The 48,414-nt window shown below is 70.4% G+C and carries 41 protein-coding genes and 1 tRNA gene (1 of these 42 only partly in view); 22 read left to right on the top strand and 20 right to left on the bottom strand.

Going from position 1 to position 48,414, the window contains the following annotated elements:
• Positions 1–180: 180 nt before the first annotated feature.
• Positions 181–1,311, top strand: coding sequence for an ADP-ribosylglycohydrolase family protein (locus tag ACWDEW_RS29415; protein ID WP_450516482.1), 1,131 nt, complete (start codon positions 181–183; stop codon positions 1,309–1,311).
• A gap of 17 nt (positions 1,312–1,328) precedes the next feature.
• Here ACWDEW_RS29415 and ACWDEW_RS29410 read toward each other — a convergent pair whose 3' ends face one another.
• Positions 1,329–2,909 carry a sodium:solute symporter family protein gene (locus ACWDEW_RS29410; RefSeq protein WP_450516480.1) on the bottom strand — a complete coding sequence of 527 codons (1,581 nt, stop codon included), beginning with the start codon at positions 2,907–2,909 and terminating at the stop codon, positions 1,329–1,331.
• Between the two features lie 135 nt (positions 2,910–3,044).
• Positions 3,045–3,833, bottom strand: a complete 789-nt coding sequence (locus ACWDEW_RS29405) for an SDR family oxidoreductase (protein ID WP_450516479.1) — start codon at positions 3,831–3,833, stop codon at positions 3,045–3,047.
• 81 nt (positions 3,834–3,914) lie between these two features.
• Here ACWDEW_RS29405 and ACWDEW_RS29400 point away from each other — a divergent pair, with 81 nt between their 5' ends.
• Entirely contained in the window at positions 3,915–4,754 is an 840-nt protein-coding gene (locus tag ACWDEW_RS29400) for a hypothetical protein (protein ID WP_450516477.1), read from the top strand.
• A 69-nt stretch (positions 4,755–4,823) separates the two neighbouring features.
• Here the strand turns inward: ACWDEW_RS29400 and ACWDEW_RS29395 are convergent, their stop codons facing one another.
• Positions 4,824–6,671: an MFS transporter gene (locus ACWDEW_RS29395; protein ID WP_450516475.1), complete on the bottom strand. Its 1,848-nt coding sequence runs from the start codon at positions 6,669–6,671 to the stop codon at positions 4,824–4,826.
• 187 nt (positions 6,672–6,858) lie between these two features.
• The gene (locus ACWDEW_RS29390; RefSeq protein ID WP_450516473.1) at positions 6,859–9,918 is read right to left on the bottom strand and encodes a D-alanyl-D-alanine carboxypeptidase; all 3,060 of its coding nucleotides are present in this window, start codon (positions 9,916–9,918) and stop codon (positions 6,859–6,861) included.
• 276 nt (positions 9,919–10,194) lie between these two features.
• Here ACWDEW_RS29390 and ACWDEW_RS29385 point away from each other — a divergent pair, with 276 nt between their 5' ends.
• From ACWDEW_RS29385 to ACWDEW_RS29375, 3 genes are all read left to right on the top strand, one after another.
• A complete protein-coding gene (locus ACWDEW_RS29385; protein WP_026179532.1) occupies positions 10,195–10,947 on the top strand; it encodes a GOLPH3/VPS74 family protein in 753 nt (250 codons plus the stop codon).
• Between the two features lie 379 nt (positions 10,948–11,326).
• Complete coding sequence (locus ACWDEW_RS29380) at positions 11,327–12,184, top strand: helix-turn-helix domain-containing protein (RefSeq protein WP_262062656.1); 858 nt, start codon at positions 11,327–11,329, stop codon at positions 12,182–12,184.
• Positions 12,185–12,425: 241 nt separating this feature from the next.
• Positions 12,426–12,635 carry a DUF397 domain-containing protein gene (locus ACWDEW_RS29375; protein ID WP_450516470.1) on the top strand — a complete coding sequence of 70 codons (210 nt, stop codon included), beginning with the start codon at positions 12,426–12,428 and terminating at the stop codon, positions 12,633–12,635.
• A 567-nt stretch (positions 12,636–13,202) separates the two neighbouring features.
• On the opposite strand, the gene ACWDEW_RS29370 is transcribed toward ACWDEW_RS29375, so the two are convergent.
• From ACWDEW_RS29370 to ACWDEW_RS29360, 3 genes are all read right to left on the bottom strand, one after another.
• Positions 13,203–14,066: a MerR family transcriptional regulator gene (locus tag ACWDEW_RS29370; RefSeq protein ID WP_450516468.1), complete on the bottom strand. Its 864-nt coding sequence runs from the start codon at positions 14,064–14,066 to the stop codon at positions 13,203–13,205.
• Between the two features lie 86 nt (positions 14,067–14,152).
• Positions 14,153–14,656: a glutathione peroxidase gene (locus tag ACWDEW_RS29365; RefSeq protein ID WP_450516466.1), complete on the bottom strand. Its 504-nt coding sequence runs from the start codon at positions 14,654–14,656 to the stop codon at positions 14,153–14,155.
• 69 nt (positions 14,657–14,725) lie between these two features.
• Complete coding sequence (locus tag ACWDEW_RS29360; RefSeq protein WP_450516500.1) at positions 14,726–15,700, bottom strand: ArsR/SmtB family transcription factor; 975 nt, start codon at positions 15,698–15,700, stop codon at positions 14,726–14,728.
• A gap of 72 nt (positions 15,701–15,772) precedes the next feature.
• On the opposite strand from ACWDEW_RS29360, the gene ACWDEW_RS29355 reads away from it, so the two are divergent.
• The 3 genes from ACWDEW_RS29355 (at position 15,773) to ACWDEW_RS29345 (ending at position 19,582) form a co-directional block, all read left to right on the top strand.
• Positions 15,773–16,960, top strand: coding sequence for an MFS transporter (locus ACWDEW_RS29355; RefSeq protein ID WP_450516465.1), 1,188 nt, complete (start codon positions 15,773–15,775; stop codon positions 16,958–16,960).
• A gap of 176 nt (positions 16,961–17,136) precedes the next feature.
• Positions 17,137–18,267: a GNAT family N-acetyltransferase gene (locus ACWDEW_RS29350; RefSeq protein ID WP_450516463.1), complete on the top strand. Its 1,131-nt coding sequence runs from the start codon at positions 17,137–17,139 to the stop codon at positions 18,265–18,267.
• 205 nt (positions 18,268–18,472) lie between these two features.
• A complete protein-coding gene (locus ACWDEW_RS29345) occupies positions 18,473–19,582 on the top strand; it encodes a DUF475 domain-containing protein (RefSeq protein WP_450516461.1) in 1,110 nt (369 codons plus the stop codon).
• Between the two features lie 18 nt (positions 19,583–19,600).
• Here the strand turns inward: ACWDEW_RS29345 and ACWDEW_RS29340 are convergent, their stop codons facing one another.
• Both ACWDEW_RS29340 and ACWDEW_RS29335 read right to left on the bottom strand, forming a co-directional pair.
• Positions 19,601–20,548 carry a response regulator gene (locus ACWDEW_RS29340; RefSeq protein WP_450516459.1) on the bottom strand — a complete coding sequence of 316 codons (948 nt, stop codon included), beginning with the start codon at positions 20,546–20,548 and terminating at the stop codon, positions 19,601–19,603.
• Positions 20,548–20,623: transfer RNA gene (locus ACWDEW_RS29335), tRNA-Arg, on the bottom strand. The genes ACWDEW_RS29340 and ACWDEW_RS29335 overlap by 1 nt, the downstream gene beginning before the upstream one ends.
• Positions 20,624–20,945: 322 nt before the next feature.
• On the opposite strand from ACWDEW_RS29335, the gene ACWDEW_RS29330 reads away from it, so the two are divergent.
• Positions 20,946–22,205, top strand: coding sequence for an MFS transporter (locus ACWDEW_RS29330; RefSeq protein WP_450516457.1), 1,260 nt, complete (start codon positions 20,946–20,948; stop codon positions 22,203–22,205).
• 277 nt (positions 22,206–22,482) lie between these two features.
• On the opposite strand, the gene ACWDEW_RS29325 is transcribed toward ACWDEW_RS29330, so the two are convergent.
• Both ACWDEW_RS29325 and ACWDEW_RS29320 read right to left on the bottom strand, forming a co-directional pair.
• A complete protein-coding gene (locus tag ACWDEW_RS29325) occupies positions 22,483–24,153 on the bottom strand; it encodes an IclR family transcriptional regulator domain-containing protein (protein WP_450516455.1) in 1,671 nt (556 codons plus the stop codon).
• A 130-nt stretch (positions 24,154–24,283) separates the two neighbouring features.
• Complete coding sequence (locus tag ACWDEW_RS29320; RefSeq protein WP_450516453.1) at positions 24,284–25,567, bottom strand: M6 family metalloprotease domain-containing protein; 1,284 nt, start codon at positions 25,565–25,567, stop codon at positions 24,284–24,286.
• Positions 25,568–25,858: 291 nt separating this feature from the next.
• Between ACWDEW_RS29320 and ACWDEW_RS29315 the strand changes: the two genes are divergently transcribed.
• Complete coding sequence (locus ACWDEW_RS29315; RefSeq protein WP_450516451.1) at positions 25,859–26,503, top strand: TetR/AcrR family transcriptional regulator; 645 nt, start codon at positions 25,859–25,861, stop codon at positions 26,501–26,503.
• A gap of 151 nt (positions 26,504–26,654) precedes the next feature.
• On the top strand, positions 26,655–28,217 hold the full coding sequence (locus ACWDEW_RS29310; protein ID WP_450516449.1) for an MFS transporter: 1,563 nt from the start codon (positions 26,655–26,657) through the stop codon (positions 28,215–28,217).
• A gap of 112 nt (positions 28,218–28,329) precedes the next feature.
• On the opposite strand, the gene ACWDEW_RS29305 is transcribed toward ACWDEW_RS29310, so the two are convergent.
• Complete coding sequence (locus ACWDEW_RS29305; RefSeq protein WP_450516447.1) at positions 28,330–28,836, bottom strand: MarR family winged helix-turn-helix transcriptional regulator; 507 nt, start codon at positions 28,834–28,836, stop codon at positions 28,330–28,332.
• A 134-nt stretch (positions 28,837–28,970) separates the two neighbouring features.
• On the opposite strand from ACWDEW_RS29305, the gene ACWDEW_RS29300 reads away from it, so the two are divergent.
• Positions 28,971–29,774: a dioxygenase family protein gene (locus ACWDEW_RS29300; protein ID WP_450516446.1), complete on the top strand. Its 804-nt coding sequence runs from the start codon at positions 28,971–28,973 to the stop codon at positions 29,772–29,774.
• Positions 29,775–29,828: 54 nt separating this feature from the next.
• Here ACWDEW_RS29300 and ACWDEW_RS29295 read toward each other — a convergent pair whose 3' ends face one another.
• Positions 29,829–30,359: an N-acetyltransferase family protein gene (locus tag ACWDEW_RS29295; protein ID WP_450516498.1), complete on the bottom strand. Its 531-nt coding sequence runs from the start codon at positions 30,357–30,359 to the stop codon at positions 29,829–29,831.
• Positions 30,360–30,529: 170 nt separating this feature from the next.
• Between ACWDEW_RS29295 and ACWDEW_RS29290 the strand changes: the two genes are divergently transcribed.
• Entirely contained in the window at positions 30,530–31,528 is a 999-nt protein-coding gene (locus ACWDEW_RS29290; RefSeq protein WP_362971875.1) for a sigma-70 family RNA polymerase sigma factor, read from the top strand.
• A 495-nt stretch (positions 31,529–32,023) separates the two neighbouring features.
• A complete protein-coding gene (locus ACWDEW_RS29285; RefSeq protein WP_450516444.1) occupies positions 32,024–32,740 on the top strand; it encodes a TetR/AcrR family transcriptional regulator in 717 nt (238 codons plus the stop codon).
• A 7-nt stretch (positions 32,741–32,747) separates the two neighbouring features.
• On the opposite strand, the gene ACWDEW_RS29280 is transcribed toward ACWDEW_RS29285, so the two are convergent.
• Entirely contained in the window at positions 32,748–33,716 is a 969-nt protein-coding gene (locus ACWDEW_RS29280) for a helix-turn-helix transcriptional regulator (RefSeq protein WP_450516442.1), read from the bottom strand.
• A gap of 62 nt (positions 33,717–33,778) precedes the next feature.
• Here ACWDEW_RS29280 and ACWDEW_RS29275 point away from each other — a divergent pair, with 62 nt between their 5' ends.
• The 7 genes from ACWDEW_RS29275 (at position 33,779) to ACWDEW_RS29245 (ending at position 42,273) form a co-directional block, all read left to right on the top strand.
• A complete protein-coding gene (locus ACWDEW_RS29275) occupies positions 33,779–35,293 on the top strand; it encodes an MFS transporter (RefSeq protein ID WP_450516440.1) in 1,515 nt (504 codons plus the stop codon).
• A 1,337-nt stretch (positions 35,294–36,630) separates the two neighbouring features.
• Positions 36,631–37,362, top strand: a complete 732-nt coding sequence (locus ACWDEW_RS29270; RefSeq protein ID WP_450516439.1) for a Crp/Fnr family transcriptional regulator — start codon at positions 36,631–36,633, stop codon at positions 37,360–37,362.
• A 25-nt stretch (positions 37,363–37,387) separates the two neighbouring features.
• Positions 37,388–37,873, top strand: a complete 486-nt coding sequence (locus ACWDEW_RS29265; RefSeq protein WP_450516437.1) for a hypothetical protein — start codon at positions 37,388–37,390, stop codon at positions 37,871–37,873.
• 140 nt (positions 37,874–38,013) lie between these two features.
• Positions 38,014–38,775, top strand: a complete 762-nt coding sequence (locus ACWDEW_RS29260; protein ID WP_093628483.1) for a DeoR/GlpR family DNA-binding transcription regulator — start codon at positions 38,014–38,016, stop codon at positions 38,773–38,775.
• Positions 38,772–39,719 carry a 1-phosphofructokinase gene (pfkB, locus tag ACWDEW_RS29255; RefSeq protein WP_450516434.1) on the top strand — a complete coding sequence of 316 codons (948 nt, stop codon included), beginning with the start codon at positions 38,772–38,774 and terminating at the stop codon, positions 39,717–39,719. Before ACWDEW_RS29260 ends, pfkB begins: the two co-directional genes overlap by 4 nt.
• A gap of 163 nt (positions 39,720–39,882) precedes the next feature.
• A complete protein-coding gene (locus ACWDEW_RS29250; RefSeq protein ID WP_450516432.1) occupies positions 39,883–41,925 on the top strand; it encodes a PTS fructose transporter subunit IIABC in 2,043 nt (680 codons plus the stop codon).
• A 93-nt stretch (positions 41,926–42,018) separates the two neighbouring features.
• Positions 42,019–42,273 (top strand): hypothetical protein, encoded by a 255-nt coding sequence (locus ACWDEW_RS29245; RefSeq protein ID WP_450516431.1) that lies wholly within the window; start codon positions 42,019–42,021, stop codon positions 42,271–42,273.
• A 15-nt stretch (positions 42,274–42,288) separates the two neighbouring features.
• Here the strand turns inward: ACWDEW_RS29245 and ACWDEW_RS29240 are convergent, their stop codons facing one another.
• From ACWDEW_RS29240 to ACWDEW_RS29225, 4 genes are all read right to left on the bottom strand, one after another.
• Positions 42,289–43,038: a DUF6227 family protein gene (locus tag ACWDEW_RS29240; RefSeq protein ID WP_450516429.1), complete on the bottom strand. Its 750-nt coding sequence runs from the start codon at positions 43,036–43,038 to the stop codon at positions 42,289–42,291.
• Between the two features lie 157 nt (positions 43,039–43,195).
• Positions 43,196–44,422 (bottom strand): L,D-transpeptidase, encoded by a 1,227-nt coding sequence (locus ACWDEW_RS29235; protein WP_450516427.1) that lies wholly within the window; start codon positions 44,420–44,422, stop codon positions 43,196–43,198.
• 173 nt (positions 44,423–44,595) lie between these two features.
• The gene (locus ACWDEW_RS29230) at positions 44,596–45,624 is read right to left on the bottom strand and encodes a P1 family peptidase (RefSeq protein ID WP_450516425.1); all 1,029 of its coding nucleotides are present in this window, start codon (positions 45,622–45,624) and stop codon (positions 44,596–44,598) included.
• A 128-nt stretch (positions 45,625–45,752) separates the two neighbouring features.
• Positions 45,753–46,955: a low temperature requirement protein A gene (locus ACWDEW_RS29225; RefSeq protein WP_450516423.1), complete on the bottom strand. Its 1,203-nt coding sequence runs from the start codon at positions 46,953–46,955 to the stop codon at positions 45,753–45,755.
• Positions 46,956–47,067: 112 nt separating this feature from the next.
• Between ACWDEW_RS29225 and ACWDEW_RS29220 the strand changes: the two genes are divergently transcribed.
• Positions 47,068–47,256, top strand: coding sequence for a hypothetical protein (locus ACWDEW_RS29220; protein ID WP_450516421.1), 189 nt, complete (start codon positions 47,068–47,070; stop codon positions 47,254–47,256).
• Positions 47,257–47,312: 56 nt separating this feature from the next.
• Here ACWDEW_RS29220 and mscL read toward each other — a convergent pair whose 3' ends face one another.
• Positions 47,313–47,774 carry a large conductance mechanosensitive channel protein MscL gene (gene mscL, locus ACWDEW_RS29215; RefSeq protein ID WP_450516419.1) on the bottom strand — a complete coding sequence of 154 codons (462 nt, stop codon included), beginning with the start codon at positions 47,772–47,774 and terminating at the stop codon, positions 47,313–47,315.
• A 159-nt stretch (positions 47,775–47,933) separates the two neighbouring features.
• On the bottom strand, positions 47,934–48,414 hold the 3' portion of the coding sequence (locus tag ACWDEW_RS29210; RefSeq protein WP_450516417.1) for a hypothetical protein. It continues 89 nt past the right edge of the window; the window shows 481 of its 570 coding nt (coding positions 90–570); its start codon lies off the right edge, out of view; its stop codon occupies positions 47,934–47,936.

Below are 48,414 nucleotides of genomic sequence, written 5' to 3'. Positions count from 1 at the left end.
CCCTTTACTCGGTCCGTGGAAGCCCGACACTGACAAAGAAGCGAGTGGCCCAACGGCGACTCTGTCGTCGCAGGTCGGTTCAACTCCCCGTATACCGATCAGCCCCCTCAACTCACCGTCCCCGTTCGATTACAGTGCTGAGCTGACTCGTACGTATGGACGGCACCTGAGGAGGTCTTGGTGAGTGCCGCAACCTCAACCGCAGCCGGGGCCGTCTGGGGGCGGGGGGAGCAGCAGGACTTTCGGAGCCGGGTGCGGGGGACGTTGCTGGGGGCCGCCGTGGGGGACGCGCTCGGGTCGCCCGTCGACTTGTTGGCGATGGACGAGATTCGGGAGGCCTACGGTGCGGAGGGCCTCGTAGATCTCGCGTTCGGGTACGGGCGGCGTGGGGCCGTCACTCATCTCACGCAGCTCAGCCTGTTCACCGTTGATGGGCTCATCCGGGCGCAGGTGAGGCGGGACACCGGGGCCTGGCATCCGCCCACCGATCTGCACCGGGCGTATCTGCGGTGGGCCGCCACCCAGCACGACTGGGGGCCCGATGAACGTCGTAAGGACGACGGGTGGCTCGCGCGGGAGGAGTGGCTCTATGCGCGACGGGACCCAACTCGGGCTTGTTTGATGGGGTTTGGGGACGAGCGGATGGGGACGCTCGACGCGCCCAAGAATCCCGGTGAGGTGGGGGGAGAGGCGGCTGCCCGTTCCGCGCCCTTCGGGTTGCTCGTCGGGTGGGAGCCGCAGCTTGTGATGCAGCTCGCGGTGGAGTGTGCGGCGCAGACTCATGGGCATCCGGTCGGGTATTTGGCGTCCGGTGCGTATGCCGTTGTCGTGCACGGGCTCGCGCGCGGGGAGAGCCTCGACGCGGCTGTGCAGCGGGCGCTTGCGCTGCTGGCCGCCCGGCCCGGGCATCAGGCCGTGTCCGATGGGCTGCAGCGTGCGCTCGGTGCCGTGCGGCAGGGGATGCCGACCTCGGGGCGGGTCGAGGAACTGGTGGGGGAGGGGAGCGCGGAGGGGGTGCTCTCGGGGGCTGTGTACTGCGCGCTCGTCGGTGAGGACGTTCGGCACGCGTTGTGTCTTGCCGTGAATCACGGTGGGCCCTCCGGAGTTGCCGGGGCGCTCACCGGGGGACTGCTCGGGGCGTTGTACGGCGAGACGGCCCTCCCGCCGGCCTGGCTGGCCGAGCTGGAGGGCCGTCCCACGCTGCTCGTGCTCGCGGACGACTTCGCCGTGGAGATGACCCAGGGGCCCGCGTTGCACGGGCCCGCCGGGGCCTCTCCGGGCTGGATCGCCCGGTATCCGAGAGGGGTGTGATCGGTAGTCGGCAGTTGTTACGGCTGGCTGCTGCCCACCACGTCGTCCCCCGCTCCCGCCTGTGCCGGTACGGCCACCGCGACCGCGTCGCCGTCGTCGTCCCCGCCGCCGTTGATCCGTTCGATCAGCGCGTCCCGCTCCGGGGTGTCCTCGGGCTTCACGTAGCCGATGAAGATGTAGAGGACCAGGGAGACCGCGAGCGGGATCGACACCTGGTACTGGAGCGGGACGCCGCCGTCGACTTCCCAGTTGATGGGGTAGTTGACCAGCCAGAAGGCGAACAGGCCCGCCGCCCAGCTCGTCAGGGCCGCCGTGGGGCCGGACTTGCGGAAGGGGCGGAGCAGACCGAGCATCATCGGGATCGCGATCGGGCCCATCAGGCCCGCGACCCATTTGATGACGATGGTGATGATGTCCTTGAACGTGGGCGAGTTGACCTGCGTTGCCACCGCCATCGACAGGCCGAGGAAGACGACCGTGGTCACGCGGGCCGCGATGAGGCCCGAACGGTCGTTCCAGGTGCGGGCCTTGGCGGATATGACAGGTGCCACGTCCCTGGTGAAGACGGCCGCGATGGCGTTCGCGTCGGACGAGCACATGGCCATCGTGTGGGAGAAGAAGCCGACGACGACCAGGCCCAACAGGCCGTGGGGGAGGAGTTGTTCGGTCATCAGGCCGTAGGAGTCGGAGCCGTCCGGCTTCTGGGCGTGGACGAGCAGCGGTGACATCCACATGGGGAAGAACAGGACCGTCGGCCAGATCAGCCAGAGTGCCGCCGAGAGGCGGGCCGAACGCTCGGCCGCGTGGGGGCTCTTGGTGGCCATGTAGCGCTGGGCCTGGTTGAGCATACCGCCGTTGTACTCGAACAGCTTGATGAAGAGGAACGCGAGGAGGAAGACCGTGCCGTAGGGGCCGACGAGGGGTTTGCCGTGGCCCTGGAGCGCCGGTTCGTCCCAGGCGCCGAGGAATCCGATGCCCTTGTCGTTCAGCTTCAGTACGACGGCCACGAACATGGAGACGCCGGCGAGCAACTGGATGACGAACTGGCCGAGTTCGGTCAGCGCGTCGGCCCACAGGCCGCCGATCGTGCAGTAGACCGCCGTGATCGCGCCGGTGATGAGGATGCCCTGGTTGAGGGACACACCTGTGAACACGGACAACAGGGTCGCGATCGCCGCCCACTTGGCCGCCACGTCCACGATCTTCAGCAGCATCCCGGACCAGGCGAGCGCCTGCTGGGTCCGCAGGTTGTAGCGGTTCTTCAAGTACTCCAGGGGGGAGGCCACATGGAGGCGGGAGCGCAGCCGGTTGATGCGCGGCGCGAACAGCTTGGAGCCGATGGCGATGCCCAGCGCGATCGGGAACGACCAGGTGATGAAGGACGTGACGCCGTAGGTGTAGGCGATGCCCGCGTAACCGGTGAACATGACCGCGCTGTAGCCCGACATGTGGTGCGAGATGCCGGAGAGCCACCAGGGCATCTTGCCGCCGGCGGTGAAGAAGTCGCTCACGTTGTCGACGCGCTTGTGCGACCACACGCCGATCGCGATCATCACGCCGAAATAGCCGATGAGCACGGCCCAGTCGAGCCCGTTCATATGCGCCCTCCCACGATGGAGCCGGTTCAGCCCGGGGCTCATCGTGGGCGGTCGCGCGTGAGCACGACAAGTAAGCGCACGGTCAAGGGGGAGTAAAATCGTTCGGATTGATGTTCCGAGTTCACCTACATGAACTCATCGCATCAGCTCCCCGGCGTTGACCAGCAAGGACTGACCCGTGATCGCCCGCGCCCGTTCCGACGCCAGGAACACCGCCGCGTCGGCCACATCCCCGTCCGTCGCCAGTTCGGGGAGTGCCACCCGGTCGGACAGCCGCTTCAGCACCTCGGCCTCCGGCACCTTCTCCGTGTGTGCGGTGAACTGCACGTACGCCTCCACCGGCGGTCCCCACATCCACCCCGGCAGCACGGTGTTCACGCGGATCCGGTGCGGTCCCAACTCCCTTGCCAGCGAGTACATCGCACTCGTCAGCGCCCCCTTCGACGCCGCGTACGCCGCCTGCCGCACCTGCGAGGGCGCGGCCACCGCCGACTGCGTTCCGATGAAGACGACCGAACCGCCGCCCGCCTCCTTCAGCGAGGGCAGGCACGCGCGGGTCATCCGCAGGGTTCCCAGGAGGTTGACGTCGAGCACCGACTGCCAGGTGGCGAAGTCCGCGTCCTCAAGCCCGCCGAAGTAGCTGTCCCACGCGGCCACATGGACCACCGCGTCGATCCGCCCGAACCGCTCCCGCGCCACCTCCGCGAGTGCCTCGCACTGCGCCTCGTCCGTGATGTCGGTCGACCGGTACGCCGTGTGCGACCCGTCCGGATCGATCTCGGCGGCCGACTTGGCGAGATGCGCTTCCGTCCGTGCGCCGAGAACGGCATTTCCTCCGTCCCGTACGACGGCGGCGGCGACCTGGTGGCCGAGTCCGGCCCCGACCCCCGAGACGACGACGGTCTTGCCCGCGAGCAGCGACATCCGATCCCTCCCGGGGTCTGGCGGTTTATCTGACGGGGCGTCAGAGTATGGGCGACCGGCGGAGGACGGAAGGGGAGCGACGTGAGCGAGGACACCCGGAGCGACGTGTACGCCGAACTGGCCGCCGTAGGACCGTACGGAGTCCGGCCGGGACACGCGCTGATCACCATGGTCGAACCGCAGCCCGGGCACGAGTACGCGTACAACCGCTGGTACGAGGACGACCACTACTACGCCGGCGCGATGGCCATGCCCTGGATGTACGCCGGCCGCCGCTGGGTCGCCACCCGCGACCTCCAACTCCTGCGCTACCCGGAGAAGTCGGCGATCGCCCAGCCCGTCACCGCCGGTTGCTACCTCTCCACGTACTGGGTCACCGAGGGCCGCTACGACGACCACATGAAGTGGACCGTCGGCATCAACAAACGGCTCAATCGGGACGGTCGGGTGTACCAGGACCGTACGCACGTCTTCACCGCGTTCCAGGACCACGAGGCGACCGTCTACCGTGACGGCGCGGCCGGACCGAGGGACTTCCACGCCCTCGACCACCCGTACGCCGGGCTGGTGTTGGAGGTCGTCGACAGTGAATCGGCCGAGCAGCGCGCCGAGTTGCTGGAGTGGCTCCGCTCCCGGCACCTCCCCAAGCGGCTCGCGGGCTCCCCGGCCGCGATGGTGACCGTGTTCCGTCCCACCCCGCTGCCGGGCGACCGCATGACCTACGTCAAGCAGGTCGAGGGGGTCGACACCCGGCTGACGCTGCTGTGGTTCCTGGAGGCGGATCCGCGGGACTGCTGGGAGCAGTACTTCACGGGACTGGACACGGCCGTGGCCGAATCGGGCCTGGGGACGGTGGAGTTGGTGGCGCCGTTCATCCCCACGGTGCCGGGCACGGACAGGTATGTGGACCGGCTTCGGTGATCTCTTCGACGCCGGTCACTTTCAGCCCGTCCGGTGTTTGAGGACGAGGCCGTTCAGGCCGATGAACGCTCACTTCAACTCGTCCGGACACGGAGTGCCTCGCGGCAACTGGTACGGCGCCGCCAGCCGGTACGTCCCCGCCTTCGGGGCGAGCAGCATCGTCCACTTGTCGCCCTTGGAGTCCTCCGCGGTCTCCGTCAGACAGCCGTTGAGGTTGTCGTACGTCTTCGGGGTGCCCTCGGCGCGATGCTTGGACGCATCGGTCTCCTGCGGCGGCTTGAGGCTCTTGCCCTTCGCGTCGACGACGCTCAGCCACGGCGAGTACGGGATGCGGATCAGGATCCGGCCCTTCTTCTTCACCTCGATGGTCAGCTCGCCCTGCTCGGCCCGGTCGACGACCGCGTTCGGCTCGGCGAGCGGCGTCGGGTCGGTGACCTGGAACAGCTGCCAGTTCGTGTCGCCCCAGACCTGCTTCAGATACGGCATCCCGCGCTGGACCAGGTCCCGTTCGCGCTCGCCGCCGTCGCCGTCCAGCTTGTCCTTCGGCAGGACGACGTAGTGGACGGCCCAGCGCTGGAGCCACTCGTGGTAGTTCGCCGAGTTGAGGGTGTCGTCGTAGAAGAGGGGGTTGCGCTCCATGTCGGCCTGGCGGTTCCAGCCGCGGGCCAGGTTGACGTACGGCGCGAGCGCGGAGGCCTCGATGTGGGAGCGGGCCGGGACGACCTCGACCCGGCCGCGTTCGGCGCCGACCTCCTGGAGTTCGTTGACGAGCGGGGCGAGTTCGTGCGACCAGGACGCGGCGGGGGCGGTGTTGATGACGTCGTCGACCGACTTGAAGCCGATCCAGCCGGTGAAGCCGACGAAGGCCAGCACGATCGCGTACCACTTGCGCGAGCGCGGCACCGCGAACGGCAGCGCGGAGATCAGGGCCACACCGGCGAACAGCATCGCCAGCCGGCTGATGTTCGAGCCGATCTGCGAACTGACCAGCCAGACGAGGACGACCCCGACGCTGTACACGGCCGCCGTGATCCGTACGGTCGTCCACTCGCGCGGCACCAGGAAGTAGACGAGGACCCCGGACAACAGCGGCAGTATCACCGAGCCGAACGTCATCGGCTGCGTGCCGGAGAACGGGAACAGCCAAGCGGACACCGCCACTACGGCCGCGGGCGCGAGGCCGAGCGCCCAGGCGCCGGGGCGGCGCTTCTGGAGGAACAGGGACACGGCGACCAGGCCCACGAACAGGCCGGCCACCGGTGAGGACATCGTCGCGAGCGCGGCCAGCGGGGCCGCGCACAGGGCCTTCGCCCAGCGTTTGTAGCGCCAGCGGTAGGGCCAGCAGAAGACGACGGCCACCGCGCCGAGCCCGAACACCATGCCCAGGCCGTACGTCACCCGGCCCGAGGCCGCGTTGCACAGCAGCGCGAAGACACCCGCGAGCGAGGCCCACAGCGGGTTCTTGACGGAGCGGCTGCGGATCAGGATCAGGGTGAGCAGGCCCGCCGAGATCGTCCCGGCGATCATCATCGTCGTACGGACACCGAGGACCGACATCAGATACGGCGAGACCACGCTGTACGACACCGGGTGCATGCCGCCGTACCAGGCGAGGTTGTACGCCGAGTCGGGGTGCCGGCCGACGAACTCCGCCCAGGCGTCCTGCGCCGCTAGATCACCACCACTGTTCGCGAACGTGAAGAACCAGACGATGTGCAGGACCCCGGAGAGCAGCGTGAAGCCGATCACCGGGTGGCGGAGGAAGGGTGCGCGGAGGCGGTCGACCAGACCCGCCCACCGGGTGCTGCCGCTAGGTGTCGCGTCGTGGTCCGTGTGGTGCGCGGGCAGGTGTATTCGCGGGCCGGCTACCGGGCCCGGATCGGCATCGTCGGCGCGTGTCGGCTCCGCTGTGGCCACCTGAAGGCACTCCCCGTGTCCCGTCTTCTGTTCCCGGCCGCGTCCCGTCCCGTTCCCGGCCTGTTCGACGCCGCGTCCCCTCGACCGGCGACGTGCCCCGATTCGCGACGCTAGCACGCACCCCGCCGACTGGCTCCCGTGCGGGTGGCCGGTCGGCGGGGTGCGGTGACGTACAACGCCTCGTGGGTCAGCCGAGACGCTTCAGCTTCGCGGTCAGGGCCGGTTCCGCGAGATCCTTCTGCAGGGCGACCGGCACCTTGACCGCGCCGCCCGAACCGTCGCCCACGGTGAGCGTGCCCACCTTGGTGCCGGCCTTCGCGGTGTGCGGTACGGCGTCGGGGGCGAAGGACAGCTTCACCTTGAGACCGGCCCAGCCGACCGCGGCGACGTCCTTGGTGACGACGACCGGGGTGTGACCGCCGAGCTGGTCGTCGACGTACCCGACGACGTCACCCTTCTTCAGGATCTTCGCCGACTTCATCGCGTCCTGCGCCGCGAGCATCGCCGTCTTGCTGACCGCGTTGACGGTGTCGATGATCGGCGCGGTGTGCTGGCCGAGGATCGCGCCGACGACGACGGCCGTCTCGCCGCCGACCTTCTTGGTGGCGGCGAACAGCAGGTTGCCGCCGGCCGCGGTGGTCGTGCCGGTCTTGATGCCGAGCGAGTTGTTGTACGGCACCAGGCGGTTGTAGTTGGTCCACTTCTTGCCGGACGGGTCGACCCAGCTCGGCAGCTTGGTGATGTCCATCAGCGCCTGGATCCTGACCAGTTGATTGCCCAGCTTCACCTGGTCCTCGGCGGTGGAGACGGTGGTCTCCTTCAGCCCGGACGCGTCGGTGTACGTCGTGTTCGTCATCCCGAGCGACTTCGCGGTGTCGTTCATCTTCTTGATGAACGCCGCCTCGGAGCCCGCGTCCCAGCGGGCCAGCAGCCGCGCGATGTTGTTCGCCGACGGGATCATGATCGCCGAGAGTGCCTGCTTCTCGGTGAGGACGTCGCCCGCCTTGACGGTGTTGAGCGTGGACTCGCCGTCCTTGTCGTAACCGCCCTCCTTCTCGGCGGTCGCGTCCACGGTGATCTTCTCGCCCTCCGCGCCCGCCTTCAGCGGGTGGTCCTTGAGGACGATGTACGCCGTCATCGCCTTGGCGACCGAGCCGATGGCCACCGGCTTCTGCTTGCCGAAGTTGCCCATCGTGCCGATGCCGTTGACGTCCATCCAGCCCTGGCCCTCGCTCGGCCACGGGAGGTTCGCCTTGCTGCCGGCGAAGGTGTACGAGTCGTCGGCGGTGAGGGTGAGGGAGGGCGTGGGCAGCGGTCGTACGGCCTGCACAACTGCAAACACGATCGCCAGGAGGATGACCAGCGGGGTCCAGATCTTGACCCTGCGGATCGCCGTACGGACCGGGGTCTGCGGCGGAGGCGGAGTGTTGGTCAGCTCGGCGAGGAGGTCCAGCGGGGGCTTCGGGGGAAGCGGCTGCTGGGTGGTGCGCTCGGGGCCGACCTGGGCGACGGGGCGGGTGGCGTCCGGGCGGGGTGCGCGGGGCGCCCGGGGTTCGTCGAGGGGCTTGAGCGCGACGAACTTGCTGGTGCGCTCGGCGGGGGCCTCGGGGGACTTCGGGGCCGGCGGTGCCTTGAGGGTGGTCGTCGGCTGGTCCACGGCGGGCTTGGGCGGCCGTACGGCCTTGAAGACGGCCGTGGGCTGATCGACGGCCTCGGCTGCGCCGTCGTCCGGTTCCGTTTTCCCACCCGCACCACCCGTGCGGGGTGCGTCGTCGGGTGCGGGTGCAGCCTGTTGCGCGGGAGCGCCGTCGGCGGCTTTCGGTTCGGGGGCGGTGGGGCTTCCGGGGGCCGGAGGGGCGTCCTGCGGCTCGTCTGCCGCGTCTTCCCGAGCGGCTGTGGATGTGCGGGGTGCCGCGTCTTCCGGGGCGGCCGCGGGGGAGCGGGGTGCCGCGTCCTCCGGGTCGGCTTCGGACGTGCCGGGTGCGGTGTCTTCCGGGTTGGCTGCGGATGCGCGGGGTGCGGCGTCTTCCGGGGCGGCCGCGGGGGAGCCGGGTGTCGCGTCTTCCGGCTCGGCTTCGGATGCGCGGAGTGCCGTGTCTTCCGGCTCGTCCTCGGACGCACTGGGTGCCGTGTCCTCCGGTTCGTCCTCGGACGTGTCCGGCGTAGTGTCCTCCGGCTCGTCCGCGGATGCGTTGGGGACGGCGTCCTGTGGTTCCTCGTCCGCGTCCGCGTCCCCGTCGGTCTCGGGCGTCTCGTCCGGGGCGGGAGCCGCGTCCTCGGGAGTGCCGGTGGCCTCCGGGCGGGCGTCCGCGATCTCGTCGTCGGTCTCGGTCTCGGTCTCGGCGTCGGCGGCCTCGGCGGTCCCAGGAACCGCGTCCTGCGGGCCGTCCTCGGACCCGGCGCCCTGCCCCGCGTCGGACCCGCCGCCCTGCCCCGCGTCGGACCCGCCGCCCTGCCCCGCGTCGGACCCGGCTCCCTGCCGCGCGGCGGCCGCCACGGCACCCACGGAGCCCTTCTCGGCCGCCGCAACGCCCTCCGCGTCCTGGAGGCGCCCCTTCGCGGGGCGAGTCGCCACGACCAAGGTCTCCGCGCTCTCGGCGGACTTCGCCGCGTCCTCGGCCGTAGAAGCCTCGCCCGGGTCGTCGGCAGCCTCAGCCCTGGCAGGCTCCCGGCCGTCCGAGCCGTCCGAGCCGTCCGAGCGGTCCGAGCCGTCCGAACCTTCCGGGCGGTCGGAACCCTCCGAGCCCTCGGGCTCATCGTCCGACCCCGCCACCCACGCCGCCACCGCCGCCCGCAGCCGGGTGTCGCCCGCCGGGGCGCCCTTGGCGGAAGGGTTCTGCGCAGCGTCGGCTCGGGCGGCTTCCGCGCCCTCACTGTCCTCGGAGACTTCGATGTCCCCGGAGACTTCGCCGTCCTCGGCGGACTCTGGACCTTCGGAGCCACCGGCTTCGCCGGCGGCCGCCGCCTCACGGGACCCGTCGGCCTCACCGGCATCGTCCGAGCCGTTGGCCTCGTCGTCCTCGGCCGCCTCCGCCCGCAGTTCCCGGATCGAGAAGATCTTCGTCGCCGTGTCCACACCCCCGCGCTGGGACGACGTCGGCGTGGCCTCCCGGGCCACCGCCAGGCGCGGGTCGCGTTCGGACCTCGCCTCGGGAACCGGACTCGCGCTCCCCGACGTCGGTTCTGCCGACGACTCGCGCTGCTTCGACCTGTCGGGGGACTCGCCCGCCACCGATGCCTCCTCCATGAGCCGCACGCCCACCGTGCGTCAACCGAACCGACCGAGATAGCCGAGACAGCTACAAAAACAGCTGAAAACAGCCGGTAAATCTCCTACCCGCAGTCCGGACAACGCATCAAACACCGTTGTCCGAACGATGTACCAGTGTCCTGTGTGCGGGCTTAACCCCTGCGGTAGACGAGAACGACATACCTACCGGTTCCACTACGAACCGGTCACGCACCCTCGACAGACCAATGTGAGAGGGGTCACCCTGTCATTCATCCACGCGGGGAGGCATGGATGGGCAGGAGCCGCAGAACACTTCCGGAGGAGCTTCTGCTGCTGGCATTGGACCCGGCCACGGGTACCACTGCGCAGCCGCAGTCGCTCGACCTCGGTCTGGCCGGAGCACAGCTAGTGGAGCTGGCGCTGGCCGGACGGATAGCCCCAGACGGGGATCGTATCGCCGTGGTAGTCCCACGGCCGACTGGAGATCCAACTTTGGACTGCGCGTTGGAGTTGCTGCGAAGGCGTGGCGCTCCCGTGCGTGCAGTGAACTGGATTGGCGGACCCCGACTGGGACTTCGCCAGACCTACCTCTCGCATCTGGAGCGGTGCGGCATGGTGCATGCCGTGGCGGGACAGATGTGCGGGGTGTTGCCCACGACTCGCTATCAGGCGACGGACAACGAGATCAGCCGTGAGATCAGGGCGCGACTCGATTCCGCGATCCGCACCGGCGTTCCGCCGGACCCGCGGACGGCCGCGCTCGCCGCACTGGCGCACGCGGTGGGTCTGGGCAAGCACCTGTATCCGGGTAACGAGGGACGTTCGTCCCGCTCCCGGCTGCGGGACCTGATCAGGCACGACCCCATGGGCGGACTCGTGGCGCACGCCGTGATGGACGTCCAGAACGGTGTGGCCGCACAGCCACGCCGCAGCCCGGCCCCGGCCGGCCGTCAGGCCGCTCCCGGATCAAGGCCACCGGAACCGGCTCGTGGTGTTCCGATGCAGCCGCACCGCGGCACCATGGCGCGCGCCGTGGCTCACTGAGCCGCAGTTCCACGGCACACGCCGGCACCGCGGCGCAGCACCGCACGACCGGTACCACCGCAGTACGCGCACCACACGCACCACACGTAGTACCGCCGCACCGCCAGTCCCCAAGACCCGGTTCGGGAGCCGCTGGTCCGAGCGGGGTGGAGTTGACGTAACGTCACTCCACCCCGCTCGGCCGCATCTACGGACACCGCGGGAAACCGGAACCTGGCTCGTACCTGCCGCATATCCACCGTTTCCCAGCGGTAGAAACCACCTTGGTGGCAGTCTGCTCAACAGCAGATACGCAAAGTCGCAAGCAGTGGGCAGCAAGTAGCGGCAAGTAGAGCAAGCAGTGGCAAGCAGAGGCATGCAGCCGGAGGTGCACGTTCCCGTGGCGTCAAGTGTCAATCCCACCGTCAGGCGACGCCGGTTGGGCCAGGAGTTGCGTCGGCTCCGAGAGCTCAAGGGCATGACGGCCGAAGAGGTCGCCGAGCGGCTGCTGGTGTCGCAGTCGAAGATCAGCCGGCTGGAGAACGGCCGGCGCAGCATCAGCCAGCGTGACGTCCGCGATCTGTGCGGGGTCTACGAGGTCGAGGACGTCCGGATCGTCGACTCGCTGATGCAGATGGCCAAGGACTCGCGCCAGCAGGGCTGGTGGCACTCCTTCGGCGACATCCCGTACAGCGTCTACATCGGCCTGGAGACGGACGCGGCGTCCCTGCGGGCCTACGAACCGCAGATCATCCCGGGCCTGTTGCAGACCCGGCCCTACGCCGAGGCGCTCATCCGGGGAGCGCTGCCCGAGACCTCGCCGAGCGACATCCAGAAGCGCGTCGAGGTGCGGCTGCGGCGGCAGGAACGTGTCTCCGCCGCGGAATCCCCGCTGCGCCTGTGGACGGTGCTGGACGAGGCGGCCCTGCGCCGGGTCGTCGGGGGCCGCCAGGTGATGCGCGAGCAGCTGGAGAACCTCGCCGAGATGTCCCAGCTCCCGCACGTCACCGTGCAGGTGCTGCCGTACGAGGTGGGCGCGCACCCCGGTCTCAACGGCCAGTACGCCATCCTGGAGTTCCCCGACGCGGCGGACTCCAGCGTCGTGTACATCGAGGGTGTCACCAGCGACCTGTACCTGGAGAAGGCGGCCGACGTGCAGAAGTACAGCGTCATGTACGAGCATCTGCGCGCCCAGGCCCTGAACGTGGACCAGTCGCATCAGTTCATCGCGGACATCGCGAAGGAGTACGCCCGCTGAGTGGCCTGCCCGGCGGAAGGGGCCGCACTGTACACCTTCCGCCAGCCAGGATGGAAGCACCAGGGGAATATGCCACCCGGTCGAGTGAATGGCCGCTTCGCCTACCGATGTTGGCGAGTAGCGTCGATCACGCCATCGAGCAACAGGCTTTGGCGCAAACCGTGTTGTCCGTCCGGAGTGTTCGTGGCCGGAGGTGACGCGCGGTGACAGCGACTCATCAACTGGCGTAACCGGAGCAAAAATGGCAATTCAGCAAGGCGCCAACGACAACTGGATCAAGTCCTCGTACTCGGCCGGAAACGGTGCGTGTGTCGAGGTCAAGTCCCCAGCTCTCGCGGCGTTGGCCGTACGGGACTCCAAGACCCTCGACGGCCCCACGCTGGCGTTTCCCGTCGACGCGTGGAACGCCTTCGTGGCCGAGGTCGGCAGGGGGGCTGTCGGCCTCACGTGACGGATGACCACTCCAATTTCATAGATACACCGAAAGAGCCCTCTCGACTGGCCCGCCGTCCCGGCCGAGGGGGCTCGGCCATGCCCGCCGCAGCCGACCACCGCGTCCGTGCCGCACGCGCCGGGCCCGTTCCCCGGCTGTCGGACCGGTCCCGCAGATACCGGGACCGGGCCCTTTCCGCGGCGATCGGGCCCGATCGCCGTGGCTACTGGCACGGGGGCCGATCTACGGCTATTGACACTGCCACGGTCAACGGACGCTGGGTCTCCGGCCGCCGAGCCCGCGCCGCGTCCAACGGGCGGTAGTCATAAGGCAGCCGAGACCGTGCCACATCCAACGGGCGCCAGTCTTGAGGCTGTTGGCCCCTGTCACGGCCAACGGCCGCTGGTTCTACGGCCGCCGACCGTGCAGCGGCCAACCGAGCCGTCTACCGATGCCGAGCCGTGCTGCGGCCAACGGCCAACGGGCCCCGGTCCTAAGGCTGTTGAGCCCCCGCCGCACCTACTGGGACAGATCGGGTTCCACCGGGCACGCCTACTGGGACAGATCGGCTTCCACCGGACACGCCTACTCGGACAGATCTGGTTCCACCGGGAACGCCACGTCGCACACCGCGTCCTCGGGACCCGCAGCGTCCCAGTCCGCGAAGTACACCTCGCGGCACGGACCGGCGTACCGCAGCCCCTCCCCGGCGACCCACTGCTCCACCGCCTCGAACGCGGCCATGATCTGGGGATGCGCCACCTGCGCCTTGGTGATGCGGGTGTACGCCAGCCGCCGGGCCGGTTCCACCCGGACCGCCGTCTGCCGGGTCCGGCCCTGCCGTGCCACCCACGCCCGGGCCGCCGCCTCGTCCGCGACCGGTACGCAGGACTCGGCCGGGCCGTCGCTCTCCATCGACACCTCGGAGTGGTAGACGACGAACGGCGCACCACTCACGCCCCCGCACTCCTCGGCCGCCGCCTCCAGACGTCCCAGCGAGGCCCCGATCCAGGCCGGCAACTCGTCCGCGAGGGTGTGCCGGGTCTCGGTGATCAGCACCTGCTGCGGCACCTCTACCGTCTCGACCTCGAAATTTCCGTACATCTCGGAGCTCCTCCCCGAAAGGCGTGCACGGAGGTACTCGGCGAGCGTGCGCTGCCCGGCGATCCGGGCCTCGACGTCCGTCCAGTACGCGGCGAGGAGTGCGGCCGCGTCCGCCCCGTCCGCCTCCACCAGCTCGGCGATCCGGGCCAGCGGCATGTCCAACTGCCGTAGCAGCGCCACGAGTCGGGCCCGCTCGACCTGGTCGGCGCGGTAGTAGCGATAGCCGCTGGCCGCGTCGACCCGGTCCGGGGTCAGCAGCCCGAGGCGGTCGTACAGCCGCAGTGCCTTGGCCGAAAGCCGTGCCCGGGCCGCGAACGCGCCGATGGTCAGCAGGTCGTCGTCCATCCTCGCATCCTCCGTCACCGGGCGGTTCCTTTCCGCCCGGTGACCAGGACGCTCGGCCCTGCCCCAGGGGCAAGGTCAACACCTTCTCAGGCGAGGGAACCCTCCACCGCCGCCACGACCTCCGCCGACTCCGGCTCGGTCTGCGGGGAGAAGCGGGCCACGACCGTGCCGTCGCGGCCGATGAGGAACTTCTCGAAGTTCCAGCGGATGTCGCCGGTGTGGCCCTCCGCGTCCGCGAAACCGACGAGGCGCTCGTACAGCTCGTGCCGGCCCTCCCCGTTGACCTCGACCTTCTCGGTCAGCGGGAAGGTCACGCCGTAGGTCGCCGAGCAGAACTCGGCGATCTCCTCGGCGCTGCCGGGCTCCTGCCCGAGGAACTGGTTGCAGGGCACGCCCAGCACGGTGAAGCCCTGTGCCGCGTACCGCTCCTGGAGCCGCTCAAGGCCGGTGTACTGGGGGGTCAGCCCGCACTTGGAGGCCACGTTCACCACGAGGACGGCCTGGCCGGCGTACTGCGAGAGGTCCGCCGAGCCGCCCTTGAGCGACCCGATCTCGACGGCGAGGGGACCCGTGTTCTCTGTAGTCGTCATAACCGGATGCTAACTCCGGTAAATGTCGTTCTCGCGAGCGGCCCGTCCCCCTTCGCGTCCACAGGTGGTCTACAGCCCCGCGGCCTCCACCACGACCTCCCCCGCCGCCGTCCGCGAATACAGCACCGAACGCCCCGCCCGCCGCCGCTCCACGAGCCCCGCGTCCAGCAGCACCCTCAGATGCCGGCCCACCGAACCGAGCCCCTGGCCGGTCACGGCGGTCAGCTGGCTGGTGCTCATCGGCGAGGAGAGCAGCACCAGCACCCCGGCCCTGGCGGTCCCCAGCAGCGCGCCGAGGGCCACCGGCACCGGCCGCCCGCGATGGTCGGCGAGCGCCCCCGCACACGGGTAGACGATGGCGTACCGGTCGGGCTCCTCCCAGGACACCCACCCGCCGCTCGCCCCGTTCGCCGTCACCGGTACGAAGACCAGCTCCGCGCCGGAGATCTCCCGCGGCGGATACTCGTGCAGATTGACCTGGAGCCGGTTCTCCCCCAGCCACCGCGTCCGCCCGGGCCGCAGCGCGTCCAGCACGGCCGCCCAGCCGCCCTGGCTCACCTGCGCGGTGCGCGCGACCACATCGGCCTCCAGGACGCGCCGACGCCGCTCCCAGGACGGCCGTACGGTCTCCTCCCACACGTACTCCAGGAGCCGGGCCGCCCGCTCGGGCAGGTCGTCGCGCTCCAGGGCGGCGGGGAGCGGGCCGCGGAGGGAGACCGTGAGATCGGCCCGTGCCGTAGCGGGGGGTGTCGTACGCACGCGTGCGACGGCCGCATCGAAGGGCTCCTGGTTCCTCGGCGCGGGTACGAGGAAGTCGGCGATCCAGGACCGTCCGATGCCTGCCCGCATCAGCAGCCCGGTGACCGGATCACCCGCCAACAGTCGCCGGTATCCCGGCAGTTGGTCCCGCAGCCACGCCTGCTCGCCGGGGTGCGCGGCCACGCCGATGTGCAGCAGTTTCAGCGCGGCGAAGGTCTCGGCGAACGGCGACAGCACGAACCGGCTCCGCGCGAGGGTGTCGGCGTTGATCTGCCACCAACCCATCCGCACCCCCCGGTTGTTTCGCACCCGCGCGAAAGAATACGACTCTCGCGCGCACCCCCGCAGACTCCCCGCATGCGCAGCTACCGCGAGCTCTTCCGCACGCCCGAGTACACGCCGTTCTTCCTCTCCTACGCCGTCCAGAACGCGGCCCAGACGATCGGCGGACTGGCGCTCGCCACGCTGGTCTACCGGGCGACGAACTCGCCGCTGCTCTCGGCGGTGAGCATGTTCGGGCCACAACTCGCCCAGCTGCTCGGCGCGACCCTCTTCCTCTCCGGCTCCGACCGGCTGCCCCCGCGCGCCACCCTGGCCGGCATCAACGCCGCCTTCGCCGTCTGTACGGCCCTGCTGGCACTGCCCGGCCTGCCGATCGGGGCGGCCTTCGGCATCGTGTTCGCGGAGGGCCTGATCGCCTCGCTGGGCGGTGGAGTGAGCGGGGGTCTGCTGAACGAGATCCTGCCCAAGAACGGCTTCCTGCTGGGGCGTTCGGTCTTCAACATGGCCATCGGCCTGATGCAGGTCACCGGCTTCGCGACGGGCGGCGCCCTGCTGGCCCTCCTCTCCCCGCGCCTGTGTCTGCTCCTCGCCGCGGCCCTCTACGCCACCACGGCCCTCGTCGTCCGCCTCGGCCTGACCGCCCGCCCGCCCCGCTCCACCGGCCGCCCCTCGGTCTCGGCGACCTGGCGCACCAACGCCCTCCTGTGGTCCTCCCGCCCCCGCCGCCTCACCTTCCTGGCCCTGTGGGTCCCCAACGGCCTGGTGGTCGGCTGCGAATCCCTCTACGTCCCCTACGACTCCGGCTCCGCGGGCACGCTGTTCGCGAGCGCGGCGCTGGGCATGTTCGCCGGCGACCTGACCCTCGGCCGCTTCGTACCGGCCGCCCTGCGCAGCCGCCTCGACATCCCGCTGCGCCTGCTGCTGGCCGCGCCGTACCTGTTCTTCGCGCTGCGGCCGGGCATGCCGTGGGCGGCGGTCGCCGTGTGCGTCGCCTCCGTCGGCTACGGCGCGAGCCTCGTCCTCCAGGAACGCCTGATGGAACTCACCCCCGGCGAACTCGCGGGCCACGCCCTCGGGTTGCGTTCCGCGGGACTGCTCGCCATGCAGGGCGTCGGCGCGGCCCTCGCCGGCACGGTGGCCCAACTGACCTCCCCCGGAACGGCGATGACCATCATGGCGACCGGATCGGCAGCCGTGACAGGAGTGTTGGCGGCCTGCGCCCGGCAGGACCGGCCGGTGACCGTCCCCGCCGGCGTGTCCTGATCGTTCCCGGGCGGGCGATCCGCACTTTTCCGTGTCCACAGGCATCCTTGACAGCGTCCGTACTGTTTCGCGACGTTTGAGACCTGCCGAACTGTTCGTGTCTCGTCGTACCGTGGAACGAGTAGGCAAGGGCGCGGACGACGCGTCGTGGGGGAAATGTGGGGGGACGGTCGCCCATGCGATCCATGCGATCCAATGGCAAGGCGGACATCACGATCCACAGACCGGAGGAGTTGAACACCTCGCTCCGCCAGGCCTGGCACAAGGCGATGGACGAGTCGCCGGACTACGCGAACCCTTTCCTCGCACCGGAGTTCGCGGACGGCGTGGGCCGCCACCGCGGTGGTGCGCAGGTGGCGGTGCTGCACGAGGGCGGGGAGCCGGTCGGCTTCTTCCCGTACGAGCGCAACCCCTTCGGCGTCGGCCGGGCCATCGGCCTCGGGCTCTCCGACTGCCAGGCTCTGGTGCACCGGCCCGGTGTCACCTGGGACGTCCAGCAACTCCTGCGCGCCTGCGGCCTGTCGGTCTTCGAGTTCGACCATCTGGTCGAGGAACAGCAGCCGTTCGGCCGCCATGTCACCGGTACCTTCGCCTCCCCGGTGATCGACCTCAAGGACGGTGACGGCGAGGTCTCCTACGCCGAGTGGTTGCGCGGCGCGTATCCGGGCATCGCCAAGACGACGCTGAAGAAGGAACGCCGGCTCGGCCGCGACCTCGGCGAGATGCGCTTCGTCTACGACGACCGCAACCCCGAGGTGCTGCACACGCTGATGCGCTGGAAGTCCGCCCAGTACCGCAGGACCGGCCGCATGGACCGCTTCGCCCGCCCCTGGATCGTCGACCTGGTGGACCATTTCTTCCGGGTCCGCGAGGAACACTTCACCGGCGTCCTGTCGGTCCTCTACGCGGGGGACCGCCCGGTCGCGGCCCACTTCGGACCGACGTCCCGCACGCTGTTCGCGGCCTGGTTCACGGCGTACGACCCCGAACTCCGTTACTACTCCCCAGGGTTGATCATGCACCTCAGGATGGCCGAGGAGGCCGGCCGGCACGGCGTCCGCCTCATGGACCTGGGGCGCGGCGACAAGGAGTGGAAGGACTGGCTCAAGACCCGCGAGCTGCGCGTGGGTGAAGGTTTCGCCACCCGCCCCCACCCGGTGGCCACGGCCCACCGACTGTGGCGCCGCCCGGTCCGCGGCCTGCGCAACACGGTCCTGGCCCACCAGTCCCTGCGCGACCCTGCCGACCGCCTCCTGAAGACGGTGGGCGCGCTGCGCACGTCGGGCACGGCGGCGCTCAAGAAGTGACGATGCGGCGACAGAAGTGACGCTGCGGCGACACCGACTCCGGAAGGGGCCCTCGGCGGGAAGGCCGAGGGTCCTTTTCCGTGCTCCTGACCGGCCCCGTCACCCGCACGACAGGCGGCCGTGGTAGACAACGCCGATGATTGGTCGGGCTGTTGACGGATACCCGGCCCGCGGGAGACCGCGCGACAACAGGAAGGGGCAACCCGTGCTTCTGAAGACCTTCCGCTGGTCGTTCGCGGTCACCGCGCTCGGCCTGGCCCTGGGAGTCTGGTACGGCGGCTGGACGGCGTTCGGCGTCATCGCGATCCTGGCCGTCCTGGAGATCTCGCTGTCCTTCGACAACGCGGTGGTCAACGCCGGGATCCTGAAGAAGATGTCCGCCTTCTGGCAGAAGATCTTCCTCACGGTCGGCGTCCTGATCGCGGTGTTCGGCATGCGCCTGGCGTTCCCGGTCGTGATCGTCGCCGTCACCGCCAGGAAGAACCCGATCGACGCGGTCAACCTGGCCCTGACCGACAAGGACCGCTACGAACAGCTGGTCACCGACGCCCACCCGGCGATCGCGGCCTTCGGCGGCATGTTCCTGCTGATGATCTTCCTCGACTTCATCTTCGAGGACCGGGACATCCAGTGGCTGCGCTGGATCGAGCGCCCGCTCGCCCGGCTCGGCAAGGTCGACATGCTCTCGGTCTGCATCGCCCTGATCGTCCTCCTGATCACGTCCTTCACCTTCGCCGTCCACGCCCACCAGCACGGCGGCGCCCACGCGGACAAGGCACAGACGGTCCTCGTCTCCGGCATCGCCGGCCTGATCACGTACATGATCGTCGGCGGCCTCTCCGGCTACTTCGAGAACCGCCTGGAGGCGGAGGAGGAACGGGAACGCGAGGGTGCACGCCCGGCGGTGGTCCTGGCCGGCCAGGCCGCGTTCTTCATGTTCCTGTACCTCGAAGTCCTGGACGCGTCCTTCTCCTTCGACGGCGTGATCGGCGCGTTCGCCATCACCAACGACATCGTCCTGATGGCGCTGGGCCTGGGCATCGGCGCGATGTACGTCCGCTCGCTGACGGTCTACCTGGTCCGCCAGGGCACGCTCGACGACTACGTCTACCTGGAGCACGGCGCCCACTACGCGATCGGCGCCCTCGCCGTGATCCTCATGGTCACCATCCAGTACCAGATCAACGAGGTCATCACCGGGCTTGTGGGGGTCGTGCTGATCGGCTGGTCGTTCTGGTCGTCGGTGCGGCGGAACCGGGCGCTCGCGGAGACGGAGGGGGATGCGACGCCCGTGGACGCGGCCAGGGTTCCCTGACCGCGGGCGCGCCCCGGGTCACGTCGGCATTCCACGCTCCGCCAGGCCGCTCTCGTACGCGATGATGACCAGCTGCGCGCGGTCCCGGGCGTGCAGTTCGGCGAGAAGGCTGCCGATGTGGGTCTTCACGGTCGGCATGCTGATGACCAGGCGGTCGGACATCTCCGCGTTGAACGGGCCGTTGGCGATCAGGACGAGGACCTCGTGTTCGCGTCTGGTGAGGCCCACGAGACGTGGAGCGGGGCGGCTCGGCTCGCCGCGCCGGGAGAAGTTGGCGATGAGGCGCCGGGTGACCGTCGGGGCCAGGACGCCCTCGCCCGTGGCGATGACCCGGATGCCGTCGACCAGCTCGGACGGTGACGCGTCCTTCGGCATGAAGCCGCTGGCGCCCGCCTGGAGGGCCGGGTAGACGTACTCGTCCATGTCGAACATGGTCAGGGCCAGCACCCGGACGCCGGCCGGCGTCTCGTCGGAGCAGATCTCCCGGGTGGCCGAGATGCCGTCGAGCACCGGCATCCGGAGGTCCATCAGGACGACGTCCGGGACGAGTTCACGGGCCAGCCGGACCGCCGTGGCGCCCGCCCGCCTCGCCCACGACCTCCATGCCGGGTGTGGAGTCGACGAGGACCCCGGTCTGTTCCGGTACAGCTCGATGCCGCGGAGGAAATGCGGGCCGTGCCCGACCACGACGTCCGCGCCCTCGTCGATCATGCGGTGGGTGAAGTCCCGCAGGTACTCGCCCGGTGTCTCGGGCGTCGGGCCGGGCTCGTGGGAGTGCACGCTCACCACGACGAGGTCCGCGTGGAGGCGGGCCTCGCCGACCCAGCGGGAGAGCTCGCCGAGGTCGCGCGGATCGCACTCGGTCGTGAAGCCCGTTCGTCCGCAGCACGCCTGACCACATAGGAGCCCGAGCGCGCACGGAGCGCCTTCCCGGGGAGGGAACCCCGGGTCGGCGATGTGGTGCATGGTGCCCCCGGCAGGATTCGAACCTGCGACACCCGCTTTAGGAGAGCGGTGCTCTATCCCCTGAGCTACGAAGGCGGGGTGGCCGCGTAGCCGGCGTACGGCTGTGCCACCGGCGTCAGTGTAGCGCGTGGACCGTTGACGGCCGGCGCGTTGGTGGGAGGCCGACCCGGCTGCCCCGGCAGCAAGCTCCGGGCGTGCCGTCGCAGCACGTTTGTTAAAATTCCCCGGTTCGTTCCTTCGGGTCGACACCTCCGGTCATCCAGCAACCGGACCGGGTGTCGACCCTTTTTGATGCCCCGAGCCGGTTCCGCTTCCGGCACCCCAGCGGCACATCCCAGCAGCACACCGCACCGACGGGCTCCCGCGCCCGCCGGTCCTTCGTCATGGAGTCCGACAGATGACAGACACCACCCTGCCCGTCCCTCAACTCCCGCCCCTCCGGCGGAACTCGGGGTTCCGGAACTTCTGGCTCTCCCGTGCCGTGTCCGGCCTCGGCTCCGCCGTCACCGCCGTCGCGCTGCCCGTCCTGGTGTTCCAGCAGAGCCGGTCGCCGCTGCTGGTGTCCCTGGTCGCGGCGGCCGGGACGCTGCCGTACCTCGCGTTCGGTCTGGTCGCGGGTGCGGTCGCCGACCGCGTGGACCGGCGGACCCTGATGATCGTGACCGACTGTCTCAGCGCCCTGTGCCTGGTCTCCGTCCCACTCGCCCAGGCCCTGCACGCGCTCACGGTCGGACACGTCGTCGTGGTCGCGTTCCTCTCCTCCAGCCTCTCCCTCTTCTTCGACGCGGGCGGCTACGGCTTCGTCCCCGCCCTCGTCGGCAAGGACAGGCTCCCCGACGCCAACAGCGCGCTCTACGGCGCCGAGACCGTCGTCCGCGTCATCGGCAACGGCGTCGCGGGCGTCCTCATCGCCCTCGTCCACCCCGCGGGCACGCTCACCCTCGACGCCCTGAGCTTCGCCGGCTCCGCGCTGTTCCTCCGGGCCGTCGCCAACTCCCCTGCCCGCGCCGCCAGTTCTCCGGGTCCGCGACCCGGTTTCCGGGAGTCCGTCGGTGAGGGGCTGCGCTTTCTGGCCGGGCATCCGACGCTGCGGGTCATGACCGTGGTCGGCACCCTCCAGTCGTTCTCCGGCGGAGCCGTCGTCGGCCAGCTCGTCGTCTTCGCCGACCGCGTCCTCGGCGTCCACGGCACCGACGGACGCATCGGCCTGCTCTACATGGCGTGGAGCGCCGGCGGCATCGGCGGCTCCCTGCTGCTGCCCCGGCTGCGGCGCCGCTACGACGCCTTTCCGCTGCTGCTCCTGGTGCTGCCGGCCGGCGCGCTGCTCGGACTCGCGGTCGTGCTCTCCACCGACTGGCGGATCGCGCTGGTCGCGCTGGCGGCCTGGGGGACCGCCTATCTGGTCGTGCTGGTGAACACGATGACCTACTCCCAGGAGGTGACCCCGGCCGAACTCCAGGGCCGGGTCAACACCACCCGCCGCATGCTCTCCTCCGGCCTGGGCGTCCCGCTCGGCGCCCTGGTCGCGAGCACCGTCACGGTCGCCGCCGGCATCCGGGCCGGCATGGCCACCGCGGTCGCGTCGATCACCCTGGCCGCGATCGTGGTGTGGGTGGTGCGGCTGCGGGGTCTGTCGGAACCGGCCGCCGAGGCGTAGGCGCCACAGGGGTTCGCTCCCGGGCCCGGGCGACGACAGTGGCACAGATGCGCCGCCTGCAGGATCTCGCCGCCGAGGTGCAGCCGTCTGCCGAGCTCTCTCCTGGGCCGGCACGGCAACAGGTGTACGGCTGCGCCAGTTGCCGGATCTCGCCGCCGGGACGTAGCTGTCGGGCGGGCTCTCTCCCAGGCCAGGAGGGCGGCAGTGGTACGGCTGCGCGGTCTCGCGGGACCGCGCAGCCGAGGCGTATCCGTCCCGCGAGCCCCGCCCCCCGGCGTCAGGACCTCGCCACCCGAGTGAACCGCCCCGCCACCCGCAGATCCGCCTCGATCCGCCCCGCGGTCTCCAGCAGCTCGGGCAGGATGTCCGCGACGTACGCGGCCGCCGGCCGGCGTGCCACATGGGTCGCCGTGTTCAGCGCGGCGACCACCCGGCCGGTGCGGTCGCGGACCGGTACGGCGAGTGAGCGCAGGCCCGCCTCCAACTCCTCGTCGACCAGAGCGTATCCCTGGGACCGCACCCGCTCCAGGGCGGTCGAGAGCGCCCCGGGGTCGGTCAGCGTGTGCGGGGTCAGGGGGCGTGGATCGGCCAGGGCCTGCCGTAGCGTCGCCGGTGGGGCGTCGGACAGCAGCACGCGGCCCAGTGCCGTCGCGTAGGCCGGGAAACGGGTGCCGACCGCGATGTTCACGCTCATCACGCGGCTGGTGGCGACCCGGGCCGTGTACTGGATGTCGGAGCCCACGAGGATCGCCAGGGACGCCGACTCGTGGATGCGGGCGGCGAGGGCGGTCAGGTGCGGGGTCGCGAGGGACGGCAGGGTGGTCCGGGACAGGGGTGGGAAGCCGAGGGACAGGACTCGGGGTGTCAGGGTGAAGCGGCGGTCGCCGGACGGGGTCACCAGGCCGAGGTGCTCGTAGGTGATCAGTGCGCGGCGGGCGGTCGCGCGGGGCAGGCCCGTCGCCTGGGCGACCTCCGTCAGGGTCAGTTCGGCGCGGCCCTCGTCGAAGGCCGTCAGGACCGTCAGTCCGCGGGCCAGGGATTCGACGAACTCCCGGCCCAGTTCCTGCTTGGACGCGCCCGTCCAGGTCGCCAGGCCCGAGGGCGCGGCCACCGGGTCCGGCCGGGGTGCCGTGCGCAGGTCCTCCTCCATCGCCTCGACCGCCGTCCGCAGCCGCGGCAACAACGTGGTCCGCAGCTCCTCCGCCGTGTGCCTGCTGGTGTGGCTGACCACGCTGGCCACGCACGCGATCGTGCCGGTGCGGGGGTCGCGGACCGGCACGGACACCGCCGTCAGGCCCGGTTCGATCAACTGGTCGTCCAGTGCCCAGCCGTTCTCGAGGGCCTGCGCGGCCGACCGTTCGAGGTCGGGTGCGGGGGCCGACGGCGAGCGCGGGGGTACGGCGGGGAAGCCGCGGTCCTCCGGGTCCGCCGCGCGGCGCTCGCGCCAGCGGGCCCAGTCGCGCTCCGTCCACTCGGTCGCGAACAGCGGTCCCGGCGCGGTGCGTTCGGCCGGCAGCAGGTCGCCGATGCGGAAGCTCAGGGACATGGCGCGGCGGCGGGTCGCCTGGTGGATGAAGCGGATGCCGTCCCGGTCGGCCACCGCGAGCGACACCGACTCGTCCAGCTCGTCGGCGAGGGCGTCCGCGCGGGCGTCCAGGAGGGCCGGCAGCCGCAGGGCGGCCAGGTAGGCGTTGCCCAGTTCCATGATCCGAGGGGTGAGAACCGCGTCCCGGCCGTCGAGACGGACGTATCCCGTGCGGGCGAGCGTCGCGGTGATCCGGTCGACCGTGGAGCGGGCCAGGCCGGTGGCCCGCTCCAGCCCGCTGAGGCTCAACGTGCCGCCCGCCTCGGTGAGTCGGCGCACCACGGCGACCCCGCGGATCAACGGGGCGACCGCCTCGGCGGGCACGGCTCCGGCACGGTCGTCCAGCGTGGTCTCAGCGGGCATCGGCTCTCCGGTACGGCGATCTCGGCAGCCCTACGGTAAGCCCGCGCCCGATGCGGTCACCGCCGAGCCTGCGACACCCGCTCCAGGAGAGCGGTGCTCCGTCCCCTGAGCCGCGCCACCCGCGTCACCTCTACCGCGTCCGCGTAACCGTCACCCGGTAGTTCCCCGCCGCATCGGCCCCCGTCACCGCGACCCGAACCCCCCTGCGAGGATCGTTGAACGATTCTCCTGCGGTGAACGGCGCGTCCGACAACTCGGCGTGCACATTGGGACTCCGTGTGCAGCCCCCGCTGTCCCGGTGCGCGTCGTACACCTTCACCGGACCCATCCCCGTGTCGACGTCCGCCTCCACCTTGTAGATGAGGACACCGGGGCGGCACACCGCCTCGTCGTTGCCCTCGCGGGTGCGCAGCTCCAGGGCGTAGCCCGTCCGTCGGGAGAGCGGGACGAAGACCAGGCGGGTGCCGTCGCCGCCCGGGCGTTCCAGCGGGGTCAGGGTGTACTCCGAAGTGCCGCTGGCCATCGCGCAGTTGACCTGGGACGGGTCGAGCCAGCCGAGTTTCCACTTGTGCCAGCCCAGGAGGTCGTTGTCGGCGCCCCAGTCCTCGCTCATGATGTCCCAGTGACCGACCGAGCCCCCGCCCTCCTGGGTGTAGAGGTCGGGCAGGCCGAAGACATGGCCGTTCTCGTGGGGGAGGACGCGGTAGCCGGTGCGGGCGTAGGAGCCTGAGCCGTCGTCCTGGCGGGAGTAGACGAAGGAGGCGTTGGAGACGGGGACGCCGTCCGCGACAGGGGCCTCCGTGTTGCCGGCGAACGTCACCGACAGGACGGTGTCGAGGGCGGAGGGGCCCGCGTTCGGGGTGACCAGGACGTTCAGGAGGTCGTACGACCGGAAGTCCACGGTCGGGTCGGCGGCGGTGACGATGTCCTGGACGAGCTGCCGGTACCCGGGGTCGAAGGGCGCGCCGCGCTCTATGCCGTAGGACCTGAAGGGCTTGGGCATGCGGAGCCAGTGGTCGACCGGGGTCTCGGGGCGGTAGTCGAGGCGGCCGTAGGAGCTGGTGCGGAACCACTCCTGGGTCTGCGGGAAGAACTCGTGGTAGCGGTCCATGGCGGTGCCCTGGCCGGGGGCGTCGGAGAAGTCGACCATCAGGGTCAGGGCGTGGACCGTGCCGGTGGAGCGGGAGTAGCCGCCAGGGGTGGGGATGCCCTCGGACATCTCGGTGTCGAGGGGGCCGTTGATCATGCAGGCGCCGAGTGCGGAGGTGCGGGCGAGCGCGATCGGGCCCGCCGCCGTCATGGCGCCCGGGGTGAGGTGTCCGGTACCGGCCGAGGTGCTGACCGCGAGGGTCAGGACGGTGACGGACGCGAGGGCGGCCACGCGGCGCGGGCGTATCCGACGGCTGGGCTGCATGCATGGACCCTTCGCGCCACGGCAGCCGCCGGTCTCCGACTGCACCCTTTCGATCACCCTGTGTCGTGCGGTGCGAGGGCGCGCGCTGGAGGAGACCGACCGTGTGGTCGAGCGGGGAAAAGGGTCCGAACAGGGGCCGAACGAGGTGTGACCCAGGTCACATAAAATGTCCCGCTGAGTGGGAAATAACCGGGGAGCGTTTCCCCGTTTAGCCATGTGTCCGAGCGAAACGGGGAGTGGATCCCCGGATCGCGTCAGCAGTCCCAGACCTTCAGAGCCTCAGGAGCAGCCGTGACGACCGCGACCCCCGTACAGCGAAAGGTGACCCGGCCGCGCGCCGACGCTTTGCGCAACCGGGAGCGGATCGTCACCGCCGCCCGCGAGATGTTCGTCGAGTTCGGCCCGGATGTGCCCCTCGACGAGATCGCCCGCCGGGCCGGCGTCGGCAACGCCACGCTCTACCGCAATTTCCCCGACCGCGACGCCCTCGTCCGCGAGGTGGTCGTCTCGGTCATGGACCGTACGTCGGAGGCCGCCGAGCAGGCGCTCACCGAGACCGGCGACGCCTTCGCCGCTCTGGAGCGCTTCGTGCACGTGTCCGCCGACGAGCGGATCAGCGCGCTGTGCCCGATGATCTCCAGCACGTTCGACCAGTTCCACCCGGACCTGGAAGCCGCGCGGGAGCGGGTCGAGCAGCTCATCGGCGAGGTCATGGACCGCGCCAGGCGGTCCGGACAGCTCCGTACGGACGTGGGCGTCGGCGATGTGATGGTCGCCGTGGCCCAGCTCAGCAGGCCCCCGGCCGGCACCGGCTGCCTCAGCGCCGACCGCTTCGTACACCGACACCTGCAGCTGTTCCTGGACGGACTGCGGGCCCCGGCCCGCTCGGTCCTGCCCGGCACCGCCGCGACCATGGAGGATCTCCGGCAGCCCTGACCGATTAGTTCAGAGCGTCACGCCCGTCTCAACAACAAGCACCGGCTCTCGTCCTCGCGGCGACCACGAAGTGTCACCCGTCGACGAGCCGTCCCCGATCACGTCCTTCTTCCGTATTTTTCCGTCACGAAGTCCCGAAGTGGGTACCACCATGTCTGAAACAGCTCGAAGCGCCCCCGGCGCTCTCGACAAGGCCTCCGAGGCCGCCGAGCACGAAGCCCATGCCAACCGCTGGAAAGCGCTCGCGTTCATCGCGCTCGCCCAGCTGATGGTCGTGCTCGACGCGACCATCGTGAACATCGCGCTCCCGTCCGCCCAGACCGACCTGGGCATCTCCGACGGCAACCGGCAGTGGGTCGTCACGGCCTACGCCCTCGCCTTCGGCGGACTGCTCCTCTTCGGCGGCCGCATAGCCGACCTGTGGGGACGCAAGCGCGCCTTCGTCGTCGGCCTGACCGGCTTCGCCGCCGCGTCCGCGCTCGGCGGTATGGCCACCACCGGCGCCATGATGTTCGGCGCCCGTGCCCTCCAGGGCGCCTTCGGCGCACTGCTCGCGCCCGCCGCGCTCTCCCTGCTCGCCGTGATGTTCACGGACGCCAAGGAGCGTGCCAAGGCGTTCGGCATCTACGGCGCGATCGCCGGTGGCGGCGGCGCCGTCGGCTTCATCCTCGGCGGTGTGCTGACCGAGTACCTCGACTGGCGCTGGACGTTCTTCGTGAACATCCCGTTCGCGATCGTCGCCGCGCTCGGCGCGTACTTCGTCATCCGTGAGCCGGCCGGCGGCCGCAACCGCAACCCGCTCGACATCCCTGGTGTCCTGCTCTCCACCCTCGGTCTGGTCTCTCTCGTCTACGGCTTCACCCGCGCCGAGACCGACGGCTGGGGCGACACCTCGACCATCGCGCTCTTCATCGCGTCGGCCGTCCTTCTGGCCTCGTTCGTGATCGTCGAGTCCAGGGTCAAGGCACCGCTGCTGCCCCTGCGTGTGATCACCGACCGCAACCGCGGCGGCATCTACCTCTCGCTCGGCATCGCCATCATCGCGATGTTCGGCACCTTCCTCTTCCTCACCTACTACCTCCAGGTCGTGAAGGGCTTCACGCCCATCAAGACCGGCTTCGCCTTCATGCCGATGATCGTCGGCATGATGGTCGGCTCGACCCAGATCGGCACCCGCCTGATGACCCGCCTGCCGGCCCGCCTGCTCATGGGCCCCGGCTTCCTGGTCGCCGCGGTCGGCATGCTGCTGATGACGCAGCTGGAGATCGGCTCGTCCTACGCGTCGATCATCCTGCCCGCGATGCTGCTGCTCGGCCTCGGCATGGGTACGGCGTTCATGCCGGCCATGTCCCTCGCGACCCTGGGCGTCGAGCCCCGGGACGCGGGTGTCGCCTCCGCGATGGTCAACACCTCGCAGCAGGTGGGCGGCGCCATCGGTACGGCCCTGCTGAACACGATCGCCGCCTCCGCGACGACCGCGTACATCAAGGACCACATCGCCGGCGCGGGTACCTCCAAGACCCAGCAGCAGCTGATCCAGCTGCAGGGTCAGGTGCACGGCTACACCAACGCCATCTGGTTCGCCGTCGGCATGCTGGTGACGGCCGCGGTCATCGTCTCGGTCCTCGTCAACGCGGGCAAGCAGGGTTCCGACCCGGTCGCCTCCGGTGACGGAGTCGAGGACGAGTTCAAGGTGCCGGTCGTCGCCCACTGACGACGCCCGACCCGGTCGTACCCCCTTCGCACCATCCGTGGCTACGGGGAAGGGGACGCCTCGTAGCTACGGTTCCCAGGAACTGCCCTGGTTCTGCACTGAGTTGAGCGGCTCAGCGGAGCCAGGGCAGATCCGCGCCCGCTTCGTTCGGCTGAAGTCCCTCGGCGACGATCTCCATGATCTCGCCGAGGGACTTCTGCTGTTCCGGGCTCAGCCGCTCGAACAACGCCTGCCGTACGGCGGTCACATGGCCCGGCGCGGTCCGGCTGAGCACCTCGTACCCCGCGTCGGTCAGCACCGCGAACTGGCCGCGCTTGTCGGAGGGACAGTCCTCGCGGCGCACCCACCCGTTCTTCTCCAGCCGCGCGATCGCGTGCGAGAGCCGGGAGCGGGTGATCTTCGCGTTCATGGCCAGCTCGGTCATCCGCAGCCGGCGGCCCGGGATCTCGGCGAGCTGGACGAGGAGGCCGTAGTAGATGTGCGGCATGCCCGCGTCCCGCTGGAGCTGGCGGTCCAGATGGTCCTCCAGGAGGGTGCTGGCGTGCATGTAGAAGCGCCAGACGCGCTGCTCCTCGGCGGTGAGCCAGCGGGGTTCTGCGGAAGTGGGTGCCGTGTTCATGCACTCCACTGTACGAGAGCTCTTCTTGAAGGTTAAACAAATGCGGCGTAAGCTCTCCTCAGGAAGTTTGAGAGTTCAAGCAACGAGTTCGAGTGCCGAGCTCGATCACGGTTCGACCCTGGGGAGTGACCGTCATGTCCACCGCCGCACCGGAGCGCATGCCCGCCCTCTATCTCAGCCATGGCGCGCCGCCCCTCGCGGACGACCCCGTCTGGCCCGGCGAACTCGCCGCCTGGTCCGCCGACCTCCCCCGCCCCAAGGCGATCCTGATGGTGTCCGCCCACTGGGAGGAGGCCCCCCTCGCCCTCGGCGCCACCGACCCGGTCCCCCTCGTCTACGACTTCTGGGGCTTCCCCGAGCACTACTACCAGGTCCGCTACGACGCCCCGGGCGCCCCCGAACTCGCCGAGTCGGTACGGAAGTTGCTGCGTGCCCCGGGCATCCCCGTGCAGGACGTCCCCGACCGCGGCCTCGACCACGGGGCGTACGTCCCGCTCGTCGAGATGTTCCCGGCCGCCGACATCCCGGTCCTCCAGGTGTCCATGCCGACCCTCGACCCGGTGAAGCTCATGGAGATCGGCCGCAAGCTGGCGCCCCTGCGCGACGAGGGCGTCCTGATCGTCGGCTCCGGCTTCTTCACCCACAACCTGGCCGCCCTGCGCCACGCCGGAGGGGGAGTGCCCACCTGGTCCTCCGAGTTCGACGACTGGGGCAGGCGCGCCCTGGAGGCCCGGGACTGGGACGGCCTGCTCGACTTCCTCCACAAGGCACCGGCCGGGCGCTACGCCCACCCGCGCACCGAGCACTTCGCCCCGCTGTTCGTCACCATGGGTGCGGCGGAAGCGGCCGGCGAACTGGACACCCCTGAGTCGCTGAACCCCTCTGTGATCGACGGGTTCTGGATGGGGATGGCGAAGCGGTCGGTGCAGTTCGGCTGAGGCCGCCTGCCTTCGGCTGAGCCCGCGGCAAAAGGCCCTTCCCTTCGGGAAGGGCTACAACTCCTTCTCGTACCAGGCGACATCCCAGTAGCGGCCGAACTTGCGGCCCACCTCCCGGTAGGTCCCCACCGGCCGGAAACCGAAGCGTTCATGCAGCCGCGTGGACGCTTCGTTGGGCTGTGCGATGCCCGCGTACGCCCGGTGGACGTCCTCGGCCGCCAGGTCCGCGAACAGGGCCTTGTAGAGCAGCGTTCCGACACCGCGCCCGCCGGAGTCCGGGGCGAGGTAGATCGTGACCTCGACCGAGGTCGAGTAGGCGGGCTTCGCCCGGTAAGGGCTGGATGTGGCGTAGCCGAGGATTCGCTGTGAGTTTCCTTGGAAGGTCCCCTCGACGGCAACCTTCAGCCGGTATGGACCGTCTTCAGGGTGGGAGAGCAGCCAAGGACGGCGCTCCTCCGGCGTGAAGGCGGCGGTGTCGAAGGTGATCGGGGTCTCGCGTACGTAGTGGTTGTAGATGTCGGTGAGGGCGACGAGGTCATCCTCGACCCCCGGCCTGACCTGCACCTCTGTACGTTCCGACGGCATCATGCCTCCCTTGTGGCCGGACAGGGTACTGCAAGATCAGAAAAATAGGGGAGCGGGTCGGGAATTCTGTCCGGATTCCAGTCGTTGTTTCCATCAGATGCAGGGCACACGAGAAGAGTGCCGAAGCATCCGACGAACACCTGCTGACCCACCATCGCAAGGGAGCACGCATGGCAACCCGTGCCGTCGCCCGTCGTAAGTCCGCCTCCGGCGAGACCTCCGGCGTGGCACGCAGTGTTCGCGCCCATGGCGGCGAGATCGCCGACCGCGACCTGGTCGGCATGTATCTCGACGAAATCGCGCGCACACCGCTGCTCGACGCCGCCAAGGAAGTCGAGCTTTCGCAGACCATCGAAGCGGGCGTGTTCGCGCGCCAGGTCCTCGACGGCGAGGAGGAGTCCCAGGCGGACGCCACCCGCGAAGAGCTGGAGGCCCTGGTCGCCGAAGGGGAGCGTGCCAAGGACGTCTTCATCCGGTCCAACCTCCGTCTGGTCGTGGCCGTGGCCCGCCGTTACCCCCGTAGCGGCCTGCCCCTGCTCGACCTGATCCAGGAGGGCAACGCGGGCCTGGTCCGCGCGGTCGAGAAGTTCGACTACCGCAAGGGCTTCAAGTTCTCGACGTACGCGACCTGGTGGATCCGCCAGGCCATCACCCGCTCCATCGCCGACCAGTCCCGGACCATCCGCCTGCCCGTCCACCTCGTGGAGGAGCTGGGCCGGATCCGCCGGGTGCAGCGCGAGTTCAACCGCAAGAACGGGCGGGAACCCGAACACGCGGAGATCGCCGCCGAGTTGGACACGACTCCGGAGCGCGTGACGAACGTCCTGGACTGGGCGCGCGACCCGGTCTCGCTGAACATGTCGGTGGACGACGACGGCGACACCCAGTTCGGTGACCTCCTGGAGGACACCTCCGCGGTCTCGCCCGAGCAGTCCGTGATGACCCTGCTGCGCAGCGAGGAACTGGACGACCTGATCGGCCGCCTCGACCAGCGCACGGCCTCCATCATCAAGATGCGGTACGGCATGGAGGACGGCCGGGAGCGCACGCTCACCGAGGTCGGCAAGGAGCACGGCCTGACCCGCGAGCGCATTCGCCAGATCGAGAAGCACGCCCTGCTGGAACTGAAGAAGCTGGCCAGCCAGACCGGTTTCGACGCGGCGGCGTAGGAAAGGCCCTGAGCAGCAACCCCTCCGGCGGGGGCGCCGGAGGGGTTGCCGGGGGCGTGGCCGCCCAGCTCTCTGTCGGGCGGCCCGGCAGCCACGGGGCGCGTACGACCCCGGTGCGCACCCGGCCGCGTACGCCGGGTGGCGGAAGACCGCGCAAACATGGCCGCGCAAAGCCGCTTCAACGTGCGGGGCCCTGGGAACAAGACTTCAGGGCCCAGGAGTTGGAGCCATGGGCGGCACCCCGTGACCCACTGAGCCACGTCCCGACGCAAATCCCCCCCCCCGGCGCCGGGACTCTCCCGAGCCGGGCTTCGGCACCTGTCCCCCCAGGCGCCGGGGCCCGGCTCTTTTTCACGCGCGGGGCCCGGCTCTTTCGCACGCGCGGGAGGGGCGGGGTGAGGTGCGGACATGCTGGGACGGCGGGGCACCCCGTACCTGAACACCGGGGTGGCCCGCCGAATGGCAGATTGTGCCACAGCGGCATAGCCTGCCGGTGTGAGCAGCCCCACCCCAGCCCCGGATCCCCGTCCCGACTCCTCCTCCGCACCGCTCTCGCTGACCGAGCGGCGCAAGGCCGAGACCCGGATGCAGATCGCCCGGGCGGCGGCCGGACTCTTCGCCAGACACGGGCTGCGGGCCACCCGCGCCGAGGACATCGCCCAGAGCGCCGGCATCGCCCCGCGCACCTTCTACCGCTACTTCGCCACCAAGGAGGAGGCCGTCGCCCCGCTCTACGCGGCCGGCGCCCAGCGCTGGGCGGACGCGGTGCGCGCGGCCCCGCCCGCACTGTCGGTGCCGGAGGCCCTGGAACACGGGGTACGCCACACGCTGACCCCCGGAGTGGGCGTCTCCACGACCTCCTGGACCTGGGCGCGCACCCTGATCGGCATGGCGGAGTCCAGCCCCGGCCTGCGCAGGGTGTGGGCGGAGGTCTGCCAGGCGTCCGAACGGACCCTGGGCGAGGTCCTGCTGGAACGCGTCACCCACGGCGACCCCGCCCTCGCCGCCGACGCCCCCGACGCGACTTCACCAGAGCTGCGCTTCGCCGCCGCCGTCGCGAGCGCCGCCGTACGGACGGCCGTCGAGGGCTGGGCGACCGGAAAGGAACACCCGGGCACCCTCGCCGGTCCGGCGGAGTCGGCACTGCGGAACCTGCGGGCGCTGCGGGACTTTCCCTGGAGGGAGATCGGGACGGTGCGGGGCGTGGGGTGAGGCGGCCCTACTCCCTCCCCGCCGCCCTGCTCAGCCGTTCCCCCAACTCCCGCACGCAGCGCACCAGTTCCTCCGGTTCCTGCACCGTGAACCCGAACTCCAGCAGGGCCAGCCGGACGGCCAGCCAGCGGACCTCGTCGCCGGTCGTGGCCCGCAGACGGCAACTGTGCTCGTCCAGCGGTTCTGGCGTACCCATCCAGGCCGGAACCCGCGCGGCGACGACGTCGGCGGGCGCGGCGAACGTCACGGAGTACTCGTAGGACGCCTGCTGCCGGTACATCGACTGCCGCAGATACTCCGCCGCGCTCCCCGTCGGCAGCTCGCGCGGCGTGAACCGCGCCCCCGTCGCGAACGGCTCGCTCACCCGGTCGACCCGGAACGTCCGCCAGTCCTCGCGGTCGAGGTCGTAGGCCACGAGGTACCAGCGCCGACCGGTCGAGACGAGCCGGTACGGCTCCGTCACGCGGCGCGACTCCGTACCGTCCTTCGCGCGGTACGCGAACCGCAGCCGCTCCCGGCCGGCCACCGTCGAGGCCATCACGGTCAGCGTCTCGGGCGCGATGCTCGCCCCGTCGCCACTGGTCAGCGGGGTGGTGGCGGCCTGGAGGGTGGCGACCCGGTGCCGCAGCCGCGAGGGGAGGACCTGCTCCAGCTTGGCCAGCGCCCGTACGGACGCCTCGTCCACCCCCTCGACCGCGTGCCCGGCGCCCGCCCGCAGTCCGACCGCGATGGCCACCGCCTCCTCGTCGTCCAGGACGAGCGGCGGCATCGCCTTGCCCGCGACCAGCCGGTAGCCGCCGTCGGCGCCCAGCGTCGCCTGCACCGGGTAGCCGAGTTCGCGGAGCCGGTCGATGTCCCGGCGGACCGTGCGGCGGGAGACCCCGAGCCGGTCGGCCAGCTCGCCGCCGGGCCACTCGCGGGGCGTCTGGAGGAGGGAGAGGAGCTGGAGGAGCCGGGCCGGAGTGTCCGTCGTCATGGGTTCGAGGATGCCGTAGAACTAGGACACGATCTGACCTAATGGGGTCGTAGTTTCAGGACATGACCTCCACCGAAACCCTTGTGGACAGCCCGGCCCTCGCAGTCCCCGTGGCCGCCGCGGCCGACCGGCGGCGCTGGTTCGCCCTCGCGATCGTGATGACCGCGGCCTTCATGGACCTCGTCGACGTCACGATCGTCAATGTCGCGATCCCCTCGATACAGCGGGACGCGGGCGCCTCCTTCAGCCAGATCCAGTGGATAACGGCCGGCTACGCGCTCGCCTTCGCCGCCGGGCTCATCACCGGCGGACGGCTCGGCGACATCTACGGCCGCAAGCGGCTGTTCCTGCTCGGGATCGGCGGCTTCACGCTCGCCTCCGCGCTCTGCGGCTTCGCCGCGAACCCGGAGATGCTGGTCGCCTCGCGCATCCTGCAGGGCGGGATGGCCGCGATGATGGTGCCGCAGGTGCTGTCGATCGTGCACGCCACCTTCCCGGCGCACGAACGCGGCAAGGTCTTCGGCCTGTTCGGCGCGATCGTCGGCCTCGGCGCGGTCTCCGGACCGCTGCTCGGCGCGCTGCTCACCGAGTGGAACCTCTTCGGCCTCGAATGGCGCCCGATCTTCCTGATCAACCTGCCCGTCGGCATCGCCGGCCTGGTCCTCGGCAGCCGCTTCATCACCGAGTCGAAGGCCCCGCGCGCGCTGAAGCTGGACCTGGTGGGCGTCGCCCTGGTCACCCTCGGGCTGCTGATGCTGCTCTACCCCCTCACCCGGGGCGACGAACTGGGCTGGCCCGCCTGGGGGTTCGTGTCGATGTCCGGTTCGATCGGTGTCTTCTGCGCACTGGTGGCGTACGAGAAGCGGAAGGCCGAGCGGGACGGTTCCCCGCTCGTCGAACTCTCCCTGTTCAAGGTGAAGAGCTTTGCGGCCGGTATCGCCGTGCAGACCGTCTTCGGCGTCGGACTCGGCATCTTCTTCCTCGTCTGGACGCTCTACATGCAGATCGGCCTCGGCTGGAGCCCGCTGAGGGCGGGGCTGACCGGCGTACCGTTCTCGATCGCCTGCTCGGTGGCGGCCGGGATGTCCGTGCAGAAGCTGGTGCCGCGCGTCGGCGGACGCAACGTCCTCCAGGCCGGTGCGCTGGTGATGGTGGCGGGTGTGCTGCTCTACCTCTGGGAGGCCGACCGGTACCGACTGGCCATCGCCTCCTGGCAGATGGCGCTCCCGCTGGTCGTGATGGGCGCCGGCATGGGCCTGATCTTCGCCCCGCTGACCGACACGATCCTCTCCGAGGTGCCGCGCGAGTACGCCGGTTCCGCGTCCGGACTCATCAACACCGTGCAGCAGATGGGCAACGCGCTGGGGCTCGGGCTGGTGTCGGTGGTCTTCTTCGGCTCGATCGGCGATCGGCTGACCCGGGCCGAGGTGGGCCCGGCGTTCGTCAACGCCTTCCAGAACGCGCTGGGTTGGGTGGCCGCGGTGATGGGCCTGATCTTCCTGCTGATGTTCGCGCTGCCGGGGAGGGCGGCTGCGGGTGAGGCGGCGGCCAAGGCGGCTACCTCCGACGGGAGTTGACGCTCTCCGCCGATCCGCCGATGCCGTCCGCCGACGCACCGCAGTCGAGCGCCCCGCCCCGAGGCCGTACCGGGGGCGGGGCGCTCGGCGTGAGTCGTCGGAGTTGGCGTACGCCGGTGCGCGAAGGGAGGCGCACGCCGGGCCGGTCCGACGGCGGACCCGGTACCGAACGCCATGCTCTGTACGGAAATCATGGCTTCTGGACCGGACGCTCCGGCTTCGGGGTGGCCCCGGGCGCTCAACTCGGCGGCTCCACAAGAAAACTGACAGGGTGAAAGGTGGGGCGGGAGTGGGGCTGGGGGGTGTGAGGTGATGCGGGCGGGCGCTGATGCCCTTATCCACTAGTCGATATTTGATGATGTGCTGTGGTGAACCGTCGATTCATGGACGGCAGTCCTTTCCTGGCGGGGATCTCCGTATTCTTTGTCGGTCCGGATTGCTTCTCGGAAAGGAATTGCGGGGGTGTCGTCCGGTTAATTCGCCGGGTGTGCTGTGGGCCGCTTCGGACGTCGGCCGGGAGGGAGTGTCCTGGCCGAATCTGTTGAGTCTTGATCGATTGCCGTCACGTGGGGAAGTCGTCCCACCCCGGTGAGGATAGGGGTGGTCTTGCTCGCGCGTACGCAAAAGGGGTAAAGCGTGCGGCCGGGTGGGACGTCTCGACGGCGTGTGCGGAAAGGGGTGCTGTCGGTGACGTCCCCGAAGGTAGGGGATGTGGGTCGGCCTTCCGGCGCCGGAGGCCGCTTCCTGCCTGATGGGGAGTGACCCAAAGGCGGTCCGTGGTGTTTACTGGGCAGCGGTCTGATCCTGACGGGTCCGGACCTTTCCGGGAGGTCCTGGGGGTGGTGCCCCGGGGCCTCTCGTCTTTGCCGCCCGTTTGTGTGGACGTCATATGTCGCCCGGCGAAGAAGCTCCCCGCTGCGTCTCCCGGGGAACGCGAACAACGGGGATAAGCGGTTTGGTAATTACGCAATGGGTGGCTACTTTTCCATTCGGATTGCGCGCGGGATCCTGTCGTAAAACCCCGTGGCGAGGGGGTTTCGACCATGATCGCTAATCGTCGCGGTGGCTCGGGAATCGCGACTGGCTTATCTCTCGCGACGAGCGGTACGGTCTGTCCCGCTGCTGTTTCCGTCCGCCCGGACTCACCAACCGGGCGATTGCCGTACCTCCCGGAGAGGGAGGCCGGACCCGTCACTCCGGAACCGCGCCGACCGGCGGGGTTCCGGAACCTCAACAGAACAGAGAAACAGGGAAAGGGAATCAGACCCCATGCGTACCGTGATACCTCGCCACCACCGCGTACCGCAGGACGCGTACGCGGGAGCGGGGGAGTGAGCGTGCCCTCGACCGTCGACACCGCGCGCCCGCCCGACCTCCTCCAGGACCACGGGAACCAGCCCGAGGGAAGCTTCCTGCGGCGCCTGGCGGCCGAGGACTGGCACGCGCTGCTGCAGGCCGGCCTGCGCGGCCGCGCCTTCGCGCGCGACGAGCACCTGCCGATCGGCCCGGCCGACGAGAACGTGTACATCATCTGGGACGGCGTCGTACGACAGGACCGCTTCCCGCTGGGCGAGGGGGACGGCGTCCCCACCGTCACCCGGTTCCGGGGCCGCGGCCAGCTGGTCGGCGAGGCCAAGCTCCTCACCGACGACTGCGCCGTCCGCACCAAATGCCTGACCGGGACCCTGGTCGTCCCCTGCCGCGCCCGCTACTTCAACGTCCTGCTGCGCAAGCGTCCCGAGGCCCAACGTGCCCTGCTGCGCAGCCTGGAGGACCGCAACCGCAGCGACGAACTCGTCTACACCATGGCCACCAGGCCACCCCTGGAACGGGTCAGCAGGCTCCTGGCGCACCTCGCCGACACCGCCGGCTCGGCCGGCCCCCGCGCGGACCGCGTCACGATCACCGGCCCGAGCCAGAAGGACCTCGCCGCCGCGCTCCAACTCGCCGTCTCCACCACGGAGAACGCGATCAGGACCCTGCGCTACCACGGGATCGTCGAGGCCGGGTACCGCCGGTTCGTCGTCCACGACGTGGACGCGCTGCGTCACCTCGCCGCCGGGAACTGACGCCCACGCCTGAACGGACAACAGCATGATGACCAGCACCCTTCTGGTGCCCGTCGCCTCCGCCCTCTGCGGGGGTCTCGTCGGCGTTCTGACGTACCAGCACCAGAGACGGGTCTTCGCCTGGACGCGGCGGATCCGTCGCAAGGACGAGACGAACGCCGAATACGACAAGCCCGCCGAGTGGCTCGCCGATCTCTACAAGGCCCAGTGCCGCCTCACGCGCAAGCCCTGCACCGCCGACGACTTCGCCGAGATAGCGCAGACCGGCAACATGATCGAGGGAATAGCCGACACCACCGAGGCCCTCCGGCCCGAGCTGCGGAAAGCCGTCGAGTGCGTGAAGGACTACGTCGCCACCGCCCTGCCGGAGCCGGGTCCGGCAGGGCGCGTCAGTGTCCCGGAGCACCGCGCCCAGCTCGTGCAGGCCATGCGGCAGGAGACCGCGCGGGGTGAACTGGTGCGCGCCGTCCTCGCCGCCGAGAAGAAGATCAAGGACCTGCGCCGCAGCTGATCCCGCCCCCTGATCCCCTCTTCGCGTCACCTCTGCCCGTTCATGTCCACCTCATGCCCGAACCTGTTTACTTTCCAGAAATGTGGGCGTAGCCTCCGAGCGAAACCACAAGTTCGGGCACAGGTCGGAGGCGAACGGACATGTACGCACCGGAGCGGCAGCAGGAGATCCTCCGGCTGGCCCGTGACGGCGGCCGGGTCGACGTCGTGTCGCTGGCAGAGGAGTTCCAGGTCACCGCGGAGACGATCCGCCGCGACCTGAAGGCCCTCGACCGCGCGGGCCTGCTCCGCCGGGTGCACGGCGGGGCCATACCGGCCGGCCGGCTCGACTTCGAGCCGGACCTCGCCGAACGCGAGTCGACGGCAGCCGACGAGAAGGACCGCATCGCCAAGGCGGCCCTCGCCGAACTGCCCATGCAGGGCACGGTGATCCTCGACGCCGGTACGACGGTGGCCCGCCTCGCGGGCATCGTCCCGCTGGAGGCCGAGCTCACCGTCGTCACCCACTCCCTGCCCATCGCGGCCCGCCTCGCGGACCACCCGGGCATGCAGCTCCACCTCGTCGGGGGACGCGTGCGGCACCGTACGCGCGCCGCCGTGGACGCCTGGGCGCTGCGCGCGTACGGCGAGATCCGCGCCGACGTCGTGTTCGTGGCCGCCAACGGCTTCTCCGCCGAGCACGGGCTGACCACGCCCGACCTCGCCGAGGCCGCGGTCAAGCACGCGGCGATGGGCGCCGCCCGGCGCGTCGTGCTGCTCGCCGACTCCGCCAAGCACGGGCAGGAGCACTTCGCCCGCTTCGGCGCCCTGAGCGACGTGGACCTCCTGATCACCGACAGCGGGCTCAGCCCAGAAGACGCCACCGCCATGGAGCGCGGCGGCATGGAAGTAGTGCGCGCATGATCCTCACGGTCACCCCGAACCCGTCCCTCGACCGCACCTACGAGGTCCCCTCCCTGGACCGCGGCGAGGTCATACGGGCCACCGGCGAGCGCATGGACCCGGGCGGCAAGGGCGTCAACGTCTCGCGCGCGGTCGCCGCCGCCGGGCAGCGCACGGTCGCCGTGCTGCCCCTCGGTGGCGCTCCGGGCGCGCTGGTCGCCAGCCTGCTCGACGCGCAGGGCATCGAGGTCGCGCCGGTCCCGGTCGCCGGGGCCACCCGCTCGAACATCGCGCTGGCCGAGGCGGACGGCGTCCTCACGAAGATCAACGCCCCCGGCCCCGAACTGACCGCCGCCGAACAGGAGTTGCTCCTGGAGACGGTCAGGCAGCAGTCCCGTGACGCCGACTGGATCGCCTGCTGCGGCAGCCTCCCGCGCGGCCTCGCACCGTCCTGGTACGCCGAGCTGGTCGCCCGCGCGCACGCCGCCGGCGTCCGTATCGCCCTGGACACCTCGGGACCCGCGCTCATCGAGGCCCTGCGCGAACACCCGGACGTCGTCAAGCCCAACGCCGAGGAACTCGCGGAGGCCGTCTCCCGCCCCCTCGCCACCGTCGGCGACGCCGTCAAGGCGGCCGAGGAACTGCGGGAGCTGGGCGCGGGCGCGGTCCTCGCCAGCCTCGGCGCGGACGGACAGCTGCTGGTGGACGCCTCGGGCGCCTGGTACGGCAGCGCGCGCGTCGACGCCGTACGCAGCAACGTCGGCGCGGGGGACTCCTCGCTGGCCGGCTTCCTGATCGCCGGCGGCCACGGCCCGGAGGCCCTCGCCTCGGCCGTCGCCCACGGCGCGGCGGCCGTCCAGCTCCCCGGCAGCGTGATGCCCACCCCGGCCGACCTCGACCCGGCCGCCGTGACGGTCACGGCCGACGTCCCGGTGGACCTCGTACTCACGGAGCCCGTCGCATGAACGTTTCCACGGCCTCCACGGCGCCCCTCGAACCGGCCACCGGCCGGCGGCACTCCCCGCTGTTAAGCGCCGCCGCCACCCCCACCGCGACCCACCGCAGTACCCCCGTCCCCACCCCCGCCCACCACAACCCCCGGGCGATACGCGTGCGAAGGAGCCCGCGATGAGCGAGATGATCACCGCGGACCTGGTCGACCTCGACCTGTCCGCCGATACCAAAGAGGCGGCGGCACGTGCCCTCGCCGAGCGCATGGTCGCCCAGGGCCGGGTCACCGACCTGGACGGCTTCCTCGCCGACGTGGCCGCCCGCGAGGCGCAGATGCCGACCGGCCTCGACGGCGGCATCGGCATCCCGCACTGCCGCAGCGAGTACGTCACCGAGCCGTCGCTCGCCTTCGGGCGCAGCGCCGAGGGCGTCGACTTCGGCGCCCCGGACGGCCCCGCCGACCTGATCTTCCTGATCGCCGCGCCCGCCGGGGCCGACGACGCCCACCTCACCATCCTCTCGGCGCTCGCCCGGCAGCTGATGAACGCCGAGTTCACCTCCGCGCTGCGGTCGGTGGGCGACGCGGAGAGCGCGGCGGCGCTGATCCGCGGCGACGAGGCGTCCTCCACGAGCGCCGCCGAAGACTCCGCTGCGGCACCGGCGGCGGCCTCCGCCGGTGCCGCGGCGGGCAGCACGGAGACGGCGGGGGAGGGCGACCGTCCGTTCCGGATCGTCGCCGTCACCTCCTGCCCCACCGGTATCGCGCACACCTACATGGCGGCCGAGTCGCTGGAGAACGCGGGCCGGGAAGCCGGTGTCGACCTCGTCGTGGAGCCGCAGGGCTCGGCCGGTTTCACCCGGCTCGACCCGGCGGTGATCGCGGCGGCGGACGCCGTGATCTTCGCCCACGACGTGCCCGTACGGGAGAAGGAACGCTTCGCCGGCAAGCCGACCGTCGACGTCGGCGTCAAGGCGGGCATCAACCGCCCCGCCGAACTCATCACCGAGGTCCGCGGCAAGGCCGAGCGAGGCGAGGTGACCGCCGGCGCGGGCGCCGCCACCCCCGTCGAGCGCGGCGGCGAGCCGGGCGAGGGCTACGGCACGATGCTCCGCAAGTGGCTGATGTCCGGCGTCAGCTACATGGTCCCGTTCGTCGCGGCCGGCGGTCTGCTGATCGCCCTCGGCTTCGCGATCGGCGGCTACGAGATCAAGTCCGCGCCCTCGGTCATGCAGCACTTCGTGTGGACGCAGACCGACAGCTGGGCCGCGCTGATGTTCCAGATCGGCGCCGTCGCCTTCGGCTTCCTCGTCCCGGTCCTGGCCGGCTACATCGCCTACGGCATGGCCGACCGGCCCGGTCTGGTGCCCGGCTTCGTCGGCGGCATGATCGCCTCCACCATCAACGCCGGCTTCCTCGGCGGTCTGGCCGCCGGTCTGATCGCCGGTGGCGTGGTGATCGCGATCCAGAAGGTGAAGATCCCGAAGGCGGTGCGCGGGATCATGCCGGTGGTGGTGATCCCACTGATCTCCACGGTGATCGTCGGGTTCCTGATGTTCGTGGTGATCGGGAAGCCGATCGCCTCCGCGCAGAAGGGCATGACCGACTGGCTCAACGGCCTCAGCGGCTCGAACGCCGTCCTGCTGGGCGCCCTGCTCGGCCTGATGATGTGCTTCGACCTCGGCGGCCCGGTCAACAAGGTCGCGTACACCTTCGCCACCGCCGGTATCGCGGTCTCCAACCCCAGTGACTCCGCGATGAAGATCATGGCCGCGGTCATGGCGGCCGGCATGGTCCCGCCGCTGGCGATGGCCCTGGCGACCACCGTGCGCGGCAAGCTCTTCACCGAGACCGAGCGCGAGAACGGCAAGGCCGCCTGGGTCCTGGGCGCCTCCTTCATCTCCGAGGGTGCCATCCCGTTCGCCGCGGCCGACCCGCTGCGGGTCATCCCGTCCTCGATGGTGGGCGGCGCGATCACCGGCGCCCTGTCGATGGCCTTCGGCGCGACCCTGCGCGCCCCGCACGGTGGCATCTTCGTGGTCCCGCTGATCGGCAGCCCGTTCCTCTACCTGATCGCCATCGCGGTCGGCATGTGCGTCACCACCGCCCTGGTCGTCGTACTGAAGGGCATGCGCAAGCCGTCCGCAGGCAGCACCGCCCCCGGAGCACCGGAGGACATAACCGCCCCGGCGGCGGACGCCAAGCAACCGGTCGCCGCCTAGCGGCTTTTGGACCGCCGTGAGGTGTTCACGGCAACTGCGAGATTCGTCACGGTCCGGGACCACGGTCCCGGACCGTGGTGTCTACTGGAACGCATGCCTGAGCACGTCTCGATCCTCCAGCTGACCGGCGTGGCCGTTCTCGCCCTGGCGACCGTCGCCTGGGTGCTCGGCCTGACCCGCATCCTGCGCCGCGCCCTCGCCGAACCCACCGTCGGGTACACGGCCCACCCGCTCCACGGCCTCCCGGGACAGCGCGACACCGCCCCCCACCTGGAGTCCGTCGAACTGACCCCCGCCGAGCGCGACGCCTTCGCGGGCCTCGTACGACAGCTCAGCGACGGGCGCTGAGCCGGGCCCGGAGCCTTACGAGACCTGCGCCGCCCGCCGCTCCATCGCATCCCGGGCCGCGTCCTCGCTGACGTACACCTCGCACATGTGACGACCGTCCGGCGTGGCCGTGTGCTCGACCTCCCACAGGGAGATCTCCGCGCCGTCGGGCAGCAGGAACGCGTGCTCGTAGAGCGAGAAGCACACCGCCGCGCGACCCGCTCGGTACGGGCGGCCGAAGGCCTGGATGATCTGGTGCGCGAACGCCGTCGCCAGCAGCGCCGCCGTCTCCTCGTCCGGCCGGTCCGGGTTCTCCGCGCGGCGCAGTAAACGGCGCGCATGATCCGCCGAGTTGTCCGCCAGATACGAGTGCCGGGGCTCCGGGATCGGTGACAGGTGCACCAGCACCGGGAGTTCGAAGTCCGTCGTGTCCGGCGGCATCGGCAGCCGCGCGGTCGCCGTCCGCAACTCCTCCTCGTCGACGTACACCTCATGCTGCGCCTCACGGCCCAGCACGGTGTTGTGGACGAGCTCCCACAGGGTCAGCGCCGAACCGTCGGTGAGCAGCCACGTGTGCCGGTACGTCTCCCGATGCAGACCCGCGCTGTGGTGCGCGGAGTGCAGCGAACTGTCGTACGCCAGCGCGCAGTCCAGGACCTGCCGTATCGTCTCGTCCGGCAGCTCGAAGGAGTTCAGGGCACGGCCGAGCAGTCGCGCGAGGTGCTCCTCCGGAGACTCGTGCGACTCGGGTGGTTCGTACGCTGCCGTGTCGTACGGAACGCTCAAGGCTTCTCCCGGCGTTGCTGCATGTCACCTTGTGGGTGCATACCGTAGCCCCTCGGTCGGACATCATTCCTGTGAACCGAGAAAACGTATGCCCGGAAAACGCGCGGGCCGCGCGAGATGTTCCCGCGCGGCCCGAAGATCCGTCAAAACCTGCCGGTCAGGCGGTACTTCCGGCGGTCCACTCGCTCCACGCCAGGTTCCACCCGTTGAGCCCGTTGTCCGGGGCGACCGTCTTGTCGGGGGAGTTCTTCACGATCACGACGTCACCGATCAGCGAGTTGTCGTAGAACCACTTGGCGTTCGTCGCGCCCTGCGCGCCCTGCACGTCCGCGAGACCCACGCAGCCGTGACTGGTGCCGGTCTGGCCGAAGGGCGGATTGGACTTGTCGTACCAGTAGTTGCCGTGGATGAACGTCCCCGACGAGGTCAGCCGCATCGCGTGCGGCACGTCCGGGATGTCGTACTCCCCGCCCAGCCCGACCGTCCGGCTGTTCATCCGCGTCTGCGTGAACTTCTCGGAGATCACCATCTGACCGTTGTACGTGGTGTGTTCCGGGCTGCCCGAGGAGATCGGCAGCGACTTGAGGGTCTGGCCGTCCCGGACGACCGTCATGGTCTGCGTGTTGACGTCGACCGTGGAGACCTGCGAACGGCCCACGGTGAAGGTCACCGTCTTCTTCTGCACGCCGTAGACGCCGTTCGCGCCCTCCACGCCGTCCAGGTCGATCTTCATCGTGACCTTGGAACCGGCCTTCCAGTACTCCTGCGGCCGGAAGTCGAGCCGCTGCGCCCCGAACCAGTGCCCCACGACCTGCTGCCCGCTGCTGGACGTCACCGTGATGTGCGACTGCACGGCCTTCTTGTCGCCGATCACCTTGTCGAAGGTGAACGACACCGGCATGCCCACGCCGACCGTCGTCCCGTTGTCCGGCGTGTAGGTCCCTATGAAGCTGTTGCTCGAACTGACCGTCGTGAAAATCGAGTTGGCCGCGGAGGTCTTGCCGCTCGCGTCCTTCGCGGTCGCCGAGATCTGGTACTTCGTACCGCGCTCCAACTGCTCCTTCGGCTTCCAACTCGCGCCGTTCGCGGAGACCACGCCCTCCAAGGCCTGCCCCGACCCGGCCACCGTCATCTTCACGTCGGTCAGCCTGCCGTTGCTGACCTGCACGCCGGTCGCGTTGATGGACGCGTTCGTCGAACCGTCCTTCGCCGAGATGACGATCTTCGCGGTGGACGTCTTGGCGGAGGTCCCGCCGCCACCCTTGCTGTTGGTGTCGGAATCCGCGCTGGCGTTGCCGCCGCACGCGCTGAGGGTGAGGGTGCCGACCACCAGGGCGGCGATGGCCCCCAGTACGCGCCGCGCTGCTATGTCCGGCGTTGTCACGGGCTGCTCCAGGTTCGTGTGATGTGCGTGATCCGCTGCGATGCGTGGACAAAGAGGGTCCCCGCCCCCGCACGGGTTCCCGCCGTTCCCCACGAACGCCATCCGGTGACAGAACCGCGACAAACACCGGGACGGCTCCCCGGAAACACCGGACGCCCACCACCACAGAGCCCCTACCGCCTCCCGTACAGCTCCTCGTACGACGGCCACGCCCCGCCCGGCCCGTCCACCGACTCCGCGGCACGCACCGCGCGCACGATCGCCCGGGTCACCACGTCCGCGCCGGCCGCGAGGATGTCGTTCAGGGCAAGGGGGTTCTCGGTGTCCAACGGCCGGGCTCCGGTGGCCAGCGCGAACACCGTGTCCCCGTCGTGCAGCAGATGCACCGGCCGTACGGCACGCGCGATGCCGTCGTGCGCCGTTCCGGCCAGCTTCTGCGCCTGCGCCTTGGACAGGTCCGCGTCGGTGGCGACCACCGCGAGCGTGGTGTTCAGCGGAGGAGGCGTGTGCTTTGCCGCGGTCTCGGCGAGACGCCGGCGCGCGACCTCGTGGACGTGCGCTTCCGGATATGTCACGCGCCCCTGGAACAACTCCCCGTACAGGACGCCCGTTTCGGGATCCATGACCGATCCCGCCGCGTTGGCCACCACCAGCGCGGCCACCGTGATCCCCGACTCCAGCACGATGCTCGCGGTCCCGACACCACCCTTCATCGGCCCGACCGCGGCGCCCGTACCGGCGCCCACGCACCCCTCGCGCACCCGCACCCCCGGCCCGCTGATCGCGGCGGCCTCCACCGCGGCCCGCCCGGTGGCCGCGTCCGGCCTGGCCCTGAAGTCGCCGCCCCGCCCCAGGTCGAAGACACAGGCCCCGGGCACCACCGGCACGACATGCGTCGGTTCCGCTCCCACCCGCACCCCGCGGCCCTGCTCCTCCAGCCAGGCCATCACCCCGGACGCGGCGTCGAGCCCGTACGCGCTGCCGCCGGTCAGCACGATCGCCTCCACCCGCTGCACCACGTTGCGCGGATCGAGCGCGTCGGTCTCCTTGGTGCCGGGCCCGCCACCGCGTACGTCCACGGCGGCCACCGCCCCGCCCTCCGGAGCGAGCACCACGGTCGTACCGGTGAGCCAACCGTCCCCCGACCGCGTCGCATGGCCCACCCGCACCCCGGCCACGTCCGTCAATGCGTCAACTGTCATGGAGCTCAGTCTCACGCAGCGCGCGGCGGATCCGGGGACCGGCGGCGCGGTGGGGGCGGTTGTTGGGGTGCTGGTCGGCTGGGTGTCGGGGGTTGTTCCGCTGGTGCTCGGCCAGTTGTCGGGTTTGGTCAGCCCACCTTCGCCGTAGCCTCGGCCCTGCTTTCCGCGCCGGCCGTGAGTGCGGTCAAGGTCGTGCCGACCGCCACCGTCAGCGCCGACACCAGGCCCGCCGCGAGCACTGCCCAGGAGCCCAGGAAGGTGCAGCAGGTCACCAGCAACGCCGAGACCGGAAGCACCAGTTGCTGGGCGACGCCCACCTTGTAGTGACGGGCGTGCAGCGCCCACACGCTGAGCAGATACAGCGCCGTCGGCACGGTCACCGCGGCCGACGCGGCCAGCGTGGAGATGTGCGCCTTGCCGATGGCCTCCGTGACCGCCACCTCCAGCCCGGCGCCGATCGTGGCCGCCGAGGCGAAGATCAGATAGTGGCCGTACCCCCACAGGAACGCCTGCCGGTTGGTCCGGAGATGGCCGTGGATCGGCACCACGAAGTAGATCCACCAGGCGGCGAACACGATCAGCAGCCCACCCGCCGCGATGGGCAGCAGCTCGCCCAGCGCGTCGTGCTCGTCCACTCCAGACTTCACCGCGACCGTGGCCGCGGCGATCGTCTCGCCCAGCACGATGATCGTGAACAGCCCGTACCGTTCCGAGATGTGGTGCGGATGCCACGGCGTAGGGAAGTTTTTCTCCGCGTAGCGCGGCACGCACAGCTCGGCGATCACCATCACGAGGAACACCCAGCCCCGGGCCGGTTCCGGCAGGACCACCAGGCCCGTCCAGCCGACCATGCAGAGCAGCACGCCGCCCGCGTACCGCAAGGCCATCGTCCGCTCCGGCCCGGTGGCGGCCCGTGCCGCCCGCAGCCACTGCGTGGCCATCGCCAGCCGCATGATCACGTAGCCGAGCCAGACGACCAGGTAGTCGTGGTGTTCGAAGGCCCGCGAGACCCCGGCCGCGAGAACCAGGACGCCGGAGATCTGCACCAGGGTCACGACCCGGTAGAGCACGTCGTCGTTGTCGTAGGCCGAGGCGAACCAGGAGAAGTTCATCCAGGCCCACCAGATCGCGAAGAACTGCATCGCGTAACTGAGGACGCCCTGCCCCGCGTGCCCCTCGGCGACGGCGTGCGCCAGCTGGACGCCCGCCTGCGCGATGGCCACGACGAAACACAGGTCGAAGAAGAGCTCCAGCGGCGAGGCGACCCGGTGCGGTTCGTCCCGGCCGCGGGCGACGAGCGGGCGCAGGGGTCTCGGAATCTCGGACGTCATGCGGACAAGCACAGCAGATAGCGGCGGGGATTTCAGAGGCGGCCGGTTCGACCGGCACCGACCGCTCGGCCCGCGGCGGCGTCAGGCGCCCTCTCGGCCGTACCCTGGAGGTATGAGTACCGCCCCCGCCCCCGAGCCGCGCGACCCGATCGGCCCGAAGCCCGCGCTGGTCTTCGACGACCCCTTGAGCCGGCCCTCCTCGGACGACACGGATCGCGGGTGGGGCGAGCGGACCGATGGCGAGGGCGGCGCCGCCGACCTCAAGCGCTTCCTCGACGAGAAGCCGCCCCACCACATCTGAGCCGTCGGCTGCGCCCGCGTCCGAGCCGCCAGCTGCCGCCGCGTCCGGGCTGTCGGCTACGGCTCCCGATGTCCGTCGCCGCGCTGGGCGACGAGCGCGTCGCGGATCTCCTTGAGGACCTCCAGCTCGGTGATCTCGAGGACCTCGTGGGTGCCTTCCTTGGCCTTGCGCTGGGCCTCCACCCGGGCCAGGTACTTCGACATCGGCAGGACCATCAGGAAGTAGACCACCGCTGCGGTGATCACGAAGCTGAGGGCGGCGCCCAGGACCGAGCCCCACATCAGCTGGATGCCCTTGTCGCCCGAGCAACTGTCGCTCAGGCACGAACTGTAGCTGTCGAGGTTCTGTGTGCCGATCGCGCCGACGAGCGGGTTGATGAGCCCCTTCACCACCGAGTTGACGATGTTCGTGAAGGCGGCGCCGATGACCACCGCGACTGCCAGATCGACGACGTTCCCGCGCATCAGGAAGGTCTTGAACCCCTGCCAGACGCCCAGTTCCTTCTTCTTCTCGCTCAACTCGGAGCCTCTTCTCGCACGCGCACGGTGTGGAACGAACAGCTCCGCAACCTACGTCAAGGCGTGGCCGCCGTGTCCAATTCGGTAGCTCGAACGAGGGACTTGACACGAATTCGCGCAGGCGCCGGAAGGCGCTGCTCACGATACGAAGAGCGCGGCTCAACACATCGTCACCGCCAGCCGTGCCGTAGCACTCGCACCGGCCAGCCGCGCCGCCGTGGCACGCGGCACCGACAGCACCACCAACGCCCCGCTGCCGGCCGCCTCGTCGAGCGGCTCGGGGACCTTCGTCACCCTCGCTCCACGCGCGACCACTTCGGCGTCACCGCCCGCAGCCGTGTCCTGTGCCGCGATCACATCGACCCGGTCGCCGGACCGCAGCAGCCGGACGGTGGCGGCGTCGGCGATTCGTACCGGCGCCGACACCCACTCGACCGCCCGGCGCTGCTGCCGTACCGGATCGGCCACCGGATGCCTGCGGGGCCTGTCGCCGTGCCGCGCCTCCGCCGTATCACGCGGGCCCGCCGCGATGAGCGCGACCGCCGTCACCGCGAGGCCGGCTGCCACGGCCCGCCTTTGGTGCCGTAGCAGCCGGCGCAGTTGGTACCACCCGCCGCGCACCCGCACCGGCGCGAAGTGC

It is taken from the genome of Streptomyces sp. NPDC001100 (assembly GCF_053598575.1).
This window is presented reverse-complemented; position numbering and strand designations above follow the sequence as displayed.

Bases quoted from the DNA above. Each gene is read 5' to 3' on its own strand.
- ACWDEW_RS29305 (WP_450516447.1), bottom strand. From the start codon at position 28,836: ATGAACACGGCACCCACTTCCGCAGAACCCCGCTGGCTCACCGCCGAG.
- ACWDEW_RS29405 (WP_450516479.1), bottom strand. From the start codon at position 3,833: ATGTCGCTGCTCGCGGGCAAGACCGTCGTCGTCTCGGGGGTCGGGGCC.
- ACWDEW_RS29300 (WP_450516446.1), top strand. From the start codon at position 28,971: ATGTCCACCGCCGCACCGGAGCGCATGCCCGCCCTCTATCTCAGCCAT.
- ACWDEW_RS29290 (WP_362971875.1), top strand. From the start codon at position 30,530: ATGGCAACCCGTGCCGTCGCCCGTCGTAAGTCCGCCTCCGGCGAGACC.
- ACWDEW_RS29250 (WP_450516432.1), top strand. From the start codon at position 39,883: ATGAGCGAGATGATCACCGCGGACCTGGTCGACCTCGACCTGTCCGCC.
- ACWDEW_RS29225 (WP_450516423.1), bottom strand. From the start codon at position 46,955: ATGACGTCCGAGATTCCGAGACCCCTGCGCCCGCTCGTCGCCCGCGGC.
- ACWDEW_RS29390 (WP_450516473.1), bottom strand. From the start codon at position 9,918: ATGGAGGAGGCATCGGTGGCGGGCGAGTCCCCCGACAGGTCGAAGCAG.
- ACWDEW_RS29280 (WP_450516442.1), bottom strand. From the start codon at position 33,716: ATGACGACGGACACTCCGGCCCGGCTCCTCCAGCTCCTCTCCCTCCTC.
- ACWDEW_RS29410 (WP_450516480.1), bottom strand. From the start codon at position 2,909: ATGAACGGGCTCGACTGGGCCGTGCTCATCGGCTATTTCGGCGTGATG.
- ACWDEW_RS29265 (WP_450516437.1), top strand. From the start codon at position 37,388: ATGATGACCAGCACCCTTCTGGTGCCCGTCGCCTCCGCCCTCTGCGGG.
- ACWDEW_RS29320 (WP_450516453.1), bottom strand. From the start codon at position 25,567: ATGCAGCCCAGCCGTCGGATACGCCCGCGCCGCGTGGCCGCCCTCGCG.
- ACWDEW_RS29310 (WP_450516449.1), top strand. From the start codon at position 26,655: ATGTCTGAAACAGCTCGAAGCGCCCCCGGCGCTCTCGACAAGGCCTCC.
- ACWDEW_RS29260 (WP_093628483.1), top strand. From the start codon at position 38,014: ATGTACGCACCGGAGCGGCAGCAGGAGATCCTCCGGCTGGCCCGTGAC.
- ACWDEW_RS29295 (WP_450516498.1), bottom strand. From the start codon at position 30,359: ATGCCGTCGGAACGTACAGAGGTGCAGGTCAGGCCGGGGGTCGAGGAT.
- ACWDEW_RS29355 (WP_450516465.1), top strand. From the start codon at position 15,773: ATGCGCAGCTACCGCGAGCTCTTCCGCACGCCCGAGTACACGCCGTTC.
- ACWDEW_RS29275 (WP_450516440.1), top strand. From the start codon at position 33,779: ATGACCTCCACCGAAACCCTTGTGGACAGCCCGGCCCTCGCAGTCCCC.
- ACWDEW_RS29350 (WP_450516463.1), top strand. From the start codon at position 17,137: ATGCGATCCATGCGATCCAATGGCAAGGCGGACATCACGATCCACAGA.
- ACWDEW_RS29330 (WP_450516457.1), top strand. From the start codon at position 20,946: ATGACAGACACCACCCTGCCCGTCCCTCAACTCCCGCCCCTCCGGCGG.
- pfkB (WP_450516434.1), top strand. From the start codon at position 38,772: ATGATCCTCACGGTCACCCCGAACCCGTCCCTCGACCGCACCTACGAG.
- ACWDEW_RS29340 (WP_450516459.1), bottom strand. From the start codon at position 20,548: ATGCACCACATCGCCGACCCGGGGTTCCCTCCCCGGGAAGGCGCTCCG.
- ACWDEW_RS29365 (WP_450516466.1), bottom strand. From the start codon at position 14,656: ATGACGACTACAGAGAACACGGGTCCCCTCGCCGTCGAGATCGGGTCG.
- ACWDEW_RS29385 (WP_026179532.1), top strand. From the start codon at position 10,195: ATGGGCAGGAGCCGCAGAACACTTCCGGAGGAGCTTCTGCTGCTGGCA.
- ACWDEW_RS29360 (WP_450516500.1), bottom strand. From the start codon at position 15,700: ATGGGTTGGTGGCAGATCAACGCCGACACCCTCGCGCGGAGCCGGTTC.
- ACWDEW_RS29245 (WP_450516431.1), top strand. From the start codon at position 42,019: ATGCCTGAGCACGTCTCGATCCTCCAGCTGACCGGCGTGGCCGTTCTC.
- ACWDEW_RS29375 (WP_450516470.1), top strand. From the start codon at position 12,426: ATGGCAATTCAGCAAGGCGCCAACGACAACTGGATCAAGTCCTCGTAC.
- ACWDEW_RS29325 (WP_450516455.1), bottom strand. From the start codon at position 24,153: ATGCCCGCTGAGACCACGCTGGACGACCGTGCCGGAGCCGTGCCCGCC.
- ACWDEW_RS29230 (WP_450516425.1), bottom strand. From the start codon at position 45,624: ATGACAGTTGACGCATTGACGGACGTGGCCGGGGTGCGGGTGGGCCAT.
- ACWDEW_RS29220 (WP_450516421.1), top strand. From the start codon at position 47,068: ATGAGTACCGCCCCCGCCCCCGAGCCGCGCGACCCGATCGGCCCGAAG.
- ACWDEW_RS29370 (WP_450516468.1), bottom strand. From the start codon at position 14,066: ATGGACGACGACCTGCTGACCATCGGCGCGTTCGCGGCCCGGGCACGG.